This window comes from Peribacillus sp. 05N428, from assembly GCF_056397085.1.
The window spans coordinates 115,344-173,014 of record NZ_JBFTMS010000008.1 but is presented as its reverse complement, the minus strand read 5'-3'; the positions used below and the strand labels follow the sequence as shown (position 1 = coordinate 173,014).

Genomic DNA, 57,671 nt, shown 5'->3' with positions numbered 1-57,671 from the left:
TTATATAAGGGCAAATAAATGGTGAACGATGTTCCTTTGTTCACTTCGCTCTGTACCACGATTTTCCCTTTGTATTTTTGAACGATGGAATAACAAACGGTCAGACCGATACCGGTTCCCCTATCTTTAAGCGAGTAAAATGGGGTGCCGAGTATTTCAAGCTGTTCTTTTGATAGGCCTATTCCTGTATCCGTTATTCGTATTTTTGCCATAGTGCGTTCCTGCTCTGTTTCAACCTTGATGAATCCGGGTTTGTTCATTGACTCAATACCATTTTTCATGATATTGACCAGTATCTGTTTAAGCTCGATGGGATTCATGTTAATGTGCAGGTCGTCACGGAAATCGAGAAGAAAGCCGATGTTGCGATTATTGGCAAAACTGGTTAATAGGTCGGAAATCTTTTGGATTTCATCATTTAAAGGAATGACCTGTACATTATCCGTTTGCGGTTTTGCTAAAGACAAATAGTCATTGATAATCACTTGTGTATATTCAAGTTCCGTAAGCATGGTCTGTACATAAAATTTTTCCGTTTCATTCAGTTCCTTCTCTTGATCTAATAGCTGGGCAAACCCTTTAACGACTGTAATCGGATTACGTATCTCATGTGCAATGGTGGCAGCTAGCTGTCCGACTGAGTTCAATTGCTTGGCCTGCTGTATTTCCTTATGAAATGCATTATTGGATTCCATCCTATTATTGGTTCCTATGAATACGAATGCCAATATGATTTGTATAGCGATGAAATTAAGCGTGTTGCCGAAACTATCCAAAGCGACATATTCATAAGTGTGTTGAAGATCCGTTTTTGAAATGATCAAGATGGAAGCGGGACCTAATATGATATTTAAAGTGGCCACAATATAAAAACCGATTTTATCAAAGAGAAAAATGGGAAACAAGGGTGCTATAGCAAATAAGGCCAGCATGATGGCAGTATCCGGGAATATCCAAAATTTGCTATAAAAATAAACAGTAATTAAGAAAATGAATAGGGTTTTATAAAAATTGACTTCTGTTTTTAAGAAAAATAACAGAGAAATTATCATCCCCGATATTAAAATGACCTGTAATGTCATCTCGTAGGGATTATCTTTCCAACTTATAGGTGATACAGAAATCCCAACTAATAGTAAAAAGGATATCATTGCCATGAAAGCCTTCAGTATAAATCGGTGTTTGTTTTGATAATATTGATAATTTTTTAACATAATTCCCCTTAGTATTAATATTCTGTTTGCTTAATAGTAATATGATACTAGTTTTTTGTAAATCAGAAAAAGATAGATTTTGTCATCGATAACCTTTCTATCTATATTATGGAAAGGTGAAGGGTTTGAGGAAAACATCCTATCAGGACCCCAAAAGTCTGGAATTTAGATATGGAAGACTTAAATTGTTTGAATAAGAAGCATGACTTGCATAAAAGCGGAGTAAGGAGTTAAGGGTTTGGAAATATTTAGTTATACTCATTTGGATGACCGTTTTTTTCCTACTATTTCAATATGTACATGCTAAGAAACATTTTATATTTTCATGGATTACCATTACCCATATATAGCACATTATTCATTTACGATTTTTTTAGAAAAAGAGGCTTTGGGAGACTTCTTATCATTACAATAAAATTTTCATTCAACTTTTTGGTTGGGTAGAACGAACTGCATGAATGCCCTGTTTTTGATAGGTTATTTTAACCATTTTAACTACTATATTATTTCTTTACATTATATTCGCTGTAGATTCACATTCCCCTTTTAAAATAATGGTAATAATAGGAGGGAGAGAGGGAAATGAAAACGAATCTAAAGAAATTCGGTTTTTGTATGATGAGTGCGGCCTTTATATTGCAGGCTACTTCAATGGGGGCCTCCGCTGCAAATGGAAATCATTCCAATTCATCTATTTATGAGAAGAAAATTGTGAATGTCGCACATAGGGGAGCTTCTGGTTATGCACCTGAACATACCATTCCTGCTTATCAAATGGGAGAACAAATGAAAGGCGACTACATAGAAATCGATCTGCAAATGACCAAAGATGGTAGATTGGTAGCAATGCATGATGAAAAAGTGGATCGTACAACGAATGGTACTGGCCTTGTGAAGGATTTAACGCTGGCAGAAATTAAGAAACTGGACGCTGGTACTTGGTTCAATGAAAAATATCCACAATTGGCAAAAGAGGTATATGAAGGGTTAAAGGTTCCTACTCTTGAAGAAGTCTTTAAGAAGTTTGGAAAGAAGGCCAATTACTATATCGAAACAAAGTCCCCTGATGTGTATCCAGGGATGGAAGAAGAACTTCTGCAGGTTCTGGAAGAATATAAAATGGTGGATTCCAAGGGCCGTACAAAGAATGTATTAATACAATCGTTCAGTAAAGAAAGCCTTATGAAGGTTCATGACTTGAATCCAAAGTTACCTCTTGTGCAACTTTTTTCTTACAAGAACCAAGCAACCATTTCCGATGAAGAATTGGAATCCATAAAGGAATATGCAGTTGGCGTTGGCCCGAACTTCAGTAAAGTTGACGGACAATATGTGAAGATGGTTCGAAACCATGACCTCCAATTCCATCCATATACAGTAAATGAAAGAGCCGATATGAAAAAGGCGCTTGAGTGGGGTGCAACGGGGCTGTTTACGAATTATCCGGATGTGTTCAACGAGGTACTAAGTGAGTATAAACACAAAGATAATGGAAATAAAGTTACTAAATAAATGGTTTCAAATGTGAGTTCCGGTTTCCGGGGCTTTTTTTTTGTCATCCTGGTGCAGCATAATGGGCGATTAATTCTTGGGGAAATTAGATGTCCATAGGCTTAGTGGTCTTTCGGATGGGTATATAAAATAAATCAAGAATATTTTAGGAGGTAGATTATGAAGGCTGTAACTTTTCAAGGAGCAAAAGATATACAAGTAAAACAAGTTGAAGATCCGAAACTTCAGCAAAAGGATGATATCATCGTCCGAGTGACTTCAACAGCTATATGCGGGTCCGACCTCCATATATATCAGGGTGCTTTGCCGACGCATAAAGATTATGTCATTGGCCATGAACCGATGGGCATCATAGAAGAAGTGGGTCCGGAAGTGACAAAGGTGAAAAAAGGGGACAGGGTTGTCCTGCCTTTCAACATTTCTTGCGGGCACTGTTATTATTGTGAACATGATATGGAGAGTCAATGTGATAATTCCAACCCTAATGAAGCGGTGGATACAGGCGGGTACTTTGGTTTTACGGAACGATATGGGAACTATCCAGGCGGGCAGGCAGAATATTTAAGGGTACCATATGGAAACTTCATGCCGTTTGTCATCCCAGAGTCATGTGAACTAGAAGATGAGGCGCTTTTGTTCATGTCCGATGTGCTGCCAACCGCATATTGGAGTGTAGAGAACGCTGGCGTCAATAAAGATGATACGGTAGCGGTATTGGGCTGTGGGCCGATTGGCTTGATGGTTCAGAAGTTCGCTTGGATGAAAGGAGCAAAAAGGGTCATCGCCATCGATAATCTACCTTATAGACTCAATAAGGCTAAACAGATGAATAAGGTAGAGGCGTATAACTTCGATGAATATAACGATATGGGCAGCTACATTAAGGAAATCACTTCAGGCGGGGCCGATGTGGTCATAGATTGTGTTGGAATGGATGGGAAGAAATCGACGATAGAGGCGATTGAGCAAAAGCTGAAACTTCAGGGTGGAACGTTAAGTGCGATTGAGATTGCCCTTAACGCCGTACGTAAATTCGGCACGATCCAATTGACTGGCGTATACGGATCGAAATATAATATGTTCCCATTAGGCGATTTATTTGAGCGGAACATTAACCTGAAAATGGGACAAGCACCGGTCATTCACTACATGCCCAAACTTTTTGATAAAATTACGGCTGGAGAGATCGACCCTACGGAAATCATATCCCATAAAGTCCCTCTCGAAAAAGCGAGTGAGGCTTATCAAATCTTTAACGATCATGAAGATGAATGTATTAAAGTGGTGCTAAAGCCATAATGTGAAGCTATAAAAATCCAATGCCCCTGAGCTGCATTGGATTTTTTAGTTGAGTTCATAAATAGATCAAAGTGTATGGTGCATGATCGATAAACGTATAAATGACGCGTGATAAATGCTCATCATACCCGTGAACTGAGGAAATCAGGGTTACACTGTTTTTTTTTACTATGATGCCGTTTAAAGGGGATTCCGAGAAAGTGACGATTGACCCTTCCGATGATGATGGAGAGATGCAGTGCCGAGTGATCTTGAATAAGGGTTTTTGGTAAGGGAATGGAGTATTTATATTATATAATGATAGTGACAAAAGGAGGATGTTCAGATGGTATATAACTCGGCAGCAGAACTTTGTGAAGGGTTTGGTTATCCGCCCGTTCACGTTAAATTGACGATAGAGATCATCGATAAGAGATTGGGACCTGTAAAGGCAGAAGCAGAGATAGCCATCAAGCCTGTTAAGGCAAAGGGATATCTGGAAGTATTGGTGGAAGAATTGGAATCGGAGCATATCTTTGCCGATGAAAATGGCAGTATCTATGGCAGCTTTGGCATCGATCAAAGCATCCAGATATATGATGAAATCCTGACTACCATTCCGTTCGAAGAGATAATGGGAAATGAAAATTGGAAAGAGACAGTTGAGGAATCCATCACGGCGGATAAACTAAAGGAACAACTGGGGAAATCCCTAAATGATTATCAATTCAGTGATTTGAGCGGGAAATATAAATTCAGGAAAAGATGTACGATAACAGAACTCCAATTCATAGATTAAACGAAAGGAGAAGGCGATATGCTTTCTCTTTTTTACATATGGCCATGATATTTTTCCTTATGATAATTAAATGCTTGCAGTGACACAATCTGTGAGAACCTTTGACCAGGTTTTAATGGTTTCAACTTGCATTTATTATATTGCTTTACATAGGTTAATATATTGTTAAGGGCTTTTATAAGAAATAGAAACGAATATTTTAAAAGATAAAAAGGAGAATATATGAAAATTGGTTTGGTACGGCATTTTAAGGTGGCACATGAATTTCCTACTGGGAAATCTGTGACGGCGGATGATATGAAGCAATGGTTTGTGGACTATGATGCAGCGGATATTATTTATGGAACGACTTTATTTGGCGTGGAGGAATGGCAGGAATGTTATTGCAGTGATATGTCGAGAGCCGTCAAGACAGCGGAACACATCTATCCAGGCACGGTTCATCGGATGGAGGAGCTGCGGGAAATACCTTCGCCCCCTTTGAGAGGAAGGATTAAGCTGCCGTTCATCCTTTGGGCCATCTGGATTCGCTGCTGCTCGGTGATCAACAAGCAGACAAGGGCGGAAATTAAGATTGCAGAGCAAAGAATCAATAAAGTATTGGATGAAGTCTTTGCAAAGGGGGAAAGGAATGTTCTGATCGTGAGTCATGCCGCCCTCATGGTATATATGAGGAAAGAGCTGATCCGACGGGGGTTCACCGGTCCAAAGTTCAAGATTGCCAGTAATGGAAAATTGTATATATTTGAAAGCGGAAAAGGGAAATGAATATATGGTTCCCACCGGAAAAGGTAAGCCATTTTGCGAAGAAAGAGGCAGGCATTTTCCGAATAGTTATTCTTTTTTTATTGGTTGTGGTTTATTATTGTAATAGTGTAATTTTTACGAATTCAATATTGGGGAAAGAGGGGTGGACATTTTGCTGAAGGCAGTTTTTTTTGATTTAGATGATACATTACTATGGGATCAGAAAAGTGTAAAAGAAGCTTTTGTGGCCACATGCGAAGTTGCCAAGGAGAAATATGGTCTGAATGTCGACGAGTTTGAAGAAGCGGTGCGGAAGGAAGCGCGTGATCTTTATTCTTCTTACGATACATATGCATTCACTCAAATGATCGGAATCAACCCATTTGAGGGACTATGGGGGAATTTTCAGGATGATCATGATGAATTCCGGAAGATGGCCGGGATTGCACCGGCTTATCGGAAAGAAGCGTGGACGAGGGGCTTGAAGGCATTAGGGATCGATGACCCGGAATTTGGGCTTGAACTGGCAGAACGTTTCCCGGCCGAAAGACGCAAAAAGCCATTTATCTATGAAGAAACATTCCGTGTTCTGGATGAATTAAAAGGGAAGTACAAATTGCTATTGCTAACGAACGGATCTCCTGAACTGCAAAATACCAAACTTGAAATAACGCCTGAACTGGTTCCTTATTTCGACCAAATCGTGATTTCAGGCGCATTTGGACGAGGTAAACCGGATGCCTCCATTTTTGAGCACGCTTTGGAAATCATGGAGCTTGATAAGGATGAAGTATTGATGGTCGGCGATAATTTAATGACCGATATCCTTGGAGCATCACGGGTAGGCATAAAGTCGGTTTGGATAAATCGCCATGATAAGGAACGGAATGAAGTGCTTCCAACCTATGAAATCAAGCATTTAGAGGAGCTTTTCCCTATCCTTGAGAGCCTGGGGAATTAATTGGCGGTCCTCCTCCAAATAACAAATTTTAAATGATTGCAGAGAAAATATTAGGTCTTTCAAATTATTTACAGAATGAAAAGGGTGAGATATAGTTACCCTGTAATCAATTAAATTATTCAGACTAGGGGTGTCCAATAAAAGTTGGGCTGAGAGAGAAGCGCTTAAGCTTCTTAACCCTCAGGACCTGATCTGGTTCATACCAGCGTGGGGAAGTTAGAATCTACTAAACGATGACATTTCAATCGGTCATTTCTGTAGTCATACTAACGTTAGCCGGGTCTTAAATATGAGACCTGGCTTTTTCGTGCGAAATGGATTGGATTTTGTCCTTTTTAAATGAACTTAAAAAGGAGAAATGAAATCATGAAGAGTAATTCAGTAAATGACATGAACGTTTCAATTATGTCCAGTTTTGCCGGGAGTAAAAAAGTGTATGTTGAGGGATCTAGACCCGATATTAAAGTACCTATGCGTGAAATTGAGCTAAGTCCGACAACAGGGGCATTCGGCGAAGAGGAGAATCCGCCTTTACGTGTATATGATACAAGCGGCTTCTATACGGATTCAGAATATCCGATTGATATTCATAAAGGCCTTGCCCCGATTAGACGCAGCTGGGTTCTGGAACGGGAAGATGTTGAAGAGTATGAAGGGCGTGAAATAAAGCCTGAAGATAACGGATATAGAAAAGTGGAGTCACAATCCAATGCCGAAGTTTTTCCGGGATTGAAAAGAAAACCATTGCGTGCGGTGAAAGGGAAAAACGTAACCCAGCTCCATTATGCCCGCAAAGGGATCATTACTCCAGAAATGGAGTTCATTTCGATCAGGGAAAATGTAGCCCCTGAGTTTGTAAGGGAAGAGGTAGCTAGCGGGCGGGCAATCATTCCGGCAAATATTAACCATCCTGAAAGTGAGCCCATGATCATCGGACGTAATTTTCACGTGAAGATAAATGCGAATATAGGAAATTCAGCTGTCAGTTCATCGATCGAAGCTGAAGTGGAGAAAATGACTTGGGCTACACGATGGGGTGCAGACAACATAATGGATCTTTCCACAGGAAAGAATATTCACACGACGCGGGAATGGATTATCAGGAATTCACCTGTGCCGGTTGGGACGGTTCCGATATATCAAGCATTGGAAAAAGTGAATGGGGTCGCGGAAGATTTAAATTGGGAAGTTTTCCGGGATACATTAATCGAGCAGGCTGAGCAAGGTGTCGATTACTTCACCATACACGCTGGTGTACTTTTGCGATACATCCCCATGACAGCAAAGCGAGTTACGGGTATTGTTTCCCGGGGAGGCTCCATCATGGCACAATGGTGCTTGGCCCACCACCAAGAAAGTTTTCTCTATACACACTTTGAAGAGATTTGTGAAATCATGAAGACGTATGATGTTTCTTTCTCATTAGGTGACGGTCTCCGTCCGGGATCCATTGCAGATGCAAACGATGAGGCACAATTTGCGGAATTGGAAACACTTGGGGAATTGACGAAGATTGCTTGGAAGCACGACGTTCAAGTCATGGTGGAGGGACCCGGCCACGTACCGATGCATTTGATTAAAGAAAATATGGATAAGCAGCTGGAAGTCTGTCAAGAAGCACCATTCTATACCCTGGGACCATTGACGACGGATATAGCTCCTGGATACGACCATATCACTTCTGCGATTGGTGCTGCCATGATTGGATGGTTTGGAACTGCCATGCTTTGCTATGTGACACCGAAAGAGCATTTGGGACTGCCGAATAAAGAGGATGTTCGGGTAGGGGTCATTACTTATAAAATTGCAGCACACGCAGCTGATCTTGCAAAAGGCCATCCGCAGGCAAGAAAACGGGATGATGCCCTTTCGAAGGCTAGATTCGAATTCCGTTGGAGAGATCAATTCAATCTTTCCCTTGATCCTGAAAGGGCGGTTGAGTATCACGATGAAACTCTTCCGGCAGAAGGGGCCAAAACAGCCCATTTCTGTTCAATGTGCGGACCGAAATTCTGCAGTATGAGAATCTCTCAGGACATTCGTGATTTGGCGAAGGAAAAGGGTCTGGGTTTTGAGTCGGTAATCGATGAAGGGCTTAAAGAAAAAGCGAATGAATTTAGGAAAACGGATGGGGAAATCTATCAATGATTCCGACGAGAGGGAGAATTCGATGAATCGGGTAATCCAGATAAAAGTTGAAATGAAACAGTTGGAAACTCAATTGGAGCAGCTGAAAAGGGAGCTGAACATTTTTCGGGAGAATTGTAACCATGAATTTGTGAAAAATGATTATAGTCAACAATGTACAAAGTGCCACTTGATCGAAAGTCTGCAATGGTAATGATTCCATAATCGTCCTTATGGAATGACTCCCTTAATCATGTTGGACATTCAATCACAAAACATGATTAAGGGGATCTTTCATTACTATTTACATACTTGTTTTATTAATATGAAGAGGAGGAGGGACAAGCCATCCTTTTTCCTTATTCAATCTAAGGAAGTCAGCACCCAATGCAGCTTTGTTGGTATGGAATTGCGCAAACATCTGTGCAATATCCTCGCGGATGCATTGACCCATCATTTGGCTGCAAGCAACTAATCCTGCATTAATATCGATTGATACTGAAGCGGAGATTTCAGGATCTTGAAGACGTGCCCCGACGGGAATATCCTCCAAATTAGCTTTAGGCCTTTCAGGTGGTGAGGGAGGCAGTCCTACGTTATTTTATTTTAATAATGATTCAAGTTGGTCATGTTCCTGTTTTTCTTGATTGATCACTTCAACAAGCAATTTATGCAGGTCCTTGTCGCCAGTATGATTAAGCATGGTTTGATGACAGGCAATCAACCCTTTTGTAGTGGTTAGAAATGCCCATGTTCCAAATACCTCTCCGTAATGCATAGGCTCATCTTTCGGATTTCCGCTTAAAATTCCCATAACCATCCTCCTTGAAATTCATTAACGCATTTAAGTTACCCTGAATTCATCCAAGCATGCATCGTTGATGTTTGGGAAAGGTTAGAGGGCTTTTAATGCTTACCCTTTTATTCCTTGCAGCCATTCTTGATAACATTCATCACAGAGCATTTCATTTCTATCCGTGTCAGTAACTTGAAATGTTACGACATGGATTTTTTTTTCTTCCGTGACATCACTACAATAGAAGCATTGATGTGTCATTAGAAATCCTCCCATGTATATAAAGTGTTTATAGTTTAAAGCGCCACGGTTTTTTTATACAGAAAAAATGGTTCAGCAGCTTATTGGTCTTCTTGGAAGAGTTTAGACTGAATAATCCGGTTGGGGTTTAACATACTAAACGTGTTCGCTTGATTGATAAAATGAGGAGGGAAATACAATGCAAAACCAAAATCAACAAGGTCAAGTACACCAGAACATGCAAACGGGTGCCATTCCCCCACAATTGAATCACGGTGGTCACGAAGTATTCGATGTACATGAAGTGCTGTCGGGAGCGATTGGTACTTTAAACACGTATACTCTTTTGCGTCAGCATGTCCAAGATCAGGAATTACTCGACATTCTGGATCGTCAATATCAGTTCATCCAAGATGAATATAATATTTCATTGGAGTGCTTCCAAACGGGCCAGGATCCTTCTAAACCGACTCAGAGCTACAAAATGAATCAAGGTAACGATTTTATATATGGATTGACACCGACTCAGCCAAAGAAACCTTTGCAATCCGTATCGGAAATTACGGATGAATGCATTTCAGGCTTGATGCTTGGAGCTGTTAAGTCTGCAGCATCCATGAAGGCGATGGCAGCGCTTGAAATAACGAATCCGGTGGTTCGCCGCGTATTTGCAGATTCCGTTCCGAACTGCATTGAAATGGCTTATGAGATTTCGATATATCAAAACAAACATCATTATTACCAAGTTCCTCAGCTTGCACAGCAGGATATGCAGCAAATGATGAATTCGTATGCCCCCGCACAAGGAAATAACAACAACATGAGTCATTAAAAGCATTTTTAAGAACATAAAGAAGGGATAGGACTGATTCTCCTATCCCTTCTTTATCATTGTTTCATCTGATTTATTTCCTGAATGCATTCCTGGACGAGGGTAACAGCCTGACTCATGGTTGCTCCTCCGCCAAATGCCGCGGTCACACCAATTGCTTCAAGAATTTCTTGTTCGGAACAGCCTTGATCAAGACATCCTTTTGTATGATAGATAATACAGTATTCATCTTGTGAATATAAGCTTATTCCTAGTGCGATAAGCTGTTTTTCTTTCTTGGACAATTGACCTTCTTTAAAGCACTCTTCCGTAAACGAATTGAATTTCTCAGCAAGATCTGGCATTTTATGCGTAAAGACACCGATTCCAGCTTTATAATCACGAAGAGCATTTTCAGTAGAATTATTCGCTTCATATTCCATTTTTCATTCAGCTCCATCAAAAAATTTTTTCATCAAAAATTAGTATGAGCTAAATGTTGGACGATTAAACAGAAACGCAGGAGTTTACCGAAGTAATCGTGGAACCGCCTTCCTACAAGGCTAGTGACCCCTTGGGCCGGGTGGCTTTGAACCATTGATAGCAAAGGATGCATATAAGTGCAACGTCAATCGCATCACCGGCATAGTACATTAACATTCCGCCATTTTCCGCTTGTACCTTGGTGACTCCGCTTGGCGGGTGGGCAAAAATATATTTAGAAAGGATATCATGGCCGGCCAGTGAAACTGTAAATACGATAGCTCGAAACAAGAAGCTGAACCTGTAGGGGGCAGGGTCCATATAAATCATAGACGCAGTGAATAGATAGCCAGCTATGAACACGTGAAAATGCACGAATGCATGCAGAAGGGCATTCTGATGCATCAACCCGTACAGACCAGTCGTATAAAGGATCCAAAGCCCTCCAATATTAAGCGCAGCGGCAGTGATTGGATTGCTTAAAAACCGCAGCGGCCAACTTTTCAACACCTTTGAAAGGCTTCTTGCTGATTGTACCTCAAGTGTTCGCAGTGCAAGCGTAATGGGTGCAGCAAGCACGAGCAGGATGGGTGCAATCATTCCAAGCAGTAAATGACCAACCATATGCGCCGTGAAGTCCATATGCGCGCGATTGGCTATTGGGCCTATGATTGCAGAGGCTGCACAGAGAGTGCCAAGAATCCAAAAGAAGGTACGGTATAAAGGCCATTTTTTATAGCGGCGGTTCGAAATGATGGCAGCTGCGATATAAATCACTATAACCAGCATGAGTAGCATCAATAAAATCGGTTCAAAACCAGTTCCATTATCATGAATATGTCCATTACTGTGCATTGCTGGCGTCTTCTTTCATTTTAAGTAAGCTGCGCCTTGTTTGAATGACGAGGGTAATGCCGATCAAGATCATGATTGTGGCAGCAATGTTCCAAGTCAAGTCGTATGGGAAAATATCGACATTGTAACGGATTTGATGGAGGCGCATGAGCTTGTGCTGGATGATTCCGTCATATAACTGGAAAGAACCTGCCCCGAGCAAAACTCCCCCAATCCACCTTTTCAGCCATAATCCCTTTCGACGGCGAAGGTCAGCGAACATGAATAACGACCCGACCGTTGCGAACCAGCTTAGAGCATGAAATAAACCATCCGAGACAAGCCCGATACTGGTTGTGGACTTGTCATAGAAATGGTGCCAATGTAATAGTTGATGAAAGATGGCTTCATCGATGAAAGCAACCAATCCGATCCCGAATAGAAAACCGGACCATAAGTTACGAGCGGAATAAGTATAACGTAGTTCTGAAATGGATTGATCTCTTTGATTTCGAGGCTTGAAATCCATTTTTCATCCTCCTTTTTCCTATATATGGTTCTTTCTACTTTACCCTGTATTTTAAAGTTATAGACAGGTAAATGGACCTTTTATATATCTTATTTATTGAGGGATTCATAGCACAAAGAAATCCTTGGCTTTTTAGTTCAGTCATCAATGTTAATGGTATGTAAATTTCTTCTAATTATTGTTCATTATAACTGAATTATGGTTTTAAGCATGTAAAGGCGGGTAATAAAAAACCGTACATCATATAAAAAAAGGAGGAGTTAATATGTTTCGCCATCAAAAAGAATTGCAATTTGAAGTTAAGGTAGATCGACCAGATCCGATGCTTGCCCGTCAAATTCAGGAAGTGTTAGGTGGACAGTTTGGGGAAATGACTGTCATGATGCAATATCTTTTTCAGGGATTTAACTGTCGTGGAGAAGAAAAATACAAAGATATGCTGATGGATATCGGTACAGAGGAAATTGGACATGTAGAGATGCTTTGTTCACTCATTAGTCAATTGCTTGATGGCGCTTCTCCGGAAGATCAAGCAGAAGCCGCAAAAGATCCTGCTACAGCAGCGATCATGGGTGGTATCAATCCCCAGCATTTGCTCGTAAGCGGTCTTGGCGGACTGCCAACCAACTCGAATGGGGTGCCTTGGAACGGATCTTATATCGTAGCCAGCGGAAATTTATTAGCGGACATGCGATCCAATCTGCATGCTGAAAGCCAAGGACGCCTTCAAGTGGCCCGTTTATATCATATGACCAAAGATGAAGGGGTACGTGCTACCTTCCGTAAAATGTTAGCCCGTGATCGTTACCACCAATATCAATGGATGGCGGCCATTGCAGAACTTGAAGAAAAAAATGGCGTGGTTGTTCCCGCATCATTCCCACCGGAAGCGGAAATGGAATCTCAACCGGAAGCGTACGAATTCTGGAACTTGTCGGAAGGTAATGAATCGGCAGACGGCCTGTGGGCAAAAGGAAGCGCCCCAGATGGTACGGGAGATTTTGTTTATGTAGCTGAACCAGTTGCAAAAGGACAGATTCCTAACCCTAAGGTTCCGGCAGCACAATTGCATCATGACCTGGATAGAAGTCAATCGCTTAATAAAAGGTAATAAAAACTTTTCAAAAAAAGCTCGATGGCCCTGAAGGGGACATCGGCTTTTTTATTCTATCTTGTTTGCAAAACCTAATTATTTGCTTGTGGATATTTTTTGGAGTAGGATAGTTTCCATCTTCAAGACAAACCATTTTAAAAGGATGGTCACTAATTTAATGGTAAGGAGTGGGGCAAATGAAAGCAGTAGTGGTTAAAGAACCGGGTGGTGCAGAACAATTACTATTAAAAGATTTTTCAAAGCCCGTGCCCGGTAAAGGGGAAATATTAATAAAGGTTAAAGCCTCTGCGATAAATAGAACGGATATTGTTTCCCGGGAAGGAAAATCCGGTTATATGGCCAATCCAATATTGGGGATTGAAGTTTCTGGGGAAGTGGTGGAAACAGGGGAAGGTGCAAATATACAAACGGGGACGAGGGTGATGGGCCTGGTAAACGGCGGCGGTTATGCTCAATATGCCTTGATGCCGGCTGATCGTGCAATGAAGATTCCGGATAACCTGTCATTTGAAGAAGCGGCAGCGATACCTGAGGTATTCTTGACTGCGTACCAAACCTTGTTTTGGTTAGGTGAATTGACGGATCAAGAAACGGTATTGATTCATGCTGGCGGAAGCGGTGTAGGCACTGCAGCTATCCAACTGGCAAAAAAACTGACAAAAGCGAAAATCATCACTACAGCCGGCTCAAAGGAAAAATTGGATTTCTGTCACTCACTAGGAGCGGATATCTGTATCAACTATAAAGAACAATCTTTTGATGAGGAAATCCTGAAAGCTACAAATAATCAAGGAGTGGATGTTATCCTGGATTTCATCGGTGCTTCTTACTGGGAGAAAAACCTTAAAAGCATAAAAACTGATGGACGATGGGTATTTATAGGCATTCTAGGCGGAACGGTAGTCGAGAAGGTGAACCTGATGGAACTTCTCTTAAAAAGAGTTCAATTAAAAGGCACTCTACTAACTCCTCGGAGTGATGAATATAAAAAAGAGTTAACGGAAGAATTCGTTAAAAAGGCAATGCCGTTGTTCCGCAAAAATGAAATCAAGGCAATCGTGGACCATGTCTTCCCTTTTGAAGAGGTACAAAGAGCGCATGAACATATGGAAGCCAATAAGAATGTAGGTAAAATCATCTTACAGATTAATGAATGATTAAAGAAAAACTGCCTCGGTGCATGAATGGGGGAGGTTGCCCAGGATTAAGACTTGATTGGGCGACTTCTTTTCAGGTGATGAGGAAAAGGTGGAGCTGATGGCAGATTGATTGAAGAAAGAAATATGGACAAAGTATAATGAATATATACAAAGTCAAGATACGCTTCGCCGGTATCTGTCTAAGGGGGAATCTTAATGAATGAACTGAATGCATTATTCAGGAAAAGAATAGGGCTCCAGGAAGATGTGAAACTGACATTTGAGAAATTAGACGAAATTCTGGATAAGACAGCGAAAACCATTCCTTTTGAAAACTTATCAATCATGGCATCCCATCTGAGTGATATCGATAAAGCGAATATCATGAACAAAGTCCTCGTGAGGAATGAGGGGGGATTATGCTATGAATTGAATTCAGCCCTTTATTTTTTCCTGATGGAAAATGACTTTGATGTATCTTTGGCTCGTGGTGTCATCTATAATCAGGGGTGGATGACCATAGGAAGGACACATGTCACCATTCTATTGAACCATGAGGGCCAAACCTATTTGATTGATACGGGTTTTGGCGGGAATCTGCCATTAAAACCAGTTCCGTTGAACGGAGAAACGGTCGTTTCCCGAAATGGCGAATTCAGGATAAAAAAAGAAAGTACCGACCATGGAGATCATATCCTTGAATTAAAACTGAAACATAAAGATCGCGATTGGAGAATAGGCTATGCTTTCGATTCTTCACAACCCGTGGGAAATGTAGCGGAACTTAATGAGGTCCAAACAATCATCAGGGAAAATCCCCAATCACCATTCAATAAGCATCCATTAATCACCCGTTTGACAAACAGCGGGAACATCACTTTAACCGATACTTCCTTTACACAGTGGGAAAATGGAAAAGTGACGAAAGAAGAAATAGATGGAGCACGATTTAAAGAGTTACTGAAACAGCACTTCGATAGATAGTGGAAAAAGATCTGAATATCAAAGGCATCCTTATCGAAAGATTGTCCATTCTTGACAGTTTTTTTATGAATTGTATGATCATTCCATGGGATGTCATTGATATGCAAGACATAGAAAACTATTACTATAATGAAGAAATTTGCGAAAATCCTGCCGAATAGCTGGCAAGTCGAGAACCCGCTGAATGCTTTTTGGCGGAAAGAGAGCGAATTTCTGAGAACACTTGAAAACTGTAGGCAAACTGGCTTTCTACAAATTTGCTACAATCTGAAACATCCATTATGGATGTTTTACTATTTATTCAATAGATTCGAATTCAGTGGGGTGAGAAGGATATGGAGAAGAAGAACCGATTGGTTTTTACTAGGTCGAATGCAGCTGCTAAACGAAAATTCGATGAAGCCATCACCATTTTGGAATATAGTGTAATGCTTGTTGAATTCTTTGGATTACAAGAATTCAACAATATAATTGCCGGACAGTTAAGGCTGATTCTATGTGAAACGAAAAATACGCGAATAAAACGGGAAAAGGTCACAATTGACCAATCCTTAATAAAGAAAATCAATCCTAACCCGAAATTGTATCCCATTAAAGACTCCAATCAAATGAGCAATGATCATATATCGGAAGAACTCTTCGATTATACTAAACAAAGGATTGAGCTAAAGCTTTGGAGAAATCAAATTATCTATAAAATCGATATCGAAGGAAAAACCCAGGAAATTAAAGTCATTGATTTTATTAAGGAAACAGCTAATAAAATTGGCGGTGCACATGCTGAATCAAGTTTCCCTAATAAGTCATTTATTTCGGATGGACATACGAAAATCATGTTAATAGATATAGCAAAAGGGTTATTCAAATCAATAGGCAGGGATTATAAAAAACATGCCTCCATGAACCTTTCACATATCATGCAAAAAATCGAACAATCAACTTTGGAAGACTAGACAGAGGAAGGACTTTTGACCAAGTCCTTCTTGCTTGATTTCCAAGCACCCGGCAGGATTGAATACCTCAAATAACCACTATCACTAAACCATTCTTTTTCCTCGTTAAACCACGCTCGATGGCTGTTCACTTTTATCCAGAACGCCATCAGGTTAAATTCAGTCACGAGTATACTCCATATTTTCTGCATATTTAATTGGTAAGATGGGTGTAATCATAAAGGAGGTTTTATTCAATATGAAAAAAAGAACAAAATTGCCTACCATCTTATCCCTATTTGCAGCCCTGTTTTTAGTCCTTGGAGCATGTTCCAACAGCGATGATAAAAGCAAAGAAGAGAAGGAAGAAAATGAACATAGTGAAATGGACATGAACCATTCTAGCTCGGGTGATGTTCCGGAGGGATTAAAAGCGGCAGAAAATCCAACTTATGAAGTTGGAAGTCAAGCGATTATCGAATCAGGTCATATGGAAAGCATGAAAGGGGCGGAAGCAACAATAGTGGGTGCCTTTGATACGACTGCTTATGCAATTTCGTATACGCCTGCAACCGGCGGAGAAAAAGTGGAAAATCATAAATGGATCATTCACGAAGAAATCAAAGATGCAGGTGAAGTGACGTATGAACCCGGAGCGGAGGTCACAGTAAATGCTTCTCATATGGAAGGGATGAACGGGGCAGTCGCTGAAGTTGAATCTGCCGAAAAAACGACTGTTTATATGGTCGATTTCACACCGACTACGGGTGGAGAAAAAGTGAAGAACCATAAATGGGTAACTGAAAGCGAATTATCAGCGTCTAAATGATTTAACATCATGAGTTCAAAAACAGAAGAAAATAGGATTGGAAACTCCTTCAGTTTGTGACAAAAGTGGATTTGGAATAGTCTCATCCAGAACCATAATATTCAAACAAGACTAGATGATCATTGATGTTTTTTTATTGTAAGCCTCATTGGATTGAAGAGATTTGCGACACTCCTGCCGAATAACTGGCTAACCAAGACCCCTGAGGCGCTTGCTTTGATATGGCTTGGCAGAAAGTCGGCGGAAAGGGAGCGGATTTCTGAAAGGGGTATGTGTAATGATTTCCACTCCAGGCACTCGCTTTCCGCGGGCGGTCCGCCCGCGGCGTCGCCTGCGGGGTCTCCCTGGCCACGCTTTTCCCGCAGGAGTCTCGTACCTTCCGTTCCAATCAACTGGAATTTTATAAAAGAAATATTGTAGGGAAACAGGCTCTTTTCCAATTGGTTTACAGTTTGGCTGATCCATCAATTTTTTGACAAAAGGGAGTTCGGATTGGTCCCACCCCAAACCATGAAATTAAAACAAGATTAGATTATCCTTATGTTTTTATTCTATAATCCTTATGGGATTGAAGAAATTGCGACTGTTAAATAACTGGCTAACCAAGACCCCGGAGGCGCTTGCTTTGATATGGCTTGGCAGAAAGTCGGCGGAGAGGGTGTGAATCTCTGAATCAACTGAACTATTCAAATAAAAAATGCAGGCAAACTGAGTCTTCATCTAGTTTATCTACAAAAGGAGATTCGGAATGCTCTCATCCCGAACCATAATATTCAAACAAGCTAGATGATCATTGATATTTTTTTACTGTAAGCCTCATTGGATTGAAGAGATTTGCGACACTCCTGCCGAAATACTGGCTAGCCTAGACCCCGCAGGCGCTTGTGCCGAGGAGGCTTGGCAGTCAGTCGGCGGAAAGGGAGTGAATCTCTGAAATCAACTGAACCATTCAAATAAAAAATGCAGGCAAACTTGATTTTTTCATTGAGTCTGTTTACAGTCTGAAGGAATGGTAAACAAAACCATTCCTTTTTACGTGACTTTATCAGAAATGTGAAAATGGGGTGCAAGTATGATGGCTGGATTAATTATTAGACCTTTTATGGAAACTGACCATGAGGCGCTGAGCAATTATTGTTTACCTATAGAACAAGCAATCTATACTTCTTTACCTTTAAAAGTTATCGAAGACTTCAGGAAGGATAAATATAACCTCCCCATGGTCATTTATTTAGATAAGGATTTGATTGGTTGTTTTGCCTTATATACGGATAAAGCGGGAAATCAATATACAAGTAATGAGAATGCGATTCTTCTTAAATCATTCTCCTTGGATTTGCGCCATCAAAAAAAAGGGCTAGCTTTTAAGACGTTAAAAGTGTTGCCTGATATGATCAAACTAAGTCATCCAGATAAAGATGAGATTATTCTAACGGTGCATCATTCGAATGTCCCAGCGATAAATTTATATAAAAAAGCTGGATTCATTGACAAAGGATACAGATTTAATGGGGAAGAAGGGGAGGAATTCATTTTCCACTTTGCTCTGGATTAAGGGGAATATAGATAACTTCCGGAATGCTTCGACCCGATAGGAAAAAGCATGTAATTAAACGACAGTATACAGTCAGCTTAAATATGATGAAGTGGTTAAACGCAAAATAAGCATCAAAACGATGCTTATTTTTTTGGAAAGTATTCCTTACGATATGATTAAGAATTCATGGAATCCATCCTACAATTTCTAGAATCGTCAGAAGAATCTCAAAGACAATGAGAATTACAATGATCCATTCAACGAATAGTCCCCTGATCGAATGGCTGATGTTAGAAAACCCATCCATAATGTTATATAAAATTTCGGTTTTACTTTTCAGGATTTTATACCGATCATTCAATTCAAAAAATTCAAGCATTCTGTCATAAAATTCGCCGGCAATGCTGCTTGTCCATGTAATATCAGGTTTATCCAGAATCATGATATATGCCAGGGTATTGTACTCGTGACGTACGATTTTCGCCGTCGTCCTCGCTAGTTCCTTGTTACCGATTCTGAGCTTGCCTTTTTCCAGTCGGTCAATCATGGCTTCAAGCTTGTCGTGGATTGTTCCTAGTTGTTCCTCAGTCTTTTCAAGAGCCACCGATTTTGCGAGAATGGTGGATATTAATTCAGGGTAGAAAAATTCATATTTAGGAACAACTACATATTCGTCTGTCAAATTGATGTTTTCAGTTTCACTGAAGTGAAGGCTGTAATCATCCGTATATCTATCTACATTGACGAGATCAATGTCCGGCTCGAATGATTGGATAAAGGAGGAAAATGCCTTGATCTCATCCTCATGTGAGTAATTGATGAATACGATGCTGCCAAAGGAAAAAACCAGCACCTGCTGCGATTCGTCCACATTTTTATAAAGGATGGAACGTAGAATATCGCCTTTAAGAATTAAAGGCTCTTCCCAGGTGAATTTTTTGGGGATGCCGCAATGAATGGCGATTTTGTTCAAATCGATTTCATTAGTGATTGCACATGCTTTAAAGGTAATTTCTTCCATCCATATCACTCTCTTCAGCAAATTGGTCTTTTTTCGATTCTATTCTATTCTTACAAAAACATGCTTGAATAATTCTGGAAGGTAGAAAAAAGTCAACTTACTGGTAACTAAACCAATAACCCCATTATGGATATAAAAATAATCAAGTCTAAGCTTTGGGGAAATATATAAGAGGGCGCTTCCGGTAACTGGATCGCCCTTCTTTATTTTGCTTGTTTATACATACTGAAACTTTACAAAAACATATAAAAGTTCATGAAAACTTTACTTTTATTTACAGAATTCTCACATTGATGTCAATATTCAGTAATACATGTTTGTTATAATCGATTGACGGTTTTAAAAGTGGTTGGAAAAGGGTCTTTTAAAAATCCTTCATTTACAGATAAGTAGCAGGCTGATTGAAGATGACTGAATAGTAGGAGTGAACAAAAATGGAGGAATCTATAAATCTATATGAGCTTACATTTAGTGAAAAAGATAGATATGTGATCATTACGAATGCTTATCCACATGAAGATCAGCTATATCGGAATGGGTTTATCCACCGAAGAGTCAAGGCTTATCTGGATGAGGGTTTGAAGGTGGATGTCTTTGTTTTGCATCCTGCCTATAAAAAAGCGGAAAAGTATACGTATGAAGATGTGCCTGTTTATCGAGGAACTGAACAGCATTTGCGCATTTTCTTAAATCATAAAATACATAAAAAAGCGCTCATTCATTTTGTTAATCCAAAAATGGTACAAGCGATAAAAGAAACGAACACGGATTTACCGATTATCACCTGGATACATGGATTTGAAACGGAGGCATGGCATAGAAGATGGTTTAATTTTCTTGAAAGCCCTGAAAGCTTGAGGAAGATACTTGAAATGTCGGACGACTATTATGTATCACAGCTTTCTTTTATGAATTGGTTTTATCAAACGAATGAATTGGATACAACCTTTGTTCATATTTCCAAATGGTTCAAAGAGCATATAGCGGAATGTGATGCAAGAGCAGAATCGAAAAATTCAGTAATCATTCCCAATGTCATAGATGATAATCTGTTTACCTTTATTGAAAAGCCAGCTGAAATGCGGACAAAAGTCCTTTCAATCAGGCCATACGCTTCACGAAAATACGCCAATGACCTATCGGTGAAAGCAGTGCTGGAACTATCGAAGAGACCATACTTCGATAAGTTGGAATTTGCATTTTATGGCGATGGAAAATTGTTCGATCAAACCGTTGAGCCAATCCGGGATTTTGAGAATGTAACGATTCATAAAGGTTTCCTATCTCAGGAGAAAATCGCTGCATTACATAAGGAGTATGGAATTTTCCTTTGCCCGACCCGTTTGGATTCTCAAGGGGTTTCCATGTGTGAGGCAATGTCGAGCGGACTAGTGCCGATTTCAACAGATATTACGGCAATTCCGGAATTCGTTAAACATGACGTTTCTGGCCTTCTAACAAAACCTGAGTCTCCTACCGATATTGCCGATGCAATAGAGCGCTTATATTACAACTCGGACGTATTTTTAAGAGTGTCAAAACAAGCTTCTCAGTCGATTCGGGAAAAATGCGCTGTAGATGTTGTTATAAAAAGAGAATTGGAGATCATCCAAGGTTAATGGAGGGGAGTTTTTTCAATATGGACGAACGAAACGAATATTGGAAAACGATGTATGAGGAACTCGAATTACAAATGAAAGACATGATGTCCATGACATTGGAACTCATAGAGAGCAATGGCATGGAAAAACAAAAAACCATTGAGAACGTTACAAAAGAAAATAATAGGCTGCGAGAAGAAGTAGAAAAAAGTAAGATGGCCCAAATCGAAAATATTAAGCTTAACAAAGAAATACGAAGACTTAAGTTGTTAGAACATAAATTCAACGTTACATATGCAGGGAAATTCACATTAAAATATCTTGCGCTTAAATCATCTATTAAAGAACAAATAAAGAAATAAAAATTCATATCAGATTTCAGTCATTGGAGTGAAAACTTTGAATTCACATGAACTAGTTGAAAACAGAAAAATGAAGGTACTTCTATTTGGCTTTATTGACATGAATTCAATGGATGGATCTGCAGTATTTTTATCTTCCTTAGCATCGACCATTGCGTTAGATTCCAACATCGAAGTTGATTTACTTTTAGCTAGCCCGGTCAAACGTGATATCTTACTTCAGCCACTTGAGAAATTTGATAATATAACCATTCTCAATCCTTTTGTCGATCCTTTTTTTAATGCCGCCGGTGATGAATGGGTAAAAAAAGGAGTCATTGATTTCGATGTAGCAGAAATGCTCATTTCTCATTATTGGAGTCAAAATGACTATGATTGGCTATTTGTTAGAAGCATTGAGACTGTTGAAAAAATCGCAAAGCATAAGCAAATCATAAAGAATACATTAGTTTATGCTACAGGATTGACTCACATAGGTCAGGATGTTAATGAAGAAAAATTCGAGAGCATCAAAAATATATATGATCAGTGTGCGTATTTCTTATGTCAAACAGAAGAGATGTGCGAATTTGTCATTGAGATCCTTAATTTGAATAAAGAAAAAAACAAAGTTTCCCTGCTTACCCCGATGATACCAAACGTTGAATCAGCGGAAGGGCAGACCCGGTTAAAAAACAAACTTGTATATACAGGGAAATTCGACCCGGATTGGAAGACCATTCCCATTATTACTGCTTTTAAAGAATTAAAACGTGAGATCCCGAATCTATCACTTGATGTGGCGGGGGATAAATTCAAATGGGTTAAAGATGATTCTCAGTTTAAGGAAGAAGCGGCATACCTCCTTAAAAATACGGATGGGCTTACATGGTACGGTGCTTTGACAAGGGAGAATGCCCAACAATTAATCGTGAACAGTGATATTGGGATAACCTGGAGAAGTGAGGAAATGGACAGCAGTCTGGAACTGTCTACAAAGCTATTGGAGTATGGGATTTTAAGAAAGGCTGTAATAATGAATCCAACCAAAATGCATATGAAGCTTTTTGGCGAAGATTACCCGTTATATGCTGTTACAGAGAAGGATTTCCGTGACGCTGTCAAATTAGCATTATGTAATAAGGATATATATGAGTTTGCGGCACAACGAATGTATCAAGTTAGCAGGCAGTTTTTATTTTCAGAAGCAATAAAAAAACTGCAAGGACCATTATGGAGCAAGCGCATTACCGATTATGTGAATGAAAGTGCGAATATGTTTTATATTGATGAAGCTGACTTTGATGAATTGATTAGGCATACATCATTAAATAAAGTGAAAATATTGCCTGCGGAGTTTAATGTTGACGAAGTTTTCACCTATATTGTCAAAAACATACCTGAAGAAATAAAACGAGTCGAAAAACTGTTTAAACTGTCTGGGTATGGTCAAATCATTTCAGCAGAAAAAGCTGGATGTTATACATTTCTCCACATCCATAAAAGGTATGGAACCTTTGAACAAAATTTTCAAAATAACATCCCCTATTTAAAAACGATAGGATTTGAAACCTTTGGCAATCCTAAACTAAAACCAAAAGATGTGGAGATTTCAATCAAAGAACGGGCAATTGTTGATAAAGAAAAATATGATATGAAAGGGAAAAATAAAGAATTAGCTAAAGAAGTAAAGCAATTAAAAAAACTGAACAAAGTTCAACTTAAACAAATTACTAAGCTAGAAAAACAAAATCAAGCACTTGGACGTAAATATGATTCACTTTCGAAGTCGAAAATGGGTAAAATGACATTCAAGTATTGGGATTTAAGAAAAAGGCTTAACTTTTAAGAAGGTAAACCTGCAACAAAATAATAGATACACTTCTTAACTATATATATTTTCAAATGAAAGCCCCTGAATGCTGCTTGCTAACAGGGGCTTTTGTCAATTATATGGAGTAAAGGAGCAGGGATTCTTACAAACTTTTTTTCGATTAAAGCTGCCTCAGGTTACTATTCTATGAAAATAAAACTTGGTAGTACCCTCAATAAAGATTCATGGAATTTCAAAAAACTAACTTTTCAGCATGTATCCAAATAGACCCCTTATTCTTTAATGGTGTTATAATATTCTGAAAAAGGGGGAGAGATGATGGAGGAGAATGTGCTAAAAGCGATTCAAGATGATTATCCGGATGCATTTGCATGGTGTTATGGATGCGGTCGCTTGAACAAAGATGGTCATCATTTTCGAACAGGTTGGCAAGACGAGCAAACAAGGACTATCTATACACCACGTCCAGAGCATATTGCAATTCCAGGATTTGTTTATGGCGGCTTGATTGCCTCTTTAATTGATTGTCACGGAACAGGTTCCGCTGCATTGGCTTTACACCGTAAAAACGGTCATGAAGTTGGAGATGGAGTTGAACCACCCAGGTTCGTGACTGCGTCACTGAATGTGGAGTTCGTAAAGCCAACACCAAATGATGTGCCATTAATGGCCGTTGGGACGATTCATGAAATTCATCCTAAAAAATGGAGAATCGAAACAGAGGTATTTGCACTCGATAAACTTTGCGCCCGTGGAGAGGTAATCGCTGTGGTGATGCCAAGTACTTTTACAAGTAAAGAGTGATCTTCATTAATGTAAACGCATCGAATCCGGAATTAGATGTACTATCAAAGGGCCGTCCAATTATTTGGACGGTTATTTAGTGTATCTGAGTATCCATTTCAAGCATGTTATCGTAATAAAGTGGCATGTAGCTGGAAATTACAAGCCAAATATTAAGATATTAATATACATACATTATAAGCAAAGGGAGGTCGCATAGATGAAAATAAACGTAGAGATAGATGAGGAGATCAGGCGATAGAGGTGCTTATCCGCAATCATGAATGGAATGAGGAAGTGCAGGAATTGATGGAACGCTTGAAGGAGAGGAAAAGACCGTATTTTGTCGGGAGAAAAGGAGAAATGCAGCATGTTTTCCGGGCAGAAGAAATCATCTGTTTGTTCACAGAGCAAGATTCCATAATGGTGCGGACGAAACAGGGGATTTTCGAAATGAAAGAAAGGTTATATGAACTGGAAAGGGACCTTCCAGGTGCTTTTCTGGTGAGTTTGGGGCAATTACTCGTGAGTTTAGTGCTTTTCTGGTGAGTTTGGGGCAATTACTCGAGAGATTGGAGCGAATACTCGTGAGTTTGGTGCTTATACTCGTGAATTTGGAGAAATTACTCGTGATACACAGAAACGAACATGCCTTTTACCTTTGTTATGTAGGATGTATCTTGAATTCAAGGAAGAGTTCGTTGTATTGACCAGCCAGCTTCATGACACTTGTATTAACTGAGTTAGGTTCAATTGTAAAAGTTGCAAAACGGTGATTTAACTCCATTGTGAGGGCAATAAAGAATAATGGGAACAGATGCCGTGAATCGTCTGGAATTTCGACGAAAGCCCTTATACCTGCTCGATCTACGGTCATTTCATTTTTCCTGAGGTATTCATCCTTGCTTTGGAATGTAAATAAAGAGACACCGTTTCCTGTTGCATCGGAGTCTCTTAATATTTTATCAATTTTGTATCATTATCATTTCATCATAGATTAAGTTTTGTCTAAGCTCAGTTGCTGTTTGCATGGATATTTGCTCATCTTCAACCATTTGCGCAATGATATCACGTTCGATTTGCATCGCATTCAACTGAAATTGACTCACCATCTCTTCAAAGCGTTTTGCTTCTTTTTCACTTAATGTTCCGAACGGATTCAAATAACGATTATATCTTTGGATGACAAGCATGACCTCATGGCGGTTTTCAGGTGCAGTTTGTTGTTTGATCAATAAAATGGCTTCCTTGGAAGCTTCTTTTTGTGCTTTACGGAACTCCCTGATCAGGTCCGCATTTTTAACGATGGAGTTCTCTAATTTCGCTTTCCATTTCTTATCCCATTTGACATTGATTTGTTTCTTGAAAAGAATGGCCTGCAAATTGATCCAAGCCCTTTTCAGGGAGGATTTTTGCATATAATTCGAGGTTCTTGAAAGATACACTTTATATAGTTCAAAGGCTGTTTCAGATATAGTCCCTTTTTCGACTAATCCAGAAACGACTTCCAATTCCTTATTGGCTCCTAGCTCCACTAATTCGCGTATTGTCCGATCATCCGGTCGATTCGTTATTCCCCGTTCCAAATCTATCAGTTGTTCATTTAAATCTTCCATTACTTGATGGACCGCTTTCTGATTTTCGATGGTTGTTTCTTTGCTCAGCTGATTGATCGTTTTATTTAAAACAATTTTATAAGCTTCCTCAGAGGTTAGCCGCTCATCTTTGAATTCAGTCGGTGTCTTTACCAGTAGTGGCAAGAGAACCGTAGCCAAGGTGACGCTTAACAATATTACGCAAGCTGCGATGAACAAGACTGTATTACGCATCGGGAATAAAGTGTCATCCCGCATGAAATATGGTATGGATAAAGCTGTAGCTAATGTAATGGTTCCATGAATGCCGCAAACGGATGTCAAAAATGCAAATCGGGATCTTGAAACATTCTCCTCATCGGTGTCATTGCTATCTTCTGGATGAACCCTGGACATAATGAATTGCTCTAATGGATTCACTCTGTTTTTCGTAAAAGTATCATGCAGGATGTATACCCATATAAAACGGATCACCAATAATAAAAGAACGATCAAGACACTTATCCCAAAAAGAATGCCCCTATTTAAGTTGGACTCAATTTCCTGATAAACACTCGGCAACATAAATCCTAACAAAGCAAATACAAGTCCATTCAAGACATAACCTAATACAGACCATGTATTAGTTGATACAATTTGCAATTTAGTCGTGGAACTCTGAAGGCGATCCCGCTCGATGCCATGAATGACACCTGCAGCAACCACTGCCAAGATTCCGGAGACATGGAATTCTTCAGCTGCCATATAGATGGCAAAAGGCGTAATTAGTTCAATGACAATAGACATTGGGATTTCTTCAAGTCCATGAACCCGTAAAAATAATCGTAATTTAACGATTAAATAGCCCAATAGGATCCCTATAAAGATACCGCCTAAAGCGACAAATATAAAATTAAGCGAAGCATCTTTTATAGAAAACACTCCAGTTAAGGCAGCTGCCAGGGCAACTTTAAAAGCAACGATTCCGGCAGCATCATTGAAAAGTGATTCACCCTCAAGGATGGGCATCATGTTTCCAGGCAATTTCAATCCTTTTGTAATCGATTGTACCGCTACCGCATCCGTAGGGGTAATGGTTGCTGCTAAAGCAAAAGCCACAGCCATCGGCATATCAGGTATTAACCAGTGGATGAAAAAGCCTCCTGCAAAAACCGTCACAAATACTAACCCAAAGGCTAATAATAGAATAGGCTTACGCAATTCAAGCATTTCTTTTCTGGACGTATTTTTTCCTTCTGTAAAGAGCAGCGGAGCAATGACACAGATCATAAATAATTCTGAATGAAAATCAAATGATAATTGAAATGGTAATAATGAGAACACTGCTCCCATGGATATCTGATATATCGGAAGTGGGATACGAGGCCATATAGCATTTAATATTGTAGCGATTATTGTGGACACCAATAATCCGAGCAATGTGATTAATAATGACATAGAATCTCCCTTATCTTCTAATGTTTTAGTCTGATTGCCCATGCAATGTATAAAAAAACAGAGGTATTTTTAAAAGCAATATCCATCCTTTAAAAAGTAACCCCTACTTTATGGTCCTGTGTAGCTTATTCAAAATACAATACTTAGCCAGAGACAGTGTTTTCGACTAATATATAGCCTCGGTTTTTGATATACCCTTTAGTCATTAATTACAAACAGGATATCACAAGAGTTTACGGTTTATTCAAAATCAACTAATAACATAGCTTTTCCATGAAAATTAGTTCATGCCGGAAACAGGATTTCCTGTATAAAATACCCTTAATGAAGAAACATAGAAAAATGGAGTTAGAGCGACCTGCAAAAAAATGGGGGTATTCAGCTTGATTCGTAATGTAGGTAGATTGTTAAGGAAAACGAAAGAAAAAAAATCCAGTGTACAGAATAATTACCAGGATTCTAAGCCTGCAGATGTACTTGCTGCGAATTTCAGTCAAAATGTAGAAACACTTCGTTCTATTTATGATAATTGCTCGGATGTGATGTTCCGTTCGTTTTTACTTTTCGGAAAGACGAGGGCCATGCTTATTTACATTGCGGGACTCTCAGACATCGAGGCGATAGAGCAATATGTGCTATCTCCACTCATGCAAGAGTCATCAAAAGAGCCACAGCCATTAAATGAGTTTATTGAACATAAAATGCCCGTCCCTAAAGTGGTAAAAGTGAATATGTTGGCGGATTGTATTGAATCGATTTCCTCTGGAAACCCGATCCTTCTATATGAAGGGGAAAGCGATGGATTTTCTTTAGGATTGTCCAAATGGGAAAAGCGGGCGATTGAAGAACCTATGGCAGAGGGGGGAGTTAGGGGGTCACGAGAGGGATTTATTGAATCTCTGGAAGTAAATACGTCCCAATTGCGACGTATTATTAAAAGTCCTGCCCTTAAAATACAATCAATGAAGATTGGAACTCTTACCAGGACGAATGTTTCGATTGCTTATATTGATGGCCTTGCGGATAAAACACTGATTGAAGAGATTACAACCCGGTTGGAACGAATTAAAATAGACGGAATTTTAGAAAGCGAGTACATCGAGGAAATGATTGAGGACAATCCGTATTCACCTTTCCCTCAGATCATGACGACAGAACGGCCGGATGTAGCCTGTTCAAGCTTGCTCGAGGGACGGGCTGTCATTCTTGTGGAGGGAACTCCCTTTACTCTGATTGCTCCAATATCCTTCTTTTCTTTAATTCAATCACAAGAGGATTATGCTCAACGTTTTATGGCAGCCACTTTTATCCGTTGGTTACGTTTTATTTTTATGGGATTATCTCTTTTGCTTCCGTCCCTATATGTTGCTATTTTGACGTTCCATCATGAGGCGGTCCCAACCGCACTCCTGCTAAGCAGCGCGGCATCCCGGGAATCGGTCCCTTTTCCTGCAATTGTAGAGGCATTGGCTATGGAAATTACCTTTGAAGCACTAAGAGAGGCAGGGGTTCGATTGCCGAAGCAGGTAGGTTCTGCTGTCAGCATTGTTGGCGCTCTAGTGATTGGTCAAGCTTCCGTACAAGCAGGGTTGGTTTCAGCGCCAATGGTCATTGTGGTTGCGATTACGGGAATCGCTTCTTTTATGATGCCTCGTTATATTGCCGGAATTGCTTTCCGGATGCTGCGTTTTCCAATGATGCTGCTTGCCGGTACCTTAGGACTGCTCGGCATCATGATGGGGATCATTGCCATAGTCATTCACTTATGCAGCTTGCGTTCTTTTGGCGTTCCCTACTTAACGCCACTGGCACCGTTAAAAGGACAAGAGCTGAAAGATGTGCTGTGGAGAGCTCCTTGGTGGATGATGGATACACGCCCGCGCCTCACAGGGGATTCTAATGTATACCGTCAAGCCCCGGAACAGAGTCCAAATCCAAATAGGGGGAGTGAAACGGAGTGAATAATGGTTGGAGGAGAACAAAGATATGGGGGAAAGTAAAGAGGCGTCATTTCTTGAAAAGCGTCCTTCTTTTGCTCGGTATTAGTGGAACAACCCCTTTTCTAAGCGGTTGTTGGGATCGAACAGAAATCACTGATTTGGCGATTGTCACAGCAGCAGCCATCGATAAGAAGGATAATAATCAAATCGAACTATCCATCCAAGTCTTTATCCCAAGTTCAATAAGTGGTGGAGGGGGCGGTCAAGGAGGAGGGAGCAGTCAAGGAGGGGGTGCGGTTACGACATTGGTAAGATATGAAAAAGGCTCCAATATTTCAGATGCATTGTCTAAGCTTCAGAGCAAGCTTCCGCGAAAAGTATTTTGGGGACATTGTAAAATATTTGTATTCGGTGAACAGTTAGCGAAGGAAGGAATTCAAGAGCAGCTGGATTTTTTACTGCGTCATCCGCAGCCAAGAGAGAAAGCAAATGTGTATGTCAGCAAAGGGAAAGCAAAGCCTATCCTTGAATCTTTGCCACCCCTGGAAAACTATTCAGGGGAAGTGCTTAGAGAACTATCAGATTTACATATCGGGATGCTGGTCACAATGCAGGATTTAGATGAAATGTTAACGGGTATACCTCAAGCGGCCGCACTTCCATTCGTTAAAATTTTACCACCAGGGAAAGGTCAAACGAAATTACAGGGAATTCCTTACATTGTCGGGACAGCCGTATTCAAAAAAGATAAAATGACTGGGATGATGACGGAAAAAGAAACAAGAGGGCTATTGTGGTTAAGGGATGAAGTGGAATCATATACCGTGACCATAAAACCCAAAGGGGTGAAAGGGAAGATATCTTTAAGTCCAGTGTCAGCCAAAGTCAAGATCATTCCGCAAATTATCAATGAAAAATGGAAATTATTAGTGAGGGTGAATACAGATGGATCTGTTATACAAAATGGAACGAATTTAAACCTTTCAAATCCTAAGTCTCTAAAAGCTGCAGAACGAGCATATCAAAAAGATATAGAAAAACGCATCGAGATGGCTTTTCTGAATACTCAGCATAAGAAAGCGGACATTTTAGGGTTAGGTAAAGATTTCTATCGGAAATATCCTAAACAGTTTAATAAGGTCGATAACCACTGGGATGAGATATTCGCAGAAATGGAAGTGGAAGTCGATGTTGCGGCCCATATTCGAAGACAGGGCTATATAAACAAACCGGCAGGATTGTCTGAGGAAGAGGTGAAGGACAAATGAGATGGGGAGCTTTTTTTTGTACAAGCGTGGTTGTAGCTCTAATCATTTTGTATGAATGGCCGAGAATGAAACAGAATCCTAAAAAAGATAAAATGGCCTTTCTTACACTGCTCCTCACTGGCTTGATTCTGTCCATGTTCAATCTCCCACAGATGTCAGGACCCACTCAATGGATCGAAGCTCTTTTCAGGCCATTTGGAGAGTTTATGGAAAAGTGAGTCTATCAGTCGGTTGCATGATTTCAAATTATGACAGAAGGGAGGAAGCAGATGGAGAAAGGGAAAATTTCATCATTACAGATGGCATTCTTGATGTATCCGACGATTGTGGCAACGGCCATTCTCGGGGTTCCAAGCATCACAGCGAAATATGCCAAAACTGATTTATGGCTGTCTCCCATTTTTGCTGCGCTCATAGGGTATCTGACGGTGTATATCGCTTATAAACTGCACCAGCTGTATCCAAAACAAACGGTGATCCAATTCACTGAAAAGATCATTGGTCGGATTCCGGGGAAAATTTTCGGTTTTTTACTCATGTTTTTTTATATCCAGAACACGGGGCTACTCCTTAGAGGCTACGCAGAATTTGTTGTCGGCTCTTTTCTGGTAAATACCCCGATTAGTGTGATCATGGCATCGATGGTGCTTCTGTGTGCGTTCATCGTACGCGGGGGAATAGAAGTGTTGGGGCGAGCTGCCCAATTGTTTGTACCTGTTTTCATTTTTCCAATCTGTATCTTAATCCTTTTGCTGATTCCCGATCTTGAATTCAAGAATATATTCCCGATATTGGCGGATGGTATAATGCCCCCAATCAAGGGTGCGATTGTACCGGGGGGATGGTTCAGCGAGTTTTTCCTGATCATTTTCCTCCTTCCTTTTTTGGCGGATATGAAAAAAGGGATGAAATCCGGTATGAAGTCTGTTTTTGCCGTGATGATGACGTTAATTGTGGTGAATCTTACGGTTCTTTTTGTACTCGGGTCAACAACATCCACAAAGCTTTACCCCTTGATGAATGTATCTCGATACATCAGTTTTGCCGACTTTTTTGAACATGTAGAGTCCGCCGTCATGGCGGTATGGATAGTGGGGGCGTTTGTAAAAATTTCAGTTTTTTATTATGCATCTGCTTTAGGTACAGCACAGTGGCTGAATCTCTCCGACTATCGTCCTGTTGTATGGCCGATAGGGATTTTGATTGTCATATTCAGTTTGTGGTCGTTGCCTAGCTCTGTGGATGTCAGTCGTAATGATGTCAACGTCTTCCCTTTACAAGGAATTTTGATGCAAACGATTATTCCTCTGTTATTGTTGGTGATTGCTGTTGTAAGAAAAAGAAATCGTAAAGGAACTTAAACAAGCTGACTGGGCATTTTTTATGCTAAATATCCTATCGTTTAGGTGCTACACATGTCGTACTCGCGCAGAAGGCAGGACGTACTGAATGGATTAATCTCTTTATGAAGCCGTTTGAAGAGTTTATGAAAAAGTAAATCTATCGGTCGGTTGCGTGATTTAAAATTTACATACTATCACAGAAGGGAGGAAGATGATGGAGAAAGGGAGAATTTCATCTCTGCAGATGGCATTCATGATGTATCCGACGATTGTGGCAACGGCTATTCTCGGTGTTCCAAGCATCACAGCGAAATATGCCAAAACTGATTTATGGCTGTCCCCCATTTTGGCGTCTCTCATCGGATATGCGACGGTGTATATCGCTTATAAACTGCACAAACTTTATCCGAAACAAACGGTTATCCAATTCAGTGAACAGATCATTGGGCGGATTCCGGGGAAAATTCTCGGTTTTTTATTCTTGTTTTTTTATATCCCGATCACAGGGCAAATCCTAAGAAGTTACGGAGAATATATTGTCGACTCTTTTCTGGTCAAAACCCCAATTAGCGTGGTCATGGCATCGATGATACTCCTCTGTGCCTTTATCGTATGCGGAGGGATAGAAGTGTTGGGGAGAGCTGCCCAATTGTTTGTTCCTGTTTTTATCATTCCAATCCTCCTCTTAATCATCTTACTGGGCCCTGATCTTGAATTTAAGAATATATTCCCGGTATTGGGGAATGGAATTATGCCTCCAATCAAGGGTTCAATTGTACCGGGTGGATGGTTCAGCGAGTTTTTTCTGATCATTTTTCTACTCCCTTTTTTAGCGGATATGAAAAAAGGAATGAAACACGGGATGATGACTGTGTTTGCCGTGATGGTGACGTTAGTTGTAGTGAATCTTATCGTTCTTTTTGTACTCGGATCAACAACATCTACAAAGAATTATCCCCTGATGAATGTATCTCGGTACATCAGTTTAGCCGACTTTTTTGAACATTTGGAGTCCGCCATCATGGCCGTATGGATAGTAGGAGCGTTTGTCAAAATTTCTGTGTTTTATTATGCGGCTGCTTTGGGTACCGCGCAGTGGCTGAATCTCTCCGACTATCGTCCTGTGGTATGGCCGATAGGGATTTTAATTGTAGAATTCAGCTTTTGGTCGTATCCTAGCGCTATGGATGTCAGCCGTTTTGATATCATCGCCTTCCCTTTTTATGGGGTTTTGATGCAAACGTTGATTCCTCTGTTATTGTTGGTGATAGCTGTTGTTAAAAGAAATAGACAGAGAAAAAAGGGAAGCAATTCAAGCTAACCTTTTCTGCCACTTGGTTAAGAGGATTGAAAGAGTATGTAATTAAAGTCATGCCCCATTCGAATGGATACTTTTTCGAATGGGGTGTTTTTGTCGAGAAAAAAGAGAAATGCTTAAAATCATCAGATGTATTTGCAGCAAGTTTAAAAAAATAACAATTTTTTTCAAACCGTTTTGAACTTTGACCCGTTATCTATAGTACAAAGATTTTTTAGAAGGGAGAGAAGAGAGATTTGAAAAAGCTCATTTTTGTTGGATGTTTATCATTAATGCTAGTACTGTTAGGATTTTCACCGGAAATGGTTCCGAAACGGGGCCATGCTGTCGACGGCGTCGTGAAAGTCTATGGACCAGGTGGACCTCTTGGACCTATCAAGGAAGCGGGGGAGCAATTCACCAAAGAAACGGGGATAAAGGTAGAAGTAACAGCGGGACCCGAAGAAAAATGGATTGATCAAGCCAAACAGGATGCGGATATCATATACGGAGGGTCCGAGTATATGCTAACAGATTTTATGCATGATCATCCGGAGCTCCTTGATGAAAAGGACCGTACAGAATTGTATTCACGGTCTGCTGGAATCCTGGTTAGAAAAGGAAACCCAAAGAATATACAGTCTTTGGAGGATTTAACGAAGAAGGGCGTAAAGATTGTTGATGTTAATGGAGCCGGGCAACTGGGGCTATGGGAAGATTTGGCCGGAAGAAAAGGATTGATTCCTGGAATTAGCAGGAATATTGACATTTCAGTGAGATCCAGTGCAGAAGTTATCGATCTATGGAAGGCAAATTCTAAATTAGACGCCTGGATTACATATGAATCCTGGCATTACCGTCTAGCGGATGTGACGGACCTGGTTCAGCTCCCTGAGGAAGACAAGCTTTATAGAGGAACACCGGTAAGCATAACAAGAAAAAGTGATAATAAGAAAAAGGCAAAACAGTTCATTGATTATCTTAAAACGGAAAAATCCCATCAAGTGTTTCAAAAATGGGGATGGAAGTAAATTGACGAGGAGTGAGCGCATATGAAAAAAAAACGGATGGTATTTTCAGTTTTTATGATGGTCCTAGTTTTGGCGGCATGTGGAAATGAAGCTAATGATTCACCTCAAAATGATCAAGTGGTTACTGGTACTGCTAATGAAAAAGCAATGACCCTGAAATTAATGGAAAGTGAAACAACAGGCGAATACCTTGCTGATTCCAAAGGAATGACACTTTATTTTTTCAAGAATGATAAATCAGGAAAAAGCAATTGCATGGGTGATTGTCTGAAAAAATGGCCGCCATTCATGGAAAGGGATTTTGCTGTCCCTAAAGGATTTGAGGAAAAAGACTTTGGAACCATGAAAAGAGAAGATACAGGGGAAGAGCAGGTAACGTACAAAGGATTTCCACTCTACTATTTTGTGAATGATAAGGGAGCGGGAGATGTCAATGGCGAAGGTGTGAAAAATGTTTGGTATATTGTAAATGATAAGACGGTTTTTCCAAAATAAGAAAAAGGAACGATCAGTGATGGTCGTTCCTGTTACACGTTTTTTTCCAAATTTACTTGTGAGGAGTTGCAGGTGCGATTGAAAGAAAAACTTGATAAGGAATTGATGGCATTAGTCATGAAAAAGCATCGTCCTGCTCTGGAAGAACTTTATGACCGGCATATTAAATTAATCTATGGTTTTATTTTTAAGTTCACAAATGGAAATGCTGAAAAAACTAAAGAGATCGTGCAGTTGGTCTTTTTAAAGCTTTGGACCACAAAAAGCAGTTACAATTCCGAAAAGGGGCACTTTGTAAGCTGGCTTTTGACCGTTACACGAAATGTGTGTGTGGATTATGTCCGTAAAGACAGCGTTCATAACCGGAATAACAAACACATGGACATGAGTCATCCGATTGACATAGAAGATCCTAATAATGCTATAGAAAATGGGCTATTATACAGTGAAATCGCCAATGCAAAAAGTAAGTTAAGCAAGCCGCAAAAAAGGCTGATTGATCTACTGTATTGGAAAGGGTACTCGTTAACGGAAATTGCCAAAATTGAAAATGAACCGATTGGTACCATCAAGAGCAGACTTCACCAGTCGCTAAAATTGTTGAAAAAGTATTTGGAAGTAGGTGGTTTGTAAATGAATACAGAGTGCGCTAACCTGCTTTCATTTTTATCGGGTGAACTGGGAGAAAAAGAAAAAAAGGCATTCGCGGAACACTTAATTCAATGCTCTGAATGCACTAGGGAGTATGAACAAATGACGGAAGCCTGGGATTCATTGAAATGGGATTTCGAAGAAATGGAACCTTCTTCTTCCCTGAAATCAGAGGTCATGAATTTTGTCTTTGAGACTGATGATGAAGTTCCGGTGAGAAGGGGAAAGAAATGGAGTGGTTTTTTCTTTAAGCAGTTTACACCAGTAACTTCAGGGCTTTTGTTGGCTGTTCTGGTTTTGTTATTTGTGCTGTTATATTCCAATATTCAACTGAAAAAAGAACTTGCAGCTATCAATCTGCTGCCGACGGAGGTTAAAACGTCGCTATCTTTGCAGCCTGCCAATAAGACGGCAGTAAAGATGAATACGGATGGGGCTGCATACATTTTGCAGCAAGGTGAAGAAAGAAGGTTAATCGTTCAAATTCAGAATTTACCTAGCCTTCAAGAGTCCGAGGTGTATCAGGTGTGGCTGCTGAAAGATGGAAAACGGAGAAATGCAGGCACTTTCAAGCCTGATGAAGCAGGTACAGGATCATTGACATACAAACTGTCCAGAGATGATAAATTCAATCAAATTGGCATAACAAGAGAACCGGACTCAAATAGTACAAAGCCGAGGGGCGAAAAAATAGTGGGATCTTCATAAAAATAAGGGACTTGCCCGCAAAGGGGAAGTCCCTTATTTATTATTCGTACCTGAATTTAATAGCTTAGTTCTTTAAACAAGAAGAAATAGTGATTACAATGGAAGCTCATTTTCATGGTACCTATTTATTCATTAAGTCCTCACAGTACTCCCGGATCAATGCCGAGGCTTTCGTTTGGCTGATAGAGAGGTCCTTCGCGACTTTCCTTGATGATTTGTATGTTTGGTAAGATTTCCTGATCAATATCCGTTTCGTTTCATCAAGTGCTTTATCGAGTGACGTGGGGAGATCAATCTGTGTGACCTGTTCAACGTTCTCGGTTATATTTCAGGCAAGTCGGACATTAGGATAACGGAGTCACTTATTAAGACCAACCGTTCAATCAAGTTTTCGAGCTGGCGTACATTGCCGGGCCATGAATAATGAATTAATAGGTTCAAGCATTCTTCCGAAATGACTTTATTTTCATGATACCTTTCATTGAACTTATTTAAAAAATTGTACGTAAGGGGAATGATATCTTCTTTACGTTCCCGCAATTTTTCCAAGCTTGCAGTATGTATTTACCATGAATTTGCATAATTAATACGAAATTAAAGGAAATGTGTTAAGTTGGACTAAAATGATTATGGGGGCAGCGATGAAATACGAAATTATTTTATTTGATGTTGATGATACTTTGCTAGACTTTGGAATATCGGAAAAGAAAGCAATGCATGAAGCCTTTTTAGAGTTTGGTTTGCCAACAGGGGCGGAGGATTATGCGGGATGCTACCAAGAAATCAGTAAGGTATTATGGAGGGATTTGGAACGGGGGCATATAGATTTAACGATTCTGGGAGTGGAAAGGTTCAAGCGGTTGTTCCTGAAGCATGGGCTTGATATGGATGCGGATGCGTTCAGCCGTGCGTACCTGGGACATTTGGGAAAGGAAATACATCTTCTGCCCGGGGCTATAGAGGTTTGCGAGAAGCTTGGAGGATGCCGGCTTGCTATTATAACGAATGGCTTCACGGCAGTGCAGACAGCAAGAATCGGCGGGTCAGCCCTTTGCAATACCTTTGAGACCTTGATAGTTTCCCAAGAGGCTGGGTTTCAGAAGCCTGATAGAGGGATTTTTGATTATGCATTTTCCAAGTTAAAGATCACAGATAAATCGAAAGCCTTGATAGTGGGTGACTCCTTGACTTCAGATATACAGGGCGGCTTGAATTATGGAATGGATACATGCTGGTACAATCCCCATCAAAAGGATAATGATCTGGGAATCAAGCCCACCTATGAAATCCGGACACTCACTGATCTTTTGGAGATTGTAGGAAGTAAACAAGTATAGGGAGGTATATGCATTGTAAAAAAACAGAGACCGCTTGTCCGAGTGATATGACATGCAGGCCTCTGTTATTAATCACGCCAGAGATTTTAGAATCAGTTCAAATCCAGCTTATGTGGTTTGAGTGTTTGATCCTTTTCTTTTCTTCTGCTGAAATGCGGGGATAATATACAAAGCGCCAAGGAAATCGCGAGACCTGCCATCATGAATCCGCCAAATACCAAAGGGGATGGGCCATATGAATCCGCCATGGCGGTCCAGATGAGCGGACCGAAACCTGCAATGGCTGCCGCGACCTGATAACCGACGGATAATCCAGTATAACGGACCTTGGCTGGAAAGAGCTCCGAGAATAATGTCCCTTGTGTGGAAAAAATGGCTCCCCAGATGACGCCGAGTACAACTGCCTGCATCATGTAGAACCAGCCAACCCCACGACCAATCATTGTGAAATATGGGATGGCCAAGACGAAAAGGAGAGTCAGGCCCCCAAAATAGATGATTTTTCGATCGATGAAATCTGAAATGTAACCAATGACAGGAATGGTAATCAGCATTGTAGCGCAGCCAATCGTTAAACCGGTAAGAGCTGAATCTTGGGAATAACCAAAATACAGCGTAGTAATGACGAGAACATAGGACATGATGAATACACATTGAAGAAGCCGTCCCCAATTTTTAGTCCGATCACTTGCAGCACACTTCTCCAATCGTGTTTCAACGTTTCAATAATGGGAACTTTCGCAAGATCACCGCTATCTTTCTGCGCTTTAAATTCCGGCGTTTCTTCAATGCCACTCCTTACCCAGATTGCCAACCCGATCAGTACACCGCTTAAAAGGAATGGAATCCGCCAACCCCAAGATAAAAATTGGGCATCGGTTGTCAAGGAACTGATGAGGGTTAGGCTGAACGAACCGGCAACCAAGCCGATGGGGACCCCTAGTTGGGGAATGGATCCATATAACCCACGGACACCTTTAGGAGCAGATTCCGTTGCCAATAGGATGGCTCCGCCCCATTCTCCTCCCAAGGAAATTCCTTGAATCAACCTCAGCACCACCAAGATGGCGGGGGCGGCCAACCCAACCTGGGCATAAGTGGGCAGAACACCGATTAGCATTGAACTCCCTCCCATACCAATAAGGGTGAACATGAGTGCTGCCTTCCGTCCGATGCGATCACCCATATGACCGAAAAGGATGCTGCCGATTGGACGGGCCGCGTAACCAGCCCCGAATGTGACAAAGGCGAGAAGAAGTGAAATCGCTGGATCATGATTGGGAAAGAATAGCGTCGTAAAAACCAGGCCCGTTGCAGTCCCGTATAAATAGAAATCGTACCACTCAATAACGGAACCCGCTAAACTAGCGAAAAGAACTCGACTTTTTTTCATGATAAATGCTCCTTTAATGCTAAGTTTTTCATCAAAATTGTTTTCAACGATAAATAAAGCCGAAATGAACAAAAATGATGGTAAATGAATATAAGTAAAAAACTGGATTATTTAGATTATTTTAGAGGGCTTATCCATACCGGTCAATATATTTCTGACTTTTCTGAAAAAAATGAAGCGAATAACTTAGCTCCCTTCACCTGTAATGGAATATAATTAATTCTAAAGTAATGGAAATAAGCGATCCGATCTTCCCAGGTAAAATGACTAAGTGAATAAAAAGAAAATGTGTTACTGGTTAGAAATCCGAATATTTAGAAATTTCGTGTATAGAAGAGTGGCAAAGTGGAAATCATGTGGATAAGGAAATGAAAAATGAAAAAGAGGAAAGGATAAGATTTTAATAAATAATAATAATCTCCAAGTTATTTAGTATAATAGAAAAAAGGTTAAGGAGTTGGTTTCGTATGGAGAAGCAATTGCCAGGAACATCGCTTGAACCTGAAGAGATGGCTGAAATGGTTTTAAAAAAGGCCCTTAGTGATTACCGGAAAGCACAAATCGAAAAAGAAATCGATGACTCATTAAGAAATCGTGATAAGGAAGAGTTCCTACGTTTAACTGAAATATTGAAGGGCATTTCCTGAAATTTTATTCTCTGTGAACAAGACAAGTAGTTATGATATGGAATGTACACTGAAAAGCCAGCACAGCTGATAACCATAAATATGCTGAAGAGAAAACTTCATTTACCTGGAACATACTAAGTAAATAGCAATCTATAGTATTATAATATTTTACATTGTAAGCGCTTTCTTGTATAATCAAATAAAGAAACGATGGAGAGAAGAGTGTAAGTGTGCTAATGGCGGGATTCACAGGTATTAGTTGCTGAAAAGTTCATGCACCGGGATAAAAACTAAAAGGGGGAAAAGTTATGAAAAAGAATGGAGTGTCTTTAGTTGAATTTGTTCAGGAGGATCGATTCGAACTCAGCTCCTACATTACATCTTTATTTAACAAACTGAATGACTATGTTCCCAAAAGTCTTAAAGATAAAAGGTGAGTGACAATAAAAAATGGATCAGGAAGATATGCAAAACTTCCTGATCCATTTTTTATTTTGTTTTTGGGAATCAGAGTTTTAAGTAGTGCACTTAAGTAAAAGTCTCATTAATTGACAATGAGAATCGTTATCGAATAAAATGATTCAATACAAGTATATCGATTGGAGTTGTTCATATTGTTCGTTCAGATGAGAAAAATGGTGGTAAAAGAAGGTAATGCAGAACAAGTAGTAAAACGATTCAGTGGGGAAGGAATCATAGAAAAGCAGGAAGGGTTCATCGATTTAAGTGTAATGGTGAAAAAAGTGCGACGCGGGGATGAAGAGGTCATCATTATGATCAATTGGGAGTCGGAGGCGCATTGGAAGCAGTGGGAAAAGAGTGAAGCCCATATCGCAGGCCATAAAGCAAACCTAGGGAAACCAAAGCCTGAATATATCGTCAGTTCGGAAGGATCATTATATGAAGTGAAGGCTATTAAAAAGGCAGTGAAATAACTGACCTTAAGCAGCCTGTTTTAAATTCCGTACAAATAAGTAACTGGGTGAAATATCCCATTTCTCAATCATCTTGTTAGGATAAGGATACGGAATGGTTAACATTCACATATAATAGCTTACCTTCACTAAAATTCAGGCTCCCATTATGGGTGCCTCTTTTTGTTGATGAAATCTCGGGATAGGTTATGTAACTCCAAGTCTGTTGATATAGTAAAATATCATTTATTTTCATTGAAAAGAAGATATTCATGGAAATGTAAAGAAAAGGGGAGCAGGAAGGTAGTCTGAAAAGTTTACATATTACATATATGAAAGACTAAGGATTTTATTCTTAGGTTATCTGGAATTCCTATGATAAAGTCAATTGAGTTTAGGAATATTAATATACCAAAATACCACTACCGATATCGATAAAGTATTGGTCAGTTTTTAAGACCGCTGAAGATGTTTTTTATTAAATAATCAAGCACATTTCCATATTTATCAATGTTTTGAATGCAGAGAAGATAGAATATTTTAAAAAATGTAAAAAAAGTGTTTACAGGGAAAATTTTTCATTGTAGTATTTCCTTATAAAGTAAATGAAATCGATTTCATCCCGAATCAAGGTTATGTACAAGCTATAACTTAAGGGGGGGTGGATTGGTCCTTACTTTTTCTTAAGGTGGACCCTAGGAAAATAAATGAAATCGATTTCATTCGCAAGAATAGGAGCTTGAATATTAGGATTAAGCTAGAAAATTTATTGATTGATCCTAAAAAAACATGGAAGGATTTCTTCCATAGTCAAATGAAATCGATTTCATTGGCGGCGATTGTTTATACTGGCTTGATGATCTAACAAAATACTTTTTTTAAGGAGGAAAAAACATGTCTTCAGTAACACATGAGGTGAAAAAATTAAAAAATTATATAAATGGAGAGTGGATTGAATCCGCTTCAAAGCAAACGGAAATCGTGTTAAACCCTGCAACTGGTGAGGCAATTGCCGAGGTGCCACTTTCCACTAAGGAAGATGTGGATCGTGCGGTCCAAGTGGCGAATGAGGCATTTAAAAAATGGTCGCAGGTTGCTGTCCCGAAACGGGCTCGCATATTGTTCAAATATCAACAGCTTCTTGTGGAAAATTGGAAAGAACTTGCTAAACTGGTCACTATCGAAAATGGTAAAAGCTTAACGGAATCGATGGGTGAAGTACAGCGTGGCATTGAGTGCGTAGAGTTTGCGGCGGGTGCACCTACGCTGATGATGGGAAAACAGCTTCCGGATATCGCGACAAACATTGAATCGGGTATGTACCGTTACCCAATTGGTGTAATCGGCGGTATTACCCCTTTTAACTTTCCAATGATGGTTCCTTGCTGGATGTTCCCGCTTGCGATCGCATGTGGCAATACATTTGTGTTAAAGCCATCTGAACGTACACCTTTGCTTGCAGCACGCATTGTGGAACTGTTTGAGGAAGCAGGTCTTCCTAAAGGAGTACTGAACATTGTCAATGGAGCACATGACGTGGTTAATGGGCTTCTGGAGCATGAAGATGTGAAAGCTATCTCCTTCGTCGGTTCACAGCCAGTGGCAGAATATGTGTATAAAACAGGCACGGCTAACTTGAAGCGCGTCCAGGCTCTTGCGGGAGCGAAGAATCACTCGATTGTCTTGAAAGATGCCAATCTTGATATGTCGGCCAAGGAAATAACAAGTGCGGCTTTTGGGTCGGCCGGTGAGCGTTGCATGGCCGCTGCGGTTGTTGTCGTAGAAGAAAGTGTAGCGGACGAGTTAGTTGAAAAATTGAAACAGGCAGCTGATGCCATTACGATCGGGAATGGTCTGGATGACGGCGTTTTTCTAGGACCTGTGATCCGGGAAGGAGCTAAGAAGAGGACTATTGATTACATCGAATCAGGTATAGCTCAGGGCGCGACCCTAGTACGCGATGGCCGTAAAGATGAGGCAGCAAGCGGCAATGGATATTACCTCGGAGCTACGATTTTTGATCATGTTACACAGGAAATGAAAATCTGGCAAGATGAAATTTTTGCACCAGTGCTCTCCGTTGTCCGTGCTAAAGATTTAACGGAGGCCGTTGAGATTGCCAATGCTTCAGCACTGGCAAACGGGGCTTGCTTATATACGGACAGTGCAGCTGATGTACGCCAATTCCGTGAAACGATCCATGCCGGAATGCTGGGCATAAACGTGGGTGTTCCTGCACCGATGGCATTCTTCCCATTCTCTGGATATAAAGATTCATTTTATGGTGATCTTCATGCGAATGGAACCGATGGCGTTGAGTTCTATACACGTAAAAAAATGGTGACTGCACGCTACGTGAAATAAGTGAATGAAAAAGACATTGCAAGATGGCCCGTTTGGATACGGGCCGGATTTTTTGAAAACAAGGAGGTACATATGAGTAAACTGCTTCAAAAACCGGAAAAACAAGAGGTCGCTGAAGGTGTTACAATCATTCAATCAGTTACGAAAGGAAATTCTCCTTTAGAATATGTTGAATTCAAAATAGTGGAGTTGGCTCAGGGGGCGGAATATTCAGAATTATTAATCAAAAAAGAATGCTGCATTGTCGCTCTTACGGGAAAAATCAATGTGACTGTAGGCGAAGATGTATACCATGATTTGGGTACAAGAGAAAGTGTATTTGATAAAGTGCCGACTGATAGCATTTACGTGTCAAATGATAGGGGTTTTGGATTGGAAGCGATAACCGAGGCCAGAGTGGCGCTGTGTTATTCGCCTTCCGATAAGCAACTCCCAACTAAATGGATTAAAGCGGAAGATGTTGACGTGGAACATAGGGGCATTTTGAGCAATAAGCGGTTGGTCCATAATATATTACCGGATTCAGCTCCGTATGCGAATAGCCTTCTCGTTGTTGAAGTATATACAGAAAGCGGAAACTGGTCGAGCTATCCTCCGCATAAACATGATCGGGATAACTTACCAAATGAGTCATTATTGGAAGAGTCCTATTATCATGAAATGAATCCGTCTCAAGGATTCGTCTTTCAGCGAGTATATACAGATGACCGTTCAATCGATGAGACCATGTCAGTCGAAAATGGCGATGTCGTATTTGTACCGGCCGGTTATCATCCGGTAGGGGTACCTGACGGTTATGAATCCTATTACTTGAATGTCATGGCCGGTCCGGCAAGGACATGGAAATTTCACAATGATCCCGATCATGAGTGGATCCTGAATCGTTAAAGGAAAAGGAGCTGTTAACCTGATGAACTATACTTTTAATATCGATAAGGAATTTGACTTGATTGCCATTGGTCGGGCCTGCATCGATTTGAATGCCAATGAATATAACCGTCCGATGGAAGAGACCATGACATTCACAAAATATGTGGGCGGTTCACCTGCCAATGTTGCAATTGGAAGTGCAAAATTAGGCTTGAAAGTCGGATTTGTCGGTAAACTTGCCGATGACCAGCACGGCCGTTTCATCGAATCTTATATGCGTGAGGCAGGTGTTGATACTTCGAATATGATAATCGATCAAGAAGGGCATAAAACGGGTCTTGCCTTCACGGAAATTAAAAGCCCTGAAGAATGCAGTATCCTGATGTATCGGGATAATGTAGCCGACCTTCATTTAGCACCTTCGGAACTGGATGAAGAATATATCAAAAAATCAAAGATCTTATTGGTTTCAGGGACGGCTTTAGCAAAAAGCCCATCACGTGAGGCAGTTTTAAAAGCAGTTAGCCTTGCGAAAAGAAATGATGTAAAAGTCGTATTTGAATTGGATTACCGTCCTTATACATGGAATTCCATTGAAGAAACGTCCGTTTACTATTCGTTAGTCGCAGAGCAATCAGACATTTTGATTGGCACGCGTGATGAATATAATGTTATGGAAAATACCGCAAAAGGTACAAATGAAGAAACTGTCCGTTACTTGTTTAAACATTCCGCAGACCTGGTGGTCATCAAACACGGTGTCGAGGGTTCATATGCTTATGCCAAATCAGGAGCAATTTTTACAGCGAAGTCCTATAAAACGAAAGTATTGAAAACATTCGGCGCAGGGGATTCCTATGCTTCTGCTTTCTTATATGCGTTAGTGAGAGGCAAAGGGATTGAAAGCGCTTTGAAGTTTGGCAGTGCTTCCGCTTCCATAGTAGTAAGCAAGCATAGCTCATCAGAGGCCATGCCCGTAGCAGAAGAAATCGAGGGTTTGATAGCCGAACGCGTGTAAGGAATTTATCTACATAGAGGGGTGAACAGAAGATGGGAACAGTGAGGTTGACGACAGCCCAGGCTTTAATCAAGTTTTTAAATCAGCAGTACATTCATGTTGATGGTGAGGAGTCTCCTTTTGTAGAAGGGATATTTAATGTATTCGGCCATGGGAATGTCGTTGGTATCGGTCAGGCACTCGAACAGGACGCTGGCCACTTGAAAGTGATTCAAGGAAAGAATGAGCAAGGGATGGCTCACGCAGCAATTGCCTACAGCCGGGAAATGCTCCGAAGGAAAATTTATGCAGTCACTACATCTGCCGGGCCAGGCTCGGCAAACTTGATAGCTGCGGCGGGGACTGCACTTGCCAACAATATTCCTGTCCTCCTACTTCCTGCTGATACATTTGCGACACGTCAGCCGGATCCGGTTCTTCAGCAACTTGAGCATGAGCATAGTACGGCCATTACTACAAATGACGCTTTTCTGGCAGTATCAAGATATTGGGATCGCGTCACTCGCCCTGAGCAGCTCATGTCCAGTCTGATCCGGGCCTTCGAGGTGATGACAGATCCCGGGAAAGCCGGCCCAGCGACGATATGCATCTCACAGGATGTAGAAGGGGAGGCATTCGATTTCGATGAACATTTTTTTGAAAAGCGCGTCCATTATTTAGATCGGAAAGCTCCAGTTGAACGGGAACTGCAAGGAGCTGCCGAGAGAATTAGAGCAAGTAAGAAGCCGATCATCATCGTTGGTGGCGGAGCAAGATATTCCGGAGCTCGGGATATTTTGATGAAGCTGGCGGAAAAGCATAACATTCCACTTGTGGAAACACAGGCAGGTAAATCGACGGTGGAATCAAATTTTCCTAAGAATCTGGGCGGCGTGGGCATTCTCGGTACGATGGCTGCCAATAAGGCCGCCCGCCAAGCAGATCTCGTAATTGGTGTCGGGACCCGCTATACGGACTTTACGACTTCTTCCAAAACTGCATTTGATTTTGAAAGAACAAAGTTTTTGAACATTAACGTCAGCCGCCTTCAAACTTATAAATTAGATGGATTTCAGGTTGTCGCCGATGCAAAGGAGGCGCTTGAAAACCTTGAAGCGTTACTAGTGGGCTATGAAACCGAATATGGGGAAATGCTTGGAGATTGGAAGGCGGAGTGGCTTTCCGAACGGACCCGTTTAAGTACAGTCACTTTTAGCCGTGAAAATTTCAAGCCTGAAATCAAAGACCAGTTTACACAGCAAGTCTTGAATGAATATTCGGATGCATTGAAAACTGAATTGGCCCAATCAACTGCGATGGTCACAATAAACGATACGATCGATCCGGAAAGTGTGGTGGTCGGTTCGGCCGGATCACTTCCGGGTGACTTGCAGCGCCTCTGGCATTCAAGCGTGCCAAACACTTACCATCTTGAATATGGTTTCTCCTGCATGGGCTACGAAATTGCAGGAACTTTAGGAGCCAAGCTTGCTCATCCAGACCGGGAAGTCTATGCAATGGTAGGGGACGGCAGTTTTCTGATGCTTCATTCGGAATTGATCACAGCCATTCAATATAATCATAAAATCAACATTCTATTGTTTGATAATTCAGGATTTGGCTGCATCAATAATCTGCAAATGGAGAATGGCAGCGGAACATATTGCTGTGAGTTCAGAACACATGATAACCAAATCATGAATATTGATTACGCAAAAGTAGCCGAAGGGTATGGAGCCAAAACTTATCGGGCCAATACTGTCGATGAGCTGAAAGCTGCATTGGAGGATGCAAAGAAACAAACGGCATCTACATTAATAGAAATGAAGGTTCTGCCGAAAACGATGACGGATGGTTATGACTCCTGGTGGAATGTTGGCGTGGCAGAGGTCTCGAAACGGAAAAGTATACAAAGGGCATATGAAGCGAGACAAGAGAAATTAAAAATGGCCAAACAATATTAAAAGGGGGAAGTCGGAAAATGCAGGAGATTTCGTGGGGGATTGCCCCAATTGGCTGGCGTAATGATGACATACCGGAAATCGGAGCTGAAAACACCTTATCCCACCTTTTAAGCGATATTGTCGTGGCAGGATTTCAGGGGACCGAGGTAGGAGGTTTCTTCCCGGAACCGGAGGTCCTGAATAAAGAGCTGAAGCTTCGGAACTTAAAAATAGCCGGTCAGTGGTTCAGCAGTTTCATCATCCGTGATGGCATCGACAAAGCAGAACAGGATTTCCATGAACACTGCAAATATTTACAGGCTGTCGATGGAGATGTAGCGGTAGTATCCGAACAAACTTACAGTATCCAAGGCGAAAGGTACGATGTATTTAAGGAAAAGCCCCGCTTTACTGATGAAGAATGGGGAATATTGTGTACGGGCCTGAATCGGCTAGGGGATATTGCAGGACTTTACAACTTAAAACTGGTGTATCACCACCACATGGGGACGGGCGTCCAGACACTGTGTGAAATTGACCGCCTTATGGAAAATACCGAAAAGAAAGTGCAACTGTTATATGATACTGGACATATTTATGTATCGGATGGCGATTGCATGTCACTTCTGCAAAAGCATATCGACCGCATTGGGCACGTTCATTTCAAGGATGTGAGGCATAGCGTGCTGGAGCAGTGCAGAAAAGTTGGGAAATCATTTCAAGAATCTTTTTTAACCGGCATGTTCACAGTGCCTGGTGACGGCTGCATTGACTTTGTAGAAGCTTACCATACATTACTGGAAAATCATTATAAAGGCTGGATTGTAGTAGAGGCGGAACAAAATCCTTCCGTTGCCCATCCATTGGAATACGCATTAATAGCTCGCAAGTATATAAATGAAAGGCTGCTCCTAGTTCAAGATTAAAAACGGGAAAGAAGTGATTAATTTGAATAATGATGGAAATCAAATGGCATTCTTACGCAAGATTATTATTATCTCGACGTTAGGCGGTCTTTTGTTCGGATATGATACAGGTGTCATTAACGGTGCCTTGCCGTTCATGTCCGAAGCGGATCAACTTAACCTCAATTCACTTACGCAAGGACTTGTTGCCAGTTCACTTCTTTTAGGCGCGGCACTTGGAGCTTTTCTGGGAGGCAGGCTTTCGGATTATGCGGGCCGCCGAAAAAACATTCTTTTTCTTTCGGTACTTTTTTTCTTTTCGACTGTTGGATGCACGTTTGCACCGAGTGTTACGGTCATGATTGCCTGCCGTTTTCTACTCGGCATTGCGGTAGGCGGTGCGTCAGTAACCGTTCCTACTTATTTGGCGGAAATGTCTCCAGCTGAACGACGTGGCCGGATCGTCACCCAAAATGAATTAATGATTGTTAGCGGACAGCTGCTTGCATTCATCTTCAATGCCATTCTTGGGACAACGATGGGTGACAGTTCACATGTTTGGCGTTACATGCTGGCCATTGCATCGCTTCCAGCCATACTTCTTTTCTTTGGCATGATCAGGTTGCCTGAAAGTCCAAGGTGGCTTGTGTACAAGAACAAAAATGAAGAGGCCCTGAATGTTTTGAAAAGAATACGTAAAATGGATGAGGCAGAATCGGAATTTCAGGGAATCAGAGCCACATTCGAAAAAGAGAACCATGTTAAAAAAGCTACCTTTAAAGATTTGAACGTCCCATGGATACGGAGAATCGTCTTTCTTGGAATCGGGATAGCCATCGTTCAGCAAATAACGGGCGTTAATTCCATCATGTACTATGGTACCCAAATTTTAAAAGATGCAGGGTTTGAGACAAAAGCTGCTTTGATCGGGAATATTGCAAACGGTATCATTTCTGTTTTAGCAACATTTTTAGGTATTTGGCTGCTTGGTAAAATCGGGCGCCGTCCAATGCTCTTAACGGGTTTGATAGGTACTACGACCACATTGTTATTGATTGGCGTCTTATCTTCCCTTCTTGAAGGGACGGCTGCCCTTCCCTATATCATTTTGACCTTGACTGTCACTTTCCTTGCCTTTCAGCAGGGGGCCATTTCACCGGTTACCTGGTTGATGCTTTCAGAGATCTTCCCGCTTCAAGTTCGTGGGCTCGGTATGGGTGTCACCGTATTTTTCCTTTGGGTCGTGAACTTTCTAATCGGCTTAACATTCCCGGTTTTACTAGATAAAGTCGGATTGTCTACCACATTTTATATCTTTTTCGCTTTTGGCATCATGGCTATCACCTTTGTGAAAAAATGTTTACCCGAAACGAAAGGACTTACACTTGAACAGCTTGAACAGAACTTCCGCAATCATGGAAAAGAACCTGCAAAGGAAATGACAAAAATAATTTAAGAGTTATAGAGTAATAAACCAGATATCCATAAAAGGAGGAATATGATCATGACATTAAATTTTGGTGTAATAGGAACGGGTGCCATCGGCAGGGAGCATATTAAAAGAATTACAGACAAATTATCCGGAGGGAAAATTGTGGCTGTAACCGATGTGAATGAAGAGGCGGCAAGGCAGGTCGTGAAACAATATGGACTTGAAGCACTTGTATATCCGGATGACAAATCACTGGTAAACTCGGAAAATGTCGATGCAGTGCTTGTTACGAGTTGGGGGCCAGCACATGAGCAAAATGTATTGAGTGCAATTGAGGCTGGCAAATATGTGTTCTGTGAAAAGCCACTGGCGACAACGGCGGAAGGCTGCAGGAGAATTGCAGAAGCGGAAATGAAATACGGGAAGCGTTTGGTGCAAGTTGGTTTTATGCGACGTTATGATAGCGGTTACGTACAACTGAAACAAGCCATTGATAGAAATGAAATTGGCGAGCCGCTTATGGTCCGCTGTGTACACCGCAATCCAGAAGTGGATGAAAAATATACGACGCAAATGGCGGTCGTTGATACATTGATTCATGAGATTGATGTATTGCATTGGTTAATCAGCGATGATTACAAATCAGTTCAAGTCATTTACCCGAAGAAAGCCAGCCGCGCGCATGGTAACTTAAAAGATCCCCAACTTATCATAATGGAAACGAAGAGTGGGATTGTCATCCAAGCTGAAGTATTCGTGAATTGTAAATATGGCTATGATATCCAATGTGAAGTCATTGGTGAGGACGGTGTTGCATATCTCCCTGAACCAGCGAGCATCGTAACAAGGAAAGGCGCTAAACGGAGCACGGATATCTTGGTAGATTGGAAGGACCGTTTCAGGGATGCATATGACATAGAATTACAGGATTTCATAGATTCCATTGTAAAGACAGGTCAGCCGAATGGTCCGACTTCATGGGATGGATACATTGCTGCTGTAACAGCTGATGCTTGTGTAAAAGCACAAGAGTCCGGACAGAAAGAATCCGTTGACCTTGAAGAGAAGCCAGTTTTTTATACGGGAAAAATTACTGTTCAGTGAACGTGATTATGCATTGAACGAAAAATAAATTATAGGGGGAAAGACCATGAAACTAGCTTTGGATCCTACGATGTATGCCAATTTATCATTAAAAGAAATGGTCGATAAAACAGCGGAACTAGGCTATGAATTTATCGAACTGTCACCGAGGGAAGATTTTTGTCCATTCTATAAATATCCTAAAGTGGATAAGGAACAGATTAAAAATTTGAAACGCTGGTGCAGCGACGCAGGTGTGAAGATATCATCCTTGCTTCCGCTTTACTACTGGGCCGGTCCTGATGAGGAACGGCGCCAGGCCGCAGTCCGTAATTGGAAACGCGCCATTGAAGTGGCAGTGGAATTGGATGTTGACTTGATGAATAGTGAATTTAACGGATCTAAATTCAATGAAGTTATCTGTGAAGAGAAATTCATTAAATCAATGGATGAGCTCCTTCCAGTATTTGAAAGGGAAGGCGTTAAACTTAATTTGCAGGCACACCCATTCGATTTTATCGAAACGCATGAGGGAGCTATGGATATGATCCGTGCCCTTGATCGTCCGTGGATCAACCTTGTATATTCAACAGCACACACATTTTTCTATGATGATGGTAAAGGCGATATTGCCCCTATGTTCGATTCTGCCGGGGATCGCCTGCAACATGTCTTGTTTGCTGATACATTCAATCATAAAGCGTCCAACGGACTCCGTTATATCGTCAATCCTCCAGGTGTCGAGGCAACCGTCCACCAGCATTTGAACATCGGCGAAGCGGAAGTTGACTTTGATACGATCTTCAAAAAACTGAAAGAAATGAATTTTGACGGTATCGCGACAAATGCAGTATTTGCTTGGATCGACAAAGCAGACTGGTCAAGTAAGCTTATGCTTCAAAAAATGAGAGACGGATTGGGTTTTGCAGAAAGAATTGGAGGCTGACAGAATGAAACTTTGTTTCAACCAAGCGACCACACTTGAAAATTCCAACTTGGTCAAAGATCTCAAACACTGTGAAAAACACGGTTACGATTATATCGAAATCCGTACCATGGATAAATTGCCTGAGTATTTGGAAGAACACACAATTGAAGAACTGGCCGAATTTTTTAATGCAAATCATATTAAGCCACTTGCCTTCAACGCCCTCGTATTCTTTAATAACCGCGATAAAGACGGCCATAAGGCGATAATAGCCGAATTTAAGAAAATGATGATCATGGCGGAGAAATTGGGTGTGAAATATGTGGTGGCGGTTCCGCTTGTAACGGAAGCGAAAATATTGAAAGAAGATATTAAAAACAGCTGTGTGGAAGTATTGGCTGAACTTTCCGAGATCGCTGAACCGTATGGCGTTAAAATAGCAGTGGAATTTGTCGGGCATCCGCAATGTACTGTGAATACATTCGGTCAGGCATACGATATCGTTGAAACAGTCAACCGTAATAATGTTGGTTTGGTGCTGGACTGTTTTCACTTCCATGCTATGGGTTCCAGTTTGGAAGACTTGAAGAAAGCGGATGGGGAGAAAATCTTCATTTTACACATTGATGATACAGAGGATTTTCCGATTGGTTTTTTGACGGATGAAGACCGGGTATGGCCTGGACATGGTGCCATAGATTTAGATAGCATATTATCCATCTTGAAGGGAATTGGTTATTCTGACGTCGCCTCTGTGGAATTGTTCCGTCCAGAATATTATGAACTCGATGCTGAAGAAGCCATTAAGACTGCAAAAGAAACGACAATTCAAGTTATTTCGAAATACTTTGCACTACAGAATGTATGAGTGGATCTAAATAAACTCGGGAATAAGGGGGTGATGGAATAATGCCTTTAGTGTCAATGAGTAAGATGCTTTTAAAAGCAAAAGCAGAAAGATATGCTGTGGGTCAATATAATATTAATGGTCTGGAATTCGCCCAGTCGTTTTTAAAGGCTGCCAATGAGGAACGAGCGCCGATCATACTTGCGGCATCGGACAGGCTTGTTGATTATCTTGGCGGATTTAAAACGATTGCTGCTATGGTAAAAAGCCTTATGGAAGAAATGGACATTACGGTCCCGGTTGCCCTTCATCTTGATCATGGAATGGATGTGGAACGCTGCAAGAAAGCGATAGATGCGGGTTTTACATCAGTCATGATCGATGGCTCCCATCATCCAATAGATGTAAATATTGAAATCACCAAAATGGTTGTCGACTATGCCCAAAAGATTGGCGTTTCCGTTGAGGCGGAAGTGGGGACAGTCGGTGGGACGGAAGATGGCCTTGTCGGCGGTATTCAATATGCAGATCCCCATGATTGCACGAGGATTGTAAAAGAAACGGGAATTGATGCACTAGCGGCTGCTTTGGGTTCCGTTCATGGCCCATATCAAGGAGAACCTAAACTCGGTTTTGAGGAAATGGAATTAATTTCGAACATGACGAATGTGCCTCTTGTCTTACATGGAGGCTCAGGTATACCGCTGCACCAAATCAAAAAAGCAATTGAACTTGGACACGCTAAAATAAATGTCAATACCGAAAGCATACAAGTATGGGCAAAAACCATTCGGGAAGTAATGGCCGTTGAAGGTACAGTATATGAGCCTCGCGCCATCATCACACCAGCGAGAGAAGCTATCATCACCGTCGTGAAGAGAAAAATTGCAGAGTTCAATACAAGTGGAAAGGCTTAAGAATGAAAAGGTGTTCCCAATTATGTTGCGGGCACCTTTTTGTACATTCACTTTTTGCCTAAGGTACCATAGGTGAAAAATAGCTCGCTGGTCAGAGGAAGTGTTGAAATGACTTTGTTACATACCGCACGTAATAGATTTTTGTTTTTAATACTCTGCTTTATTTTTTGGTTTTCAAATTTCATTTATATTCCCATTTTGACTCCTTACCTTGAGATGATTGGAGGGGATTATACATTTATCGGCATGGTATTAGGCAGTTATGGGCTGATGCAATTTCTCTTCAGGCTTCCGTTCGGAATCCTATCCGACCTCATAAAAGTAAGAAAGCCTTTTATTATCTTTGGAATGGTCGTGAGTACGTTGAGCTGCGTGACATTTGCATGGGCCGATAGTTTAGGCTGGATCCTTTTGGCCCGCTCTTTAGCTGGCGTTGCCGCCGCTACATGGGTAGCGTTCACCATTTTATTTTCCAGCTACTTTTCAGAATATGATCTTCACCGAGCGATGGGCAGTATCTCGTTAGCTGTGGTTCTGGCACAGCTGCTTGGAATGGTGGTCAGCGGATACATTGTCGATTTATGGGGATGGCACGCACCTTTTTGGGGAGGCGGGATCATCGGTTTCGTTGGTATCGTCCTTTCGCTTTTTATTTACGAATCAAACGAGGATTTTCAGAAAGAGCCCATTCAATTGAAAGAACTGTTATCAGTCATGCTTGAACCGGCGCTTTTAAAAGTATCATTTCTATCCATTCTCGCACATGGCATCATCTTCTCGACAATGTTCGGCTTCACCCCGGCATTTGCCTTAAAGCTTGGGCTCCATACTGATGAGATCAGCATGGTCATCTTTTCATTCATGATTCCTCATGCCGTTGCCACCATGCTTAGCGGGAAAATATTCGTACCATTATTCGGACAATGGAAGTTACTGAAACTAGCTTTTGCTCTAACGGCCATTTTTACAGCATGTACGCCATTAGCAGAAACAAAAGGGCTGCTTTTTCTGATTCAAGGATTGAATGGATTCTCATTAGGCATTCTTTTTCCATTGTTTTTAGGAATGGCGGTAGAGACAATTTCCCTTGAAAAAAGGGCAACGGCCATGGGGGCGTATCAAGCAATCTACGCGATTGGTATGTTCGCTGGACCTTTCATTGCAGGAATATTGATTTCTCATTTAGGTATTTCTACAGGATTTTATTTCGCGGGGTCATTAGGTTTAACCGCTTTATTCTCTATGATTGTATGGAGTCACCTTGAAAGGAAAGCAACAAAACATCATTTGAATTTGAACTAAGCGATGTGAAAGGGATGCTAGTTTAATAGAGGAGGAGCACTTATGAAGGTTGGTTTAGTTACTGATATTTTAGGTTACATGCCATTTGAAGAGATGCTGGATACGTGTGTGGACCAGGGAATAGAGACACTGGAGCTAGGATGCGGCAATTGGTCGAAGGCCCCACATCTCGATCTCGATGGACTTCTTGGCAATGCGGTAAAACGAAAGCAATTTTTAAATGAATTAAATGTAAGGGGGATTAGCATTGCAGCGTTGAATTGTTCTGGCAATCAGCTTGATCCATCAGATGAAGGAGAGATGCATAAAGCCGTTGTTAATAAGACCTTTCAGCTAGCTGGGCTTTTAGGTGTTGAAACGGTTGTCATGATGTCGGGGTGTCCTGGCGGCGGACCAAGTGACAGGACGCCAAATTGGCTGACACATCCCATTTTGCCCTCACACTTTGAGGTGCTTGATTGGCAGTGGAATGAAGTGGCATTCCCTTATTGGAAAAAAGCTGTGACAACGGCAAAACAAAACGGGGTAAGAAAGGTTGCCATCGAAAATCTAGGCTGCAATTTAGTTTACAATCCTGAAACACTCTTTAAATTGAGGCATGAAGTCGGTGATACGATCGGCATGAATTTTGATCCGAGTCATTTATTTTGGATGGGCGGCGACCCCATTGCGGCTTTAAGGGCTTTAGGAAGCGCAGTTTATCATATTCATGCAAAGGATGTCCGCTTGGAAAGAGGGATATATGACGTCCAGGGGTTGATTGATGTGAAACCAATGAACCAATATGCAGGTAGATCATGGAATTATGTTGCACTCGGGTATGGGCACGACAGTGGCTGGTGGAAGGAGTTTTTTACTATTGTTAAAATGATTGGTTATGAAGGGCCCATCGTTCTCGAAATGGAAGATTTGACAATGGAACCACTAACGGGCGTGAAAAAATCCATGAATGTTTTGAAAGAAACATTGCCTAGAGAATTCGATGTTTTAACATGAAGTCTAAATTACTTTATAATGGACTTAATGAAAATGACAAAAGAAATAGGCAGGTGGAGATAATAGTATGAAAATGAGCGATGTGGCGAAATTGGCCAACGTATCTCCTGCAACCGTTTCAAGAGTGCTCAGACAGCCGGATTTAGTCAGCGAGGAAACTAAACAAAAGGTGCTGCAGGTGATTGAAGAGATGAATTACAAGCCTCACATGATTGCCAGTCAGTTCAGGACTAAAGAGACAAAGATCATTCTGGTCGTCGTTCCGGATATCACAAGACCCTTTTTTTCCGAAGTGCTTCGGGGCATTGAGCATACAGCTGTAGAAAATGGCTATCAGGTTATATTGGGAGACACGGAGAACGATATTGAACGGGAAAAGGAATATATCGATTTGCTTTACAAAAAGCAGGCAGATGGAGCGTTACTCCTTACTGCTAGAATGAATAGGGAAAGCCTGGAAAAACTATCAAATCAATTTCCGATTGTATTGGCATGTGAATACGTGGACGGACTGGACATTCCAACTGTTTCGATCGACAATGTAAGCAGTGCCAGAAAAGTAACGGAACATTTAATCAAGCTTGGTTATAGACGGATTGCCCATATAACAGCGCCTATGAACATCATTCTTAGCCGGGATCGCCTAGGGGGGTTCCAGCAGGCAATGAAGAAGCATCACTTGAAAGTAAACCCGGAATACATCCAGGAAGGGGATTATGGCATTGACTCAGGTTATGACCAGATGGTGAAATTATTATCGCTTGAAAACAAGCCTGAAGCAGTGTTTGTATTTAATGATGAAATGGCGCTGGGAGCTGTAAAGGCAATCCAGGATCATGGGTTGAGCGTTCCCGAGGATATTGCTGTCGTAGGTTTTGATAATTTGAAAATAGCATCGATTTTTAATCCGCATATGACGACCATTGACCAGCCTAAGTATGAAATAGGGAAAAAGGCAACGAACTTATTGCTGACCTTAATGAAAGGCGGAACCATTGAAAAGAAAAAATTCGTTCTGAAAGATGAGTTGATTATCCGCGAATCTTGCGGTTCTAAATTGGAAAAAAGCTTGAATGCATAAAAATGTTTGGCAAGATTGTTATGTTAGTAAATGAATGGCTTCCTTTTATGGGAGCCTTTTTACATTTCGACCAAAGATGTGAAAAAACCACATATAGTGGAGTTTGCCAAACATACTAAGAGGGTTTTTCAATGATGTAATTGTACATTTATCAGCAGGGGATATAATATTCCTTAAGCTATTTGGTTTAGTGGCTACCGTTGTATTAACAGGTGGGGGATCTGCAGGAGCTTCACTGACGATCATCCGTTTGAATTAATGTAAGCTGTAACATTAAAATATGGAAACGTGATATTGTGAATCCCATTCATCTTGAATGTGGATTTTTTTGATGGCCTTTATATTGGAATAATCCGATAATCTTCATACGTTTCACTTCGAATTGCCGGCAAATATAAAAAAGCGCCCTTAGCTTGAATAGCATCTATGGCTAAAGACTAAGGACCATTCATGGTTTACGGGGGATTTCAGTCCAGCTGAATTTACAAATACTTTTTGTATTTCTTTAATTTATAGATGACTGTTGGCTGGCTGATGCCCAAATGTTCTGCCATTTCGTATGTGGTTTTACATTTTTTCCATGCTTTTGCAATCAATTGCCTTTCAACGTTTTCCAATGTCTTCTTTAAATCGAAATTCTCTTCACATTCCTGTTCGATTGCGAGGAAGGTGGAATCTTCAGGGGGTTCCACTTGCCCTGTGATGGATTGTGGAAGGTGTTCGGGAAATATAATTGGCTCTTCGATGGTCAGGATTAACCGTTCAATTAAGTTTTCTAATTCCCGTATATTTCCGGGCCAATGGTAATCGGTCAAAACTTCATAAGTCGATGGATGGATTTTTTTGTATTTCTGGTATTTATCATTGGTTTTTTCTAAGTAATGCTGAATTAAGAGAGGGATATCTTCTTTACGTTCATGCAATGCCGGAATTTGGATGGGAATCACATTCAAACGATAAAATAAGTCCAATCTAAACTTACCTTGACTTACCATCTCCTTCAAATCTTGATTAGTTGCTGCAACTAGGCGGAAGTTAATATGGTTTTCTTTTTTTCCACCGATGCGCTTTATCTTTTTCTCCTGTAGTACTTTCAGTAATTTAGCTTGCATGGCAAGTGGGAGTTCCCCAATTTCATCCAAGAAAAGAGTTCCGCTGTCAGCCTGCTCGATCAGGCCTTGCCTCCCTTGCTTATTTGCCCCTGTAAATGATCCCGCCTCATAGCCGAATATTTCTGATTCAAACAAACTTTCAGGTATCGTGCTGCAATTCACTTCGATAAATGGTTCTTTCTTTCGGTTGCTTTGGTCATGAACAGCACGGGCAAATGTGCTTTTCCCTACCCCGGAAGGTCCTAATAAGAGAATCGTGGCATCGGTTTTTGAAACATTATGGATCGTTTTTAAAATATGTTTCGTTTCATTACTTCTGGCAATCAGATAATGGTAATCCAGTTCCTTTTCTCTTAAATCCTCGACTTCCGTTTGATAGCCTTTAACTTTTCGTTGTAATTGCTCAAATT

At 40.8% G+C, this 57,671-nt stretch carries 61 protein-coding genes, 1 pseudogene and 1 riboswitch (2 of these 63 cut by a window edge); of the genes and pseudogenes, 47 read left to right on the top strand and 15 right to left on the bottom strand.

The window, feature by feature from the left end:
- Positions 1-1,157, bottom strand: partial view of a HAMP domain-containing sensor histidine kinase gene (locus AC1DIV_RS10795; protein WP_323598957.1) — the 5' portion only. Its footprint begins 13 nt before the window's first position; only the first 1,157 of its 1,170 coding nucleotides appear in the window; its start codon is at positions 1,155-1,157; its stop codon lies beyond the left edge, outside the window.
- 639 nt (positions 1,158-1,796) lie between these two features.
- Between AC1DIV_RS10795 and AC1DIV_RS10790 the strand changes: the two genes are divergently transcribed.
- From AC1DIV_RS10790 to AC1DIV_RS10760, 7 genes are all read left to right on the top strand, one after another.
- A complete protein-coding gene (locus AC1DIV_RS10790) occupies positions 1,797-2,726 on the top strand; it encodes a glycerophosphodiester phosphodiesterase (protein ID WP_421161709.1) in 930 nt (309 codons plus the stop codon).
- A gap of 159 nt (positions 2,727-2,885) precedes the next feature.
- Complete coding sequence (locus AC1DIV_RS10785; RefSeq protein WP_336865345.1) at positions 2,886-4,025, top strand: zinc-dependent alcohol dehydrogenase; 1,140 nt, start codon at positions 2,886-2,888, stop codon at positions 4,023-4,025.
- A 325-nt stretch (positions 4,026-4,350) separates the two neighbouring features.
- On the top strand, positions 4,351-4,803 hold the full coding sequence (locus tag AC1DIV_RS10780; RefSeq protein WP_336865347.1) for a hypothetical protein: 453 nt from the start codon (positions 4,351-4,353) through the stop codon (positions 4,801-4,803).
- A 222-nt stretch (positions 4,804-5,025) separates the two neighbouring features.
- Positions 5,026-5,571, top strand: a complete 546-nt coding sequence (locus tag AC1DIV_RS10775) for a histidine phosphatase family protein (protein WP_340874530.1) — start codon at positions 5,026-5,028, stop codon at positions 5,569-5,571.
- A 151-nt stretch (positions 5,572-5,722) separates the two neighbouring features.
- Positions 5,723-6,511, top strand: a complete 789-nt coding sequence (locus tag AC1DIV_RS10770; RefSeq protein ID WP_054400534.1) for an HAD family hydrolase — start codon at positions 5,723-5,725, stop codon at positions 6,509-6,511.
- A 116-nt stretch (positions 6,512-6,627) separates the two neighbouring features.
- A riboswitch (TPP riboswitch) is annotated at positions 6,628-6,742 on the top strand.
- Between the two features lie 135 nt (positions 6,743-6,877).
- Entirely contained in the window at positions 6,878-8,659 is a 1,782-nt protein-coding gene (thiC, locus tag AC1DIV_RS10765; RefSeq protein ID WP_048684249.1) for a phosphomethylpyrimidine synthase ThiC, read from the top strand.
- Between the two features lie 22 nt (positions 8,660-8,681).
- Positions 8,682-8,852 carry a hypothetical protein gene (locus AC1DIV_RS10760; protein ID WP_153246124.1) on the top strand — a complete coding sequence of 57 codons (171 nt, stop codon included), beginning with the start codon at positions 8,682-8,684 and terminating at the stop codon, positions 8,850-8,852.
- A 90-nt stretch (positions 8,853-8,942) separates the two neighbouring features.
- On the opposite strand, the pseudogene AC1DIV_RS10755 reads toward AC1DIV_RS10760, so the two are convergent.
- Both AC1DIV_RS10755 and AC1DIV_RS10750 read right to left on the bottom strand, forming a co-directional pair.
- Positions 8,943-9,452 (bottom strand): annotated as a pseudogene (locus AC1DIV_RS10755) (DUF3231 family protein).
- A gap of 99 nt (positions 9,453-9,551) precedes the next feature.
- The gene (locus tag AC1DIV_RS10750) at positions 9,552-9,695 is read right to left on the bottom strand and encodes a hypothetical protein (protein ID WP_174878762.1); all 144 of its coding nucleotides are present in this window, start codon (positions 9,693-9,695) and stop codon (positions 9,552-9,554) included.
- Positions 9,696-9,873: 178 nt separating this feature from the next.
- Between AC1DIV_RS10750 and AC1DIV_RS10745 the strand changes: the two genes are divergently transcribed.
- Positions 9,874-10,506 (top strand): spore coat protein, encoded by a 633-nt coding sequence (locus AC1DIV_RS10745; RefSeq protein WP_323598951.1) that lies wholly within the window; start codon positions 9,874-9,876, stop codon positions 10,504-10,506.
- Positions 10,507-10,562: 56 nt separating this feature from the next.
- On the opposite strand, the gene AC1DIV_RS10740 is transcribed toward AC1DIV_RS10745, so the two are convergent.
- The 3 genes from AC1DIV_RS10740 to AC1DIV_RS10730 form a co-directional block, all read right to left on the bottom strand.
- Positions 10,563-10,928: a carboxymuconolactone decarboxylase family protein gene (locus AC1DIV_RS10740; RefSeq protein WP_034305272.1), complete on the bottom strand. Its 366-nt coding sequence runs from the start codon at positions 10,926-10,928 to the stop codon at positions 10,563-10,565.
- Positions 10,929-11,040: 112 nt separating this feature from the next.
- Positions 11,041-11,823 carry a cytochrome c oxidase assembly protein gene (locus AC1DIV_RS10735; RefSeq protein ID WP_477576357.1) on the bottom strand — a complete coding sequence of 261 codons (783 nt, stop codon included), beginning with the start codon at positions 11,821-11,823 and terminating at the stop codon, positions 11,041-11,043.
- Positions 11,813-12,331: a DUF2243 domain-containing protein gene (locus AC1DIV_RS10730; RefSeq protein ID WP_063596621.1), complete on the bottom strand. Its 519-nt coding sequence runs from the start codon at positions 12,329-12,331 to the stop codon at positions 11,813-11,815. The genes AC1DIV_RS10735 and AC1DIV_RS10730 overlap by 11 nt, the downstream gene beginning before the upstream one ends.
- Positions 12,332-12,596: 265 nt before the next feature.
- Between AC1DIV_RS10730 and AC1DIV_RS10725 the strand changes: the two genes are divergently transcribed.
- The 4 genes from AC1DIV_RS10725 (at position 12,597) to AC1DIV_RS10710 (ending at position 16,521) form a co-directional block, all read left to right on the top strand.
- Positions 12,597-13,442 carry a manganese catalase gene (locus AC1DIV_RS10725; protein ID WP_239860326.1) on the top strand — a complete coding sequence of 282 codons (846 nt, stop codon included), beginning with the start codon at positions 12,597-12,599 and terminating at the stop codon, positions 13,440-13,442.
- A gap of 179 nt (positions 13,443-13,621) precedes the next feature.
- Positions 13,622-14,602, top strand: a complete 981-nt coding sequence (locus tag AC1DIV_RS10720; protein ID WP_340874546.1) for an NAD(P)H-quinone oxidoreductase — start codon at positions 13,622-13,624, stop codon at positions 14,600-14,602.
- Positions 14,603-14,800: 198 nt separating this feature from the next.
- A complete protein-coding gene (locus AC1DIV_RS10715) occupies positions 14,801-15,568 on the top strand; it encodes an arylamine N-acetyltransferase family protein (protein ID WP_251541046.1) in 768 nt (255 codons plus the stop codon).
- A gap of 335 nt (positions 15,569-15,903) precedes the next feature.
- Positions 15,904-16,521 (top strand): hypothetical protein, encoded by a 618-nt coding sequence (locus AC1DIV_RS10710; protein WP_340874551.1) that lies wholly within the window; start codon positions 15,904-15,906, stop codon positions 16,519-16,521.
- Here the strand turns inward: AC1DIV_RS10710 and AC1DIV_RS10705 are convergent.
- On the bottom strand, positions 16,518-16,688 hold the full coding sequence (locus AC1DIV_RS10705) for a hypothetical protein (protein ID WP_340874552.1): 171 nt from the start codon (positions 16,686-16,688) through the stop codon (positions 16,518-16,520). The genes AC1DIV_RS10710 and AC1DIV_RS10705 overlap by 4 nt on opposite strands.
- A gap of 71 nt (positions 16,689-16,759) precedes the next feature.
- On the opposite strand from AC1DIV_RS10705, the gene AC1DIV_RS10700 reads away from it, so the two are divergent.
- On the top strand, positions 16,760-17,329 hold the full coding sequence (locus tag AC1DIV_RS10700) for a YdhK family protein (RefSeq protein ID WP_340874555.1): 570 nt from the start codon (positions 16,760-16,762) through the stop codon (positions 17,327-17,329).
- A 1,072-nt stretch (positions 17,330-18,401) separates the two neighbouring features.
- Positions 18,402-18,884, top strand: coding sequence for a GNAT family N-acetyltransferase (locus AC1DIV_RS10695; protein WP_251541049.1), 483 nt, complete (start codon positions 18,402-18,404; stop codon positions 18,882-18,884).
- 166 nt (positions 18,885-19,050) lie between these two features.
- Here the strand turns inward: AC1DIV_RS10695 and AC1DIV_RS10690 are convergent, their stop codons facing one another.
- A complete protein-coding gene (locus AC1DIV_RS10690; RefSeq protein ID WP_340874559.1) occupies positions 19,051-19,887 on the bottom strand; it encodes an RMD1 family protein in 837 nt (278 codons plus the stop codon).
- A gap of 434 nt (positions 19,888-20,321) precedes the next feature.
- On the opposite strand from AC1DIV_RS10690, the gene AC1DIV_RS10685 reads away from it, so the two are divergent.
- From AC1DIV_RS10685 to AC1DIV_RS10665, 5 genes are all read left to right on the top strand, one after another.
- The gene (locus tag AC1DIV_RS10685) at positions 20,322-21,506 is read left to right on the top strand and encodes a glycosyltransferase family 4 protein (RefSeq protein WP_052137176.1); all 1,185 of its coding nucleotides are present in this window, start codon (positions 20,322-20,324) and stop codon (positions 21,504-21,506) included.
- A 20-nt stretch (positions 21,507-21,526) separates the two neighbouring features.
- Positions 21,527-21,850, top strand: a complete 324-nt coding sequence (locus AC1DIV_RS10680) for a hypothetical protein (RefSeq protein ID WP_142398499.1) — start codon at positions 21,527-21,529, stop codon at positions 21,848-21,850.
- A 37-nt stretch (positions 21,851-21,887) separates the two neighbouring features.
- Complete coding sequence (locus tag AC1DIV_RS10675) at positions 21,888-23,678, top strand: glycosyltransferase family protein (RefSeq protein WP_340874564.1); 1,791 nt, start codon at positions 21,888-21,890, stop codon at positions 23,676-23,678.
- A 303-nt stretch (positions 23,679-23,981) separates the two neighbouring features.
- Positions 23,982-24,467: a PaaI family thioesterase gene (locus tag AC1DIV_RS10670; RefSeq protein WP_063577300.1), complete on the top strand. Its 486-nt coding sequence runs from the start codon at positions 23,982-23,984 to the stop codon at positions 24,465-24,467.
- Between the two features lie 243 nt (positions 24,468-24,710).
- The gene (locus AC1DIV_RS10665; protein WP_323598942.1) at positions 24,711-24,995 is read left to right on the top strand and encodes a LytTR family DNA-binding domain-containing protein; all 285 of its coding nucleotides are present in this window, start codon (positions 24,711-24,713) and stop codon (positions 24,993-24,995) included.
- A gap of 115 nt (positions 24,996-25,110) precedes the next feature.
- Here AC1DIV_RS10665 and AC1DIV_RS10660 read toward each other — a convergent pair whose 3' ends face one another.
- Both AC1DIV_RS10660 and AC1DIV_RS10655 read right to left on the bottom strand, forming a co-directional pair.
- Positions 25,111-25,323 (bottom strand): hypothetical protein, encoded by a 213-nt coding sequence (locus AC1DIV_RS10660; protein WP_340874567.1) that lies wholly within the window; start codon positions 25,321-25,323, stop codon positions 25,111-25,113.
- A gap of 88 nt (positions 25,324-25,411) precedes the next feature.
- A complete protein-coding gene (locus tag AC1DIV_RS10655) occupies positions 25,412-27,478 on the bottom strand; it encodes a Na+/H+ antiporter (RefSeq protein ID WP_477576356.1) in 2,067 nt (688 codons plus the stop codon).
- Between the two features lie 368 nt (positions 27,479-27,846).
- On the opposite strand from AC1DIV_RS10655, the gene AC1DIV_RS10650 reads away from it, so the two are divergent.
- From AC1DIV_RS10650 to AC1DIV_RS10610, 9 genes are all read left to right on the top strand, one after another.
- A complete protein-coding gene (locus tag AC1DIV_RS10650; RefSeq protein WP_477576354.1) occupies positions 27,847-29,439 on the top strand; it encodes a spore germination protein in 1,593 nt (530 codons plus the stop codon).
- Positions 29,436-30,686 (top strand): Ger(x)C family spore germination protein, encoded by a 1,251-nt coding sequence (locus tag AC1DIV_RS10645; RefSeq protein WP_477576353.1) that lies wholly within the window; start codon positions 29,436-29,438, stop codon positions 30,684-30,686. Before AC1DIV_RS10650 ends, AC1DIV_RS10645 begins: the two co-directional genes overlap by 4 nt.
- Positions 30,683-30,904 (top strand): hypothetical protein, encoded by a 222-nt coding sequence (locus AC1DIV_RS10640; RefSeq protein ID WP_336865379.1) that lies wholly within the window; start codon positions 30,683-30,685, stop codon positions 30,902-30,904. The genes AC1DIV_RS10645 and AC1DIV_RS10640 overlap by 4 nt, the downstream gene beginning before the upstream one ends.
- 51 nt (positions 30,905-30,955) lie before the next feature.
- Entirely contained in the window at positions 30,956-32,047 is a 1,092-nt protein-coding gene (locus AC1DIV_RS10635) for a GerAB/ArcD/ProY family transporter (protein WP_340874578.1), read from the top strand.
- Between the two features lie 196 nt (positions 32,048-32,243).
- Positions 32,244-33,350 carry a GerAB/ArcD/ProY family transporter gene (locus AC1DIV_RS10630; RefSeq protein ID WP_323598936.1) on the top strand — a complete coding sequence of 369 codons (1,107 nt, stop codon included), beginning with the start codon at positions 32,244-32,246 and terminating at the stop codon, positions 33,348-33,350.
- A 269-nt stretch (positions 33,351-33,619) separates the two neighbouring features.
- Positions 33,620-34,357, top strand: a complete 738-nt coding sequence (locus tag AC1DIV_RS10625) for an extracellular solute-binding protein (RefSeq protein WP_445670155.1) — start codon at positions 33,620-33,622, stop codon at positions 34,355-34,357.
- A 21-nt stretch (positions 34,358-34,378) separates the two neighbouring features.
- Positions 34,379-34,852 carry a hypothetical protein gene (locus AC1DIV_RS10620; RefSeq protein ID WP_340874581.1) on the top strand — a complete coding sequence of 158 codons (474 nt, stop codon included), beginning with the start codon at positions 34,379-34,381 and terminating at the stop codon, positions 34,850-34,852.
- 78 nt (positions 34,853-34,930) lie between these two features.
- A complete protein-coding gene (locus tag AC1DIV_RS10615; protein WP_264896411.1) occupies positions 34,931-35,485 on the top strand; it encodes an RNA polymerase sigma factor in 555 nt (184 codons plus the stop codon).
- Positions 35,486-36,211, top strand: coding sequence for an anti-sigma factor (locus tag AC1DIV_RS10610; RefSeq protein ID WP_340874583.1), 726 nt, complete (start codon positions 35,486-35,488; stop codon positions 36,209-36,211).
- Positions 36,212-36,332: 121 nt separating this feature from the next.
- On the opposite strand, the gene AC1DIV_RS10605 is transcribed toward AC1DIV_RS10610, so the two are convergent.
- Complete coding sequence (locus AC1DIV_RS10605; protein ID WP_340874585.1) at positions 36,333-36,455, bottom strand: hypothetical protein; 123 nt, start codon at positions 36,453-36,455, stop codon at positions 36,333-36,335.
- 77 nt (positions 36,456-36,532) lie between these two features.
- Positions 36,533-36,751, bottom strand: coding sequence for an AAA-type ATPase lid domain-containing protein (locus AC1DIV_RS10600; RefSeq protein ID WP_477576351.1), 219 nt, complete (start codon positions 36,749-36,751; stop codon positions 36,533-36,535).
- A gap of 101 nt (positions 36,752-36,852) precedes the next feature.
- Here AC1DIV_RS10600 and AC1DIV_RS10595 point away from each other — a divergent pair, with 101 nt between their 5' ends.
- Positions 36,853-37,548 (top strand): YjjG family noncanonical pyrimidine nucleotidase, encoded by a 696-nt coding sequence (locus AC1DIV_RS10595; protein ID WP_477576349.1) that lies wholly within the window; start codon positions 36,853-36,855, stop codon positions 37,546-37,548.
- Between the two features lie 92 nt (positions 37,549-37,640).
- On the opposite strand, the gene AC1DIV_RS10590 is transcribed toward AC1DIV_RS10595, so the two are convergent.
- Positions 37,641-38,189, bottom strand: a complete 549-nt coding sequence (locus AC1DIV_RS10590; protein WP_477576347.1) for an MFS transporter — start codon at positions 38,187-38,189, stop codon at positions 37,641-37,643.
- Positions 38,120-38,941, bottom strand: a complete 822-nt coding sequence (locus tag AC1DIV_RS10585; protein ID WP_477576346.1) for an MFS transporter — start codon at positions 38,939-38,941, stop codon at positions 38,120-38,122. The genes AC1DIV_RS10590 and AC1DIV_RS10585 overlap by 70 nt, the downstream gene beginning before the upstream one ends.
- A 467-nt stretch (positions 38,942-39,408) precedes the next feature.
- Here AC1DIV_RS10585 and AC1DIV_RS10580 point away from each other — a divergent pair, with 467 nt between their 5' ends.
- From AC1DIV_RS10580 to AC1DIV_RS10495, 18 genes are all read left to right on the top strand, one after another.
- A complete protein-coding gene (locus AC1DIV_RS10580) occupies positions 39,409-39,588 on the top strand; it encodes an IDEAL domain-containing protein (RefSeq protein ID WP_034315231.1) in 180 nt (59 codons plus the stop codon).
- Positions 39,589-39,878: 290 nt separating this feature from the next.
- Positions 39,879-40,007 carry a hypothetical protein gene (locus AC1DIV_RS10575; protein WP_260359184.1) on the top strand — a complete coding sequence of 43 codons (129 nt, stop codon included), beginning with the start codon at positions 39,879-39,881 and terminating at the stop codon, positions 40,005-40,007.
- Positions 40,008-40,184: 177 nt separating this feature from the next.
- Positions 40,185-40,505 (top strand): antibiotic biosynthesis monooxygenase family protein, encoded by a 321-nt coding sequence (locus AC1DIV_RS10570; RefSeq protein WP_053533860.1) that lies wholly within the window; start codon positions 40,185-40,187, stop codon positions 40,503-40,505.
- Between the two features lie 640 nt (positions 40,506-41,145).
- The gene (locus AC1DIV_RS10565) at positions 41,146-41,349 is read left to right on the top strand and encodes a hypothetical protein (protein ID WP_477576345.1); all 204 of its coding nucleotides are present in this window, start codon (positions 41,146-41,148) and stop codon (positions 41,347-41,349) included.
- Positions 41,350-41,378: 29 nt separating this feature from the next.
- On the top strand, positions 41,379-42,848 hold the full coding sequence (locus tag AC1DIV_RS10560) for a CoA-acylating methylmalonate-semialdehyde dehydrogenase (RefSeq protein ID WP_477576343.1): 1,470 nt from the start codon (positions 41,379-41,381) through the stop codon (positions 42,846-42,848).
- Positions 42,849-42,920: 72 nt separating this feature from the next.
- Positions 42,921-43,736 carry a 5-deoxy-glucuronate isomerase gene (gene iolB, locus AC1DIV_RS10555; RefSeq protein WP_477576341.1) on the top strand — a complete coding sequence of 272 codons (816 nt, stop codon included), beginning with the start codon at positions 42,921-42,923 and terminating at the stop codon, positions 43,734-43,736.
- 22 nt (positions 43,737-43,758) lie between these two features.
- A complete protein-coding gene (gene iolC / locus AC1DIV_RS10550; RefSeq protein WP_054397601.1) occupies positions 43,759-44,736 on the top strand; it encodes a 5-dehydro-2-deoxygluconokinase in 978 nt (325 codons plus the stop codon).
- Positions 44,737-44,768: 32 nt separating this feature from the next.
- On the top strand, positions 44,769-46,679 hold the full coding sequence (gene iolD, locus AC1DIV_RS10545; protein WP_477576340.1) for a 3D-(3,5/4)-trihydroxycyclohexane-1,2-dione acylhydrolase (decyclizing): 1,911 nt from the start codon (positions 44,769-44,771) through the stop codon (positions 46,677-46,679).
- A gap of 17 nt (positions 46,680-46,696) precedes the next feature.
- Entirely contained in the window at positions 46,697-47,584 is an 888-nt protein-coding gene (gene iolE / locus AC1DIV_RS10540; RefSeq protein WP_477576338.1) for a myo-inosose-2 dehydratase, read from the top strand.
- Positions 47,585-47,606: 22 nt separating this feature from the next.
- Positions 47,607-49,019: a sugar porter family MFS transporter gene (locus tag AC1DIV_RS10535; protein ID WP_477576337.1), complete on the top strand. Its 1,413-nt coding sequence runs from the start codon at positions 47,607-47,609 to the stop codon at positions 49,017-49,019.
- Positions 49,020-49,067: 48 nt separating this feature from the next.
- Entirely contained in the window at positions 49,068-50,099 is a 1,032-nt protein-coding gene (iolG, locus tag AC1DIV_RS10530) for a bifunctional inositol 2-dehydrogenase/D-chiro-inositol 1-dehydrogenase (RefSeq protein ID WP_477576336.1), read from the top strand.
- A 46-nt stretch (positions 50,100-50,145) separates the two neighbouring features.
- Positions 50,146-51,024, top strand: coding sequence for a sugar phosphate isomerase/epimerase family protein (locus AC1DIV_RS10525; RefSeq protein WP_063596660.1), 879 nt, complete (start codon positions 50,146-50,148; stop codon positions 51,022-51,024).
- Positions 51,025-51,028: 4 nt separating this feature from the next.
- A complete protein-coding gene (gene iolI / locus AC1DIV_RS10520) occupies positions 51,029-51,874 on the top strand; it encodes a 2-keto-myo-inositol isomerase (protein WP_477576334.1) in 846 nt (281 codons plus the stop codon).
- A gap of 41 nt (positions 51,875-51,915) precedes the next feature.
- Positions 51,916-52,770: a class II fructose-1,6-bisphosphate aldolase gene (gene fba / locus AC1DIV_RS10515; protein WP_477576332.1), complete on the top strand. Its 855-nt coding sequence runs from the start codon at positions 51,916-51,918 to the stop codon at positions 52,768-52,770.
- A 108-nt stretch (positions 52,771-52,878) separates the two neighbouring features.
- Positions 52,879-54,072 (top strand): MFS transporter, encoded by a 1,194-nt coding sequence (locus AC1DIV_RS10510; RefSeq protein ID WP_477576330.1) that lies wholly within the window; start codon positions 52,879-52,881, stop codon positions 54,070-54,072.
- A 42-nt stretch (positions 54,073-54,114) separates the two neighbouring features.
- Positions 54,115-55,068: a sugar phosphate isomerase/epimerase family protein gene (locus AC1DIV_RS10505; RefSeq protein ID WP_477576329.1), complete on the top strand. Its 954-nt coding sequence runs from the start codon at positions 54,115-54,117 to the stop codon at positions 55,066-55,068.
- Between the two features lie 67 nt (positions 55,069-55,135).
- Positions 55,136-56,149: a LacI family DNA-binding transcriptional regulator gene (locus AC1DIV_RS10500; protein ID WP_063596665.1), complete on the top strand. Its 1,014-nt coding sequence runs from the start codon at positions 55,136-55,138 to the stop codon at positions 56,147-56,149.
- Between the two features lie 103 nt (positions 56,150-56,252).
- The gene (locus tag AC1DIV_RS10495; RefSeq protein ID WP_252268660.1) at positions 56,253-56,408 is read left to right on the top strand and encodes a BclA C-terminal domain-containing protein; all 156 of its coding nucleotides are present in this window, start codon (positions 56,253-56,255) and stop codon (positions 56,406-56,408) included.
- A 223-nt stretch (positions 56,409-56,631) separates the two neighbouring features.
- On the opposite strand, the gene AC1DIV_RS10490 is transcribed toward AC1DIV_RS10495, so the two are convergent.
- Positions 56,632-57,671, bottom strand: the 3' portion of a protein-coding gene (locus AC1DIV_RS10490) for a sigma-54 interaction domain-containing protein (RefSeq protein ID WP_252268663.1). 364 nt of this gene lie beyond the right edge of the window; the window shows 1,040 of its 1,404 coding nt (coding positions 365-1,404); the start codon falls outside the window, past its right edge; its stop codon occupies positions 56,632-56,634.

Bases quoted from the DNA above. Each gene is read 5' to 3' on its own strand.
- AC1DIV_RS10575 (WP_260359184.1), top strand. From the start codon at position 39,879: ATGAAAAAGAATGGAGTGTCTTTAGTTGAATTTGTTCAGGAGGATCGA.
- AC1DIV_RS10785 (WP_336865345.1), top strand. From the start codon at position 2,886: ATGAAGGCTGTAACTTTTCAAGGAGCAAAAGATATACAAGTAAAACAA.
- AC1DIV_RS10690 (WP_340874559.1), bottom strand. From the start codon at position 19,887: ATGGAAGAAATTACCTTTAAAGCATGTGCAATCACTAATGAAATCGAT.
- AC1DIV_RS10775 (WP_340874530.1), top strand. From the start codon at position 5,026: ATGAAAATTGGTTTGGTACGGCATTTTAAGGTGGCACATGAATTTCCT.
- AC1DIV_RS10695 (WP_251541049.1), top strand. From the start codon at position 18,402: ATGATGGCTGGATTAATTATTAGACCTTTTATGGAAACTGACCATGAG.
- AC1DIV_RS10685 (WP_052137176.1), top strand. From the start codon at position 20,322: ATGGAGGAATCTATAAATCTATATGAGCTTACATTTAGTGAAAAAGAT.
- AC1DIV_RS10700 (WP_340874555.1), top strand. From the start codon at position 16,760: ATGAAAAAAAGAACAAAATTGCCTACCATCTTATCCCTATTTGCAGCC.
- AC1DIV_RS10760 (WP_153246124.1), top strand. From the start codon at position 8,682: ATGAATCGGGTAATCCAGATAAAAGTTGAAATGAAACAGTTGGAAACT.
- AC1DIV_RS10505 (WP_477576329.1), top strand. From the start codon at position 54,115: ATGAAGGTTGGTTTAGTTACTGATATTTTAGGTTACATGCCATTTGAA.
- AC1DIV_RS10710 (WP_340874551.1), top strand. From the start codon at position 15,904: ATGGAGAAGAAGAACCGATTGGTTTTTACTAGGTCGAATGCAGCTGCT.
- AC1DIV_RS10730 (WP_063596621.1), bottom strand. From the start codon at position 12,331: ATGGATTTCAAGCCTCGAAATCAAAGAGATCAATCCATTTCAGAACTA.
- AC1DIV_RS10745 (WP_323598951.1), top strand. From the start codon at position 9,874: ATGCAAAACCAAAATCAACAAGGTCAAGTACACCAGAACATGCAAACG.
- iolI (WP_477576334.1), top strand. From the start codon at position 51,029: ATGAAACTTTGTTTCAACCAAGCGACCACACTTGAAAATTCCAACTTG.
- AC1DIV_RS10640 (WP_336865379.1), top strand. From the start codon at position 30,683: ATGAGATGGGGAGCTTTTTTTTGTACAAGCGTGGTTGTAGCTCTAATC.
- thiC (WP_048684249.1), top strand. From the start codon at position 6,878: ATGAAGAGTAATTCAGTAAATGACATGAACGTTTCAATTATGTCCAGT.
- AC1DIV_RS10725 (WP_239860326.1), top strand. From the start codon at position 12,597: ATGTTTCGCCATCAAAAAGAATTGCAATTTGAAGTTAAGGTAGATCGA.
- AC1DIV_RS10560 (WP_477576343.1), top strand. From the start codon at position 41,379: ATGTCTTCAGTAACACATGAGGTGAAAAAATTAAAAAATTATATAAAT.
- AC1DIV_RS10780 (WP_336865347.1), top strand. From the start codon at position 4,351: ATGGTATATAACTCGGCAGCAGAACTTTGTGAAGGGTTTGGTTATCCG.
- iolB (WP_477576341.1), top strand. From the start codon at position 42,921: ATGAGTAAACTGCTTCAAAAACCGGAAAAACAAGAGGTCGCTGAAGGT.
- AC1DIV_RS10680 (WP_142398499.1), top strand. From the start codon at position 21,527: ATGGACGAACGAAACGAATATTGGAAAACGATGTATGAGGAACTCGAA.
- fba (WP_477576332.1), top strand. From the start codon at position 51,916: ATGCCTTTAGTGTCAATGAGTAAGATGCTTTTAAAAGCAAAAGCAGAA.
- AC1DIV_RS10580 (WP_034315231.1), top strand. From the start codon at position 39,409: ATGGAGAAGCAATTGCCAGGAACATCGCTTGAACCTGAAGAGATGGCT.
- AC1DIV_RS10655 (WP_477576356.1), bottom strand. From the start codon at position 27,478: ATGTCATTATTAATCACATTGCTCGGATTATTGGTGTCCACAATAATC.
- AC1DIV_RS10585 (WP_477576346.1), bottom strand. From the start codon at position 38,941: ATGAAAAAAAGTCGAGTTCTTTTCGCTAGTTTAGCGGGTTCCGTTATT.
- iolE (WP_477576338.1), top strand. From the start codon at position 46,697: ATGCAGGAGATTTCGTGGGGGATTGCCCCAATTGGCTGGCGTAATGAT.
- AC1DIV_RS10670 (WP_063577300.1), top strand. From the start codon at position 23,982: ATGGAGGAGAATGTGCTAAAAGCGATTCAAGATGATTATCCGGATGCA.
- AC1DIV_RS10630 (WP_323598936.1), top strand. From the start codon at position 32,244: ATGGAGAAAGGGAGAATTTCATCTCTGCAGATGGCATTCATGATGTAT.
- AC1DIV_RS10750 (WP_174878762.1), bottom strand. From the start codon at position 9,695: ATGACACATCAATGCTTCTATTGTAGTGATGTCACGGAAGAAAAAAAA.
- AC1DIV_RS10625 (WP_445670155.1), top strand. From the start codon at position 33,620: ATGCTAGTACTGTTAGGATTTTCACCGGAAATGGTTCCGAAACGGGGC.
- AC1DIV_RS10720 (WP_340874546.1), top strand. From the start codon at position 13,622: ATGAAAGCAGTAGTGGTTAAAGAACCGGGTGGTGCAGAACAATTACTA.
- AC1DIV_RS10790 (WP_421161709.1), top strand. From the start codon at position 1,797: ATGAAAACGAATCTAAAGAAATTCGGTTTTTGTATGATGAGTGCGGCC.
- AC1DIV_RS10660 (WP_340874567.1), bottom strand. From the start codon at position 25,323: ATGACCGTAGATCGAGCAGGTATAAGGGCTTTCGTCGAAATTCCAGAC.
- iolG (WP_477576336.1), top strand. From the start codon at position 49,068: ATGACATTAAATTTTGGTGTAATAGGAACGGGTGCCATCGGCAGGGAG.
- AC1DIV_RS10635 (WP_340874578.1), top strand. From the start codon at position 30,956: ATGGAGAAAGGGAAAATTTCATCATTACAGATGGCATTCTTGATGTAT.
- AC1DIV_RS10735 (WP_477576357.1), bottom strand. From the start codon at position 11,823: ATGCACAGTAATGGACATATTCATGATAATGGAACTGGTTTTGAACCG.
- AC1DIV_RS10650 (WP_477576354.1), top strand. From the start codon at position 27,847: ATGGGGGTATTCAGCTTGATTCGTAATGTAGGTAGATTGTTAAGGAAA.
- AC1DIV_RS10510 (WP_477576330.1), top strand. From the start codon at position 52,879: ATGACTTTGTTACATACCGCACGTAATAGATTTTTGTTTTTAATACTC.
- AC1DIV_RS10740 (WP_034305272.1), bottom strand. From the start codon at position 10,928: ATGGAATATGAAGCGAATAATTCTACTGAAAATGCTCTTCGTGATTAT.
- AC1DIV_RS10715 (WP_251541046.1), top strand. From the start codon at position 14,801: ATGAATGAACTGAATGCATTATTCAGGAAAAGAATAGGGCTCCAGGAA.
- AC1DIV_RS10595 (WP_477576349.1), top strand. From the start codon at position 36,853: ATGAAATACGAAATTATTTTATTTGATGTTGATGATACTTTGCTAGAC.
- AC1DIV_RS10590 (WP_477576347.1), bottom strand. From the start codon at position 38,189: ATGTCCTATGTTCTCGTCATTACTACGCTGTATTTTGGTTATTCCCAA.
- AC1DIV_RS10500 (WP_063596665.1), top strand. From the start codon at position 55,136: ATGAAAATGAGCGATGTGGCGAAATTGGCCAACGTATCTCCTGCAACC.
- AC1DIV_RS10610 (WP_340874583.1), top strand. From the start codon at position 35,486: ATGAATACAGAGTGCGCTAACCTGCTTTCATTTTTATCGGGTGAACTG.
- iolC (WP_054397601.1), top strand. From the start codon at position 43,759: ATGAACTATACTTTTAATATCGATAAGGAATTTGACTTGATTGCCATT.
- iolD (WP_477576340.1), top strand. From the start codon at position 44,769: ATGGGAACAGTGAGGTTGACGACAGCCCAGGCTTTAATCAAGTTTTTA.
- AC1DIV_RS10620 (WP_340874581.1), top strand. From the start codon at position 34,379: ATGAAAAAAAAACGGATGGTATTTTCAGTTTTTATGATGGTCCTAGTT.
- AC1DIV_RS10525 (WP_063596660.1), top strand. From the start codon at position 50,146: ATGAAACTAGCTTTGGATCCTACGATGTATGCCAATTTATCATTAAAA.